Source organism: Solimonas sp. SE-A11, assembly GCF_030345715.1.
GTDB lineage: Bacteria > Pseudomonadota > Gammaproteobacteria > Nevskiales > Nevskiaceae > Solimonas_A.
Map to the genome: position 1 here is coordinate 166,446 of NZ_JAUASX010000007.1, position 44,632 is coordinate 211,077.

A 44,632-nucleotide genomic window follows, 5' to 3' on the forward strand; every position below is an offset into this window, starting at 1 on the left:
AGCGCCGCTCGCCGATGCAACTGCTCGTGGACCTGCCGGCGCTGCCGCCCGGCCGCTACCCGCTGCGCCTGACGGTGCCCGGCATGAGCGTGGGCAGCAGCGCGCTGCTGGTGGTACAGGCGCCCTTCAGCTATGTCGCCGCCGGCGCGGCGCGCCCGCCGCAAGCACTGCCGGAGTCGCCGCTCGCATACGGCGTGCTCGACGCCGAACGCCACGCCTGCAACTACGCCGCACCGGGCGAGCCCGGCATCCCGCTGGCGCAGCTGCGCCACGACGGCAGCCAATGGCGCCATCGCCTGGCACCGCCAGGCCTGGAAACACCGCTGATGCTGGTGCTGCCCAACGGCGGCCGTGAATTGCTGGCGCTGAGCCCCGACGTGCTGCGCCACCTGGACCCGGTGACGCTGGCGGCGACGCGCCGCACCGTCCCGGCGCTGCCCGGCACCGACGTCACGCAGGCCCTGGCCGCGGACGACGGCACGGCGCTCTACGTGGTAGGCGACAAAGCCTCCGGCGGGCGCGTGCTGCAGTACGAGCCGGCCACCGGCGCGCTCACCGAGCCGGGCGGCTACGCGTTGCCGGGCAGCCTGGCCCTGCTGGCCGGTGATGCCGCCGCGCCGCTGCAGTCCGCGAGCGATCTGTTCGGCGAGCGCTGGGCCCGGCTCGACGAGCAGCACATCGTCATCAGCGATGCCACCGGGGTGGAGCTGGACCGCGTTGCCGCCCGGCCGGATGCCGAGCTGGCCCTCACGCGCGACGGACGCCGTCTGCTGGTGGCCTCGGGCCGCTCCGGGTCCGCGCCGCTGCTGGAGGTCTACGACATCGCCCATGCCGGGGAAACCGGCTTCGTCATCGGCCCGCCGCAGGTGCTGCCGCTGCCGCCGGGCGAAGCCCGGGGCCGCGTGCTCAACCTGGAGGAGACCGAGTCGGTTTACTGCGGCCCGCGCGGCGTGGCGGCGGTGACGCTGCCGCGCTGAGCGTTTCCCTTGCGGTTGATGGCCGCTTGAGATTTGCCGCGGCGCTGGCGTATCGGGCGCAGGATTTCTTCCTGCCGAGCCCGCCATGACCCTTCGCGCTGTCCTGCTGCTGACTGTCCTGCTGGCAGGCTGCCGGGCCGCGCCGCTGCGCCCGCCGCCGCCGGACCAGGTGCCGGGCTGGATACAGGTCAGCGCCTATTCCTACGAGCAGGAAGCGCCGGGCCTGGGCTCTAGCCGTAAGTACGAAGGGCCGGCGGGCTTCATCGACGTCTATCGCTACGACCTGCGCCAACGCCAGGGTCTGGGTGATGCAGCCTTCAGCCCGCACTTCCTTTCGACCATCGAGGATGTGAAGTAGATCGCGGCGCAGGGGCGCTACAGCGGGCTGAAGATCGGGCCGGTGCGCGACGTGGTCATCGCCGGGGTGCCGTTCCGCACGATGTCCTGCCACTTCCGCGCGCATGGCCGCGAAATGCAATCGCTGACCTACCTGACAGCCACTGGCAACCGCCCGCTGAAGCACCGCATGTCGTTTTTCGAGCCGCTGGGGATGGATCCGGCCGAGATGACGCGGCGCTTCATCGAAACCGACCTGTCACGGCCGCCGGCCGAAGGCAACGAACCGCTGCCTCCTCCGGGGTCGAGTCTCTAGGCCCGTGTCCGGCCGCTATTCCTCGGTCTCGGAATCGTCGAAGCAGACGCGCAGCTTGTCGATGCGGCGGCCGTCCAGCGCCATCACTTCGAAGCGCCAGTCGCCCATGCGCGCGGTCTCGCCCAGCCGCGGGATGTGGCCGAGCACGGACAGCACCAGGCCGGCGGCGGTCTCGTAGTCGCGCTCCTCGGGCAGGCGCATGCTCAGCAGGGCGCCCATCTCGTCCACCGACAGCTTGCCGTCGACCAGCCAACTGCCATCGTCCTGCCGTGCTACGCCAGGGCGCGGCTCATCGCCGCGGTGGAATTCACCGGCGATGGCGGACAGCACATCGGTCACGGTGATCAGGCCCTGCAGGCTGCCGAACTCATCCACCACGATGGCGGCATGCAGCGGCGTATCGCGCAGCTCGCGCATGGCGTCCACGGCATCCAGGCTGTCGGGCACCACCAGCGCGTCGACCACGAATTTGGCCGGCTCGATCTGGCCGGCACCATCGAGCAGCGCGTCGATCAGGCGCTTGGCGGAGACCAAGCCGACGAAATGATCGACGTCGCCGCGCGCCGCCACCAGCTTGGTGTGGTTGCTGGCACGCAGCATGGCATGCTGGGCCTCCAGCGGCTCGTCCAGGTCCAGCCAGTCGAGCTGGTTGCGCGGGGTCATCAGCGCACGCACGCTGCGGTCGCCCAGGCGCATGACGCCGGCGATCATGGTCTGCTCCTCGGGGCGGACGACGCCGCTGGAAGCGGCCTCTTCCACCAGCGCGTGGATTTCCTCGTCGGTGATGCGGCCCTCGCCCTCGCGACGTTTCGGCAGCAGGCTCAGGAAAAGCGCGCTGGATTTCTCCAGCACCCAGACCAGCGGCGCGGCCAGGCGCGACAGCATCCGCATCGGCGGCGCCACCAGCACGGCGACGCGCTCGGGGTAGCGTAGCGCCACCTGCTTGGGCACCAGCTCGCCAATGATCAGGGACATATAGGTGATGGTGGCCACAACCAGGCCCAGGGCGATGTCGTTGGCGTATTCCGCCGATACGCCCTGCTCAACGAAGTAGACCCCCAGCGGCTCGGCCAGCACGGCGCCGGAATAGGCACCGGCGAAGACGCCGACCAGGGTGATGCCGATCTGAACGGTGCTGAGGAAGCGACCCGGGCGTTCCTGCAATTCCAGTGCGGTGCGCGCTCCGGAGATCCCCTGCTGCTGCATCGCCTGCAGGCGCGCCTTGCGCGAGGAGACCACCGCCAGCTCGGACATGGCCAGCATGCCATTGAGCAGCACCAGGCCCACCACCACCAGAATGTCAAAAAACACTTAAGAGTCGACTCGCCACCTTGGGAAGGCCATTCTAGTATGAACCTTGCTTCAACTCCGCGACGGCCCCTCCCCCGCTCCGGGTAGGGCGGCAACCCCCTCCTGGGGCACAATCCGGCCATGCCGCGGCCCTGGAGGAATGCCATGACGCAGGAAGCCTGCCCCTTTGAGTTCAACTTCGACCCCGCCACTTTCAAGGTCGGCGATACGGTCAGCTACCGCGTGCCGCGCTTCATGGGCATGCCCTTCGCCGCCACCATCCAGGCGGTGCACGAGGACCATATCGAGATCGTGGATGCCAGCGAGCCGGGCCGCGCCATGCGGGCGACGCGGGAGAGCCGGCCGGTGGTAAGCGACGCGGACGCCGGCGTCGCCTGACGGCGACGTGGGTCGTGGAAGCGGCCTTGGTCGCGATCGTCCCACGTCGCCTAAAAAAGATCGCGACTTGCGTCGCTCCCACGCAATGCTCAGGCGCTGAACGCCTCCGCGATCAGCTCGTAGCTGCGCATGCGCTCGGCGTGGCCGTGCATGTTGCTGACGACCATCACCTCGTCAGCCCCGGCATCGTGCGCCATCTCCTGGATGCGCGCCCGCACGGTCGCGGGATCGCCCACGATGCTGCGCTTGCGCAGGTCACGCACCACCACGCGCTCATCCTCGCTGTAGGGATAGGCCTGGGCTTCTTCCGGGCTCGGCAGCGGCAGGAACTCGCCGCGGTGGATGCGCAGCCAGGCCAGGTCCATGGTGCTGGCGAGGTGGTCGGCCTCTTCCAGGGTCGGCGCACAGACCGCCGCCACGCCAAGGATTGCGTGCGGCCGCGGGAATTGCGCGGAGGGCTCGAAGCTGTCGCGGTAGCGGTTGAAGGCCGGCGCCGCCGGGGCCGGGCTGAAATGGCTGGCGAAGGCATAGCCCATGCCGGCCATGCCGGAAAGCTGCGCGCTGGCGCCGCTGGAACCGAGGATCCACACCGGCGGCAGCGGCACCTGCTCCGGCATGGCCAGCACGTTGCGCGAGGGGTGGTCGGCACCAAACTCGGACTGTCCGCAGTAGGCCAGCAGCTCCGACAGCAGCGCCGGGAAGCGCACGCCGTCCACCGCGCGCAGCGCGCGGCTGGCGGCGTAGTCCGAGCCCGGCGCGCGGCCCAGGCCCAGGTCGATGCGGCCCGGGAACAGGGCTTCCAGCGTGCGGAAATTCTCCGCCACGCGCAGCGGAGGATGGTTGGGCAGCATGATACCGCCGGAGCCCACGCGGATTTTCTCCGTGGCGGCGGCGACATGACCGATGAGGATTTCCGGAGCGGAGCTGGCCACGCTGGGCATGCTGTGATGCTCGGCGAACCAGTAGCGCACATAGCCGAGCAGCTCGGCCAGGCGCGCCAGTTCCGCCGTGCGGCGCAGGGCCTCGGCGGCGCTGCCGCCGGCGGGCACGGGAGCCAGGTCCAGGACCGAAAGTGCGGGTTTCATGTCAGTGGGACCTCCGGCCGCGACGAGAATTCACTAGGGCAGCGCCAGGTTGTCCGCGCGCACGTCGAGCTGCGCCAGGCGCGCATCCAGCAATCCGGGGAAGCGCGCATACCAGGTGGCGTTGAGCGGCGACGGGTGCGGCAGCGGGTAGATGTGGAACTGGCGTGAGCGGCCGTCGTCGGTGGCCAGCGTCACCGCCACCGACTCCTCGAAACGGCCCTCGCTCTCCCAGAAGGCCTCCAGGCGCTCGCGCTCGACCTTGGTCTGGCCGATGCCGAACCACAGGAAGGCCTCGCGGCCCAGGGTGATGATGCGGTCGCCGCGCCAGTGGCCCACCAGCAGCTCGCGCATCAGCGGGTGGAAGCGCTGCTTCACCTTGGTGGACCAGGCCTTGTTGCCCAGCGGCTTGTAGGGGACGGTGTTGGCCCAGTAAAAGTCGCGGCCGACGACACGCGAGGCCTCGAAGTCCGGCAGCGGCTTGCCGCCGTGCAGGCGGCGATAGAGCGCGCGGCGAACATGCTGCCCGCCGGCACCGATGAAAGGCTCGCCGTGCTGCACCTCGTCGCGGCCGGGGTCGCGGCCGAAGAAGCCGATGCGGGCGTCGGCACGGCCCAGGCCGATCACCGGGTCCAGCGGGTCTTTGCCGTGCTGCTGGTAGACGTCGACGTCGATACCGGGCGTGACGGCCGCGAGTTCGCGGAAGCCCTGCAACTGCAGGCCGGTGAGCACCATGCTTGAAGATCCTGTGGCGGGTGGGGCCCGCCATGATCGCCTATTTGGGACGCTGGATGGTCGGCTCGAGGTTGGCCAGCACCTCGCGCGCGTCGAAGGCCTCCGGCCGGTTGGGGGGCTTCTTCCCGGCGAACATCAGCACGTCCATCTGCGCCAGCGAGGGCTCGTCGCCGCCGATCACGGTGCCCAGGCCGATGCCGACACCGGAATGGCCGCCGGAGCCGAAGCCGAAGCTGACGCCGCCACCGCTGCCGGAGCGCGGCTGAGGCGTCTCCACGTCGCGGCCCGCCACCAGGAAGTAGCCGTAGCCGTTCTGCACGGTGAGCTCCGCCGCGCGGTACATCAGGTAGTTCTCCACCGTGGCCCGCGGCGTCTTGCCGCTGCCGGTGAAGCGCACGCGGTAGCGATTGGCCTCCAGCTTCTGCTCGGCATAGCCCAGGCCGCCGTCGACCGGCTGGTAGGGCGTGACCGTGGCGCAGGCCGACAGGGCCAGGGTGGCGGCAAGTAGCAATAGAGGCTTTTTCATGGGCGTTCCCAGGCTTTTGCTGTCATCTAAGGCCGGCATACGGTCGAAAGGTTCCGGCGGAGACGCTACCCTGCGCCCATGAACACGCCCCCGTCCATACCCGGCCACGCTCCGATGGAAGATTGGGTCCTGCGTGCCCTGGCGCGCTGGCCCAACGTGCCGGCCCTGTTCGGCTGGCTCAGCCTGGACCGTCGCGGCCGCTGGCTGATCCGCGGCGAGCTGATCTCGCGCCCGCAGATCCTGGAAACCATCAGCCGCAACTACGGCGCCGACGAATACGGCCGCTGGTATTTCCAGAACGGCCCGCAGCGCGGCTACGTGCGCCTGGACACCGCGCCCTACGTGCTCTGGACCTGCGACGGCGGCGAAGGCCTGCAGGTGCACACCGGCCAGCGCGTGAAGCAGCCCAGCCGCGCTTTCCTGGACGAGGAGGGCTCGATCCTGCTGCTGACGGAGTACGGCCCGGCCGCGCTGCCGGACAACGAGCTGGACTGGGCCCTGCCGCGCCTGGGCTCCGCCGCCGGCCCGGTGGACGAGGACCAGCTCGCCGAGGCGCTGGCCCTGCCCTCCGGCCAGGCCACCGCGCTGGCGCTGCACCTGCCCGGAACCAACCTGCCGCTGGAGCGCCTGGACCGGACCAAGGCACCGAAGCTGCTGGGCTTCGTGCGCGAGCCGCAGCCACGGGCGGGTGAGAAGCATGCGTCGGCAGATTCGCCGGAGCCGTGAAATCTGCAAGAGCGGCTGTTAGCCACGATGGGGCCTAGCGGCTAATAGCCGCTCCTACAACAGCGTCACCATCTCTGCCTTCATCTCCCCAGCCTCGATCCGCAGCTTCGCCAGGGCTATCGGCAGGCTGAAGCGCCGCGGTCCGGCGCTGCCGGGATTGAGGTAGAGCACGCCGTGGCGCGTCTCGATCTTCGGCCGGTGCGAGTGACCGCTGATCACGGCGTCGATCCGCTCGGCCGCTGGGTTGATCGGCAGTTCCTTCAGGTCATGGATCAGGTACAGCCGGCGGCCGGCGATCTCCACCAGCCGGGTCTCGGGCTCGGCCGCCTCGGGGCCCTGCAAGTCATTGTTTCCACGAACCGCCTGCACCGGGGCCAGGGCCTGGAGCGGCGTGAGCACGCCCTCGCCGATGTCGCCGGCATGCAGGATCAGGCTGCAGCCGCGCAGGGCGTCCATCGCCCGGGGGCGCAGCAGGCCGTGGGTATCGGAAATCAGGCCGATGATCATGGCGCCAGCTTAGCCGTCCGGGCTCCGGGACGGAGCGAGGTACGGTTCAGGGTTTGTCCCCTGCCCTGCGATATGTGAGCATGGGTCCACGGGGAATCAGTTGATGAAACGCGAAACCTTCCAGCACCGTCTGCCTGACGGCACCCAGGCCTGTGTCCACCGCTGGCTGCCGGCGCGCGCCCGCGCCGTGGTGCAGATCGTCCACGGCATGGCCGAGCATGGCGCGCGCTACGAGCGCTACGCCCGGGCCCTGGTCGCCGCCGGCTACGCCGTCTACGCGCAGGACCTGCCCGGCCACGGCCGCAGTGTGCGCAATGCCGACGAGTTGGGGCACTTCGCCGACCAGGACGGCTGGAACCGCACCCTGTCGGCCATCAACGGCGTGCGTGCACTGGCGGAGCAGGAGCTGCAGCGCCTTCCGCATTTCATGTTCGGCCATAGCATGGGCTCGTTCCTGTTGCAGGACTATGTCGTGGAGCACGGCCGCGACCTGGGCGGCGCGGTGTTTTCCGCCACCAGCGGCGATCTCGGCCCGCTGCGGGCCATCGGCCTCACGCTGCTGCGCGTGGAGGCGAGCTGGTTCGGCGGCCGCCATCGCAGCGCGCTGGCCGAACAACTGACGTTCAAGGACTTCAACCGCCGCTTCAAGCCGGCCCGCACGCCGTTCGACTGGCTGTCGCGCGACGAGGAAGAGGTGGATCTCTACGTGCGCGACGCGCGCTGCGGCTTCCGCTGCAGCGCGGCGCTGTGGATTTCATTGATGCAGATGGGCGGGCGGCTCGGCGACCAGGGCCGCTTGGCGCGCGTTCCCAAGGACTTGCCGGTGCTGGTGATTGCCGGCAGCGACGACCCCGCCTGCCAGGGCGAGAAGGGTCCGCGCGCGCTGGAAGCGCACTACCGCAAGGCGGGCCTTGGTGATGTCGCCGTGCGCATCTGGGATGGCGGGCGGCATGAGCTGCTGAACGACACCTGCCGGGATGAAGTCACCGCCGAGCTGCTGGCCTGGTTCGACAGCAAGCTCGGCGGCTGACTTGTATCCCCTCTCCTGCAAGGGGAGAGGGAAGAGACACTACTGCCGGAACCCCTGCTTCAGCGCCTGCATCAGCGGGTCGCGCTGGCCGGCCGGCGCATTCGGCAGGTAGCCCTGGTTGATCGTCCACACGATCGTGCCGCCCAGGCCGTTCTGCTTCACGTAGACCGCCTTCTCGGCGATGGACTGCGGGTCTTCATACGAGATGAAGTTGCACTGCTGCGGACCCAGGCGCGTGGCGGAGCCCAGGTACGGCGCCTTGGCGGCCTCGTGCCAGCGCTTGGCGGAGGCGTTGTAGTACAGCGTCATGATGTTGGTGTAGCTCATGTCGTTGTCGTCGTTGCCGTTGATCGGCAGGCCCCCGGTATCCACGCCGTCGGTGGACTGGTAGGGCTGTGTCACGCCGCGCCAGCAGGAGCCGTAGAAGCCGATGCCGATACCGAGCTTGGCCGCCGGCACGCCGACGCGCAGCCAGTGGCGCACGGTGGAGTCGATGGACGTGGGGGTCATGCCGGTCTCGCCGTAGATCGCGGAGCTGTGCCAGGTGTTCCAGCCCCAGAAGCCGGAGGCCATGCCGTAGCTCATGATGTTGATCTGGTCGAACAGCGGCGCAATCTCGGCGTACCAGGGCTCGGCCTGCTCGGGGAAGTTGTTGTTGATCCAGCCGATGGGGATGGTCAGCAGCTTGCCCGGCGCGGCGGCGCGTAGGTCCTGCGCCAGACGCTTCACGTTGGGCTGGTCCTTGACCTCGATCGGTTCCCAGTCGATGTCGTAGCCGTCGAAGCCGTACTCGTTGGCCAGCGCCACCAGGTTGGCGACGAAGCGCGCGCGGTTGGCGTTGGACGCGGCCCCGACGAAGCCGTCGTACTCACCCGCACCACCCAGCATCACGATGGCCTTGGTGCCGGCGGCATGCGCGGCGGCGACCACCTGCTTGGCCCAACGCGGACCCTCCACGGCGTCGATGTCGAAGTCTGTCACCAGGTTGCCGTTGGCCAACGGCCGCACGCGGCCGATGACGATGTGCGTCATGGCGCTGAAGTCCACCACCTCCACCGGGTAGAGATCGCGGGCGTAGCCGACGTAGTAGCCGGTGACCCACTTGCCCGAGACGGGCGGCGAGTCGTTGTCCAGGATCGTGCGGGTATGCACGGCCGGGCTGCCGAGCGTGGCGTTGGCCGGCGAGGCCAGCGTCAGGATGGCGGTCTCGGCGGATTCCACCTGCGTGTCATCCACCGGCGTGATGGTCAGCGTCTTGCGCGTCTGGCCGGGCGAGAACGTCAGCGTGCCGCTGGGCGCCACCTGCCAGTCACCAGGGCGCGTGGCGGTGCCGGAGGTGGTGTAGCCAACCGTGACGGTCTGCGTGCTGGCGGCGGACAGCACCACATCCACCGTGCTGGACTGCGCCTCGGTGCCGCTGGCGGTGGCGGCGGAAAAGCTCAGTGTCGGCGTCGCGACGTCATTGTCGGCGATGGTCAGCGTGTGTTGCGCCGGCGTGCCGAGCTTGCCGTAGCCGGGCGTGCCCAAGGTCAGCACCAGGGTCTCGGTGCCTTCCACCTGGGTGTCGTCCACCGTGGTCACGCTGATGGTCTTGAGCGTCTCGCCGGGGGCGAACTGGATCGTGGCGGGCGTTGCACTGTAGTCGTTGGCGGAAGCACTGCCGCCGCGCGCATACGACAGCGACACCTCACGCGTGCTGCTGCGCGACAGCTTGAGATTGATGCTGCGGGCGCCGCCCTCGGTAACCGAGGAGTTGGCGGCTTCGAAGCTGACCACCGGCTTGGGCTTGAGCGCCTCCAGCAGGTTGTCGAACAGGCCCGCATGGGCACTGGGCGCCATGCCGAGGCACAACGCGGCAGCGCCTAATCGCAGCGCGGGAAGAAACGGTTTCATCACGGGCACCCTCTATCTAATAGTGATGCGCCATTGTCCGCGGGCCAAAAGTGCCGCTTTGTGCGGCATTTCACCGGAAACCGGGATTCACCGTCAGGGGACATCCGATACGGAAAAAGCCTACAGCGCTGATCGACCTGCTCCGCACCAACGGCTGCGCAGCGATGTGCTGCGGGTCACAATCCGGTGGGCTCGCGCGTCCTACAGCTCCGTGAGTTCGCCGGCATCGCCGCAATACGCCAGCGACAGGGCACCGACGCCGACGTTCACCGCCGTGGCCGGCGCCATGGTCGACAGCATCAGCGTCACGCCATAGCGCTCGGCGGTGCGCTGCAGGGCGGTGTAGCCGGGCATGTCGTAGACCAGCGAGGGATTGCCGCCGTAGGAGACATTGACCAGCGGCACCAGCAGCCCGGCCTCGATGCGGCCGATGGCATGGTGGAACAGCCGCTCCACCGCCGAGTCGAAATGGCGCACCTTGGCCACCGCATGCGTCTGGCCGCGCACGGCCTGGATGATCGGCTTGATGTCCAGGGTCTGGCCCAGCACGTAGGCCAGGAAGCCCACCGACTGGTCGCCGCGCCGCGCGGCGCGCGTGCGCAGGTAGTAGAGGTCCTGCGGCACGACGTAGGAATGGAGGTAGGGCGTGAGGTCATCCAGCTGCACACGGATGTCCTGGGGCGTATGCCCCTGTTGCACCAGGCGCGCCGCCTCCCAGGCCAGCACGCCGGGCCCGGTGAACAGGCTCTGCGAATCCACCACGCGGATGCCGAAGGGGCCTTCCACGCGGTGCTCGCGGCGGATCGGCGCGTAGCTCTGCAGGATCGCGAACGCGGCCTTGTGCGCGTTCTCGTAGGTCTGACTGCGCGACGCGGTCAGCGTGATCAGGAAGACGTAATCGTAGTCCAGCACCAGGCGGCGCAGGAACAGTTCCTCGATCTCGCGCACGCTGAAGGCGGAGGTTTCGGCGTCCAGCGCGCGTTCGTCCAGGTGCTCCTCATAGAACGCGCGGCTGCGCTCGGGCTCGCGGCCGTAGACCACGCTGCTGTCGCCCATGTGGATCGTGCTGGGCAACACCTGGATGCGGTTCTCCACGACGAACTCGTGGGACACGTCAGTGCTGACGTCGATGGCGATGCCGATGCGCATGCAGGGGGCTCTGGCTCGTCCGCGGCTCTCAAGAGTAGCCGAGCCCGGCAGCCCCGGGAAACCGGAGATTTGTTACAGCTGCAGCAGCGGCGCGGTGGTGAGCACGGGCCCGGTCGGCAGGCCGGTGGGCGAACCGCCCTTGGGCTCCAGGCTGACGGCGATCACCGGCTTCTGCGGCATCTTCATCTCGGGCAGCGGCAGGTCGGCATTGCTGCCTTCCGGCATCAGGCCCATGGGATGCGGCTGGCCGGTGTCGTCCAGCACCCAGAGCTGCAGGCTTTGCGTGTCCAGATCGTGCGGGTAGCTGCCGGCGGCGCTGACCTTGAGGCTGCGCCGCGCCGGCGTCACCACCACGATCCACTGCGCCGGCACGTTGGTGGGCTGCAGCATGGCGACGTAGGGCATGGGCTGGATCACCTGCACGGTGCGCACCTGCTCGATCACCTGCGGTGACTGCTGCAACTGCAGCCACAGCGCGTAGCCCAGGCCCACCGCCGCCAGCGAGGCGGCCGCCGACAGCGTGCGCCAGAAGCCCAGCCGGCCACGGTCCTCGGTGACGGAACGCGCAGCCGGCAACGCCACCACTCGGGCGGCCTGGATGCGCTGCTCGATCTCGGCCCAGACGATCTCGCGCGGCACCACCGGCTTGAAGCTGCGCTGCAGCGGCGCCAGGCGGCGCTCCCAATAGCGCAGTTCCTTGACCAGCGCCGCGTCCTTCTTCAGCAAGCGCTCGAAGCGGCGGCGCGCGGCACCGTGCAGCGTGCCGAGCACGTACTCGGCGGCGAGCATCTGGCGGAGCTTGGGGTTCTGGTATTTCATCGGCCTAGGCTTCCAGGCACTCGCGCAGGCGCTGCAGGCCGCGGCGTACCCAGCTCTTCACCGTGCCCAGCGGCGCATTCAGCGACGCGGCCAGCTCCTGGTGGGTGTAGCCCTCGTAATAGGCCAGCAGCACGCTGCGGCGCTGCTCCGGCGCCAGGCCGGTCATGCAATCGTTGAGGCGGCGGATGCCCTCACGCTCCACGGCGCGTAGCTGCGGGTCGTCGGCGGCTCCATCGGCGAAGGTCATCGGCGGGGCATCCTCTTCCTCCGGCATCTCCACCTCGGGCCGGCGGACGCGCAGCAGGTCCAGGGCGCGGTAGCGCGCCACGGTCATCAGCCAGGTCAGCGGCTGGCCCTTTTCAGGGGCGTAGGTATCCGCCTTCTGCCAGATTTTGATGTAGCAATCCTGCAAGGCTTCCTCCGCCCAATCCCGACGCTGCAATATACGCATCAGCAGGCCGAACAGATGCGGGGAACTGGCGTCGTAAAGGCGCCGGAACGCCAGGGCATCACCGCCAGCGGTGGCGCGCAGCAGTGACTCCAGGTTGTCGGCGGGTTCGGCTCGGGCCATGCGGGAAGGCGGAACGGATCTTGCGGTCTACCGGGATCATAGCCGAATCGCCGTGCCTCCCCGGGGGGGTCGGTATAATTGCTCCAGGGCCCTCCCCGCCCCGATCCACCGGAATCCACCGTGACCCCAGGCCAGTATCCCGCCACCCGCCTGCGCCGCACGCGCCAGGCCCCGTTCATCCGCTCCATGGTGCGCGAGACCGCGCTCACCCCGGCCAACCTGATCCAGCCCCTGTTCGTGGCCGAGGGTGCGCTGGCCGGCCCGGTGGGCTCGATGCCCGGCGTCACCCGCCTGACCCTGGAACAGCTGGTGGCCGAGTGCCGCGAGCTGCTCAAGCTGGGCGTGCCCGCCGTGGCGCTGTTCCCGGTGACCCCCCAGGAGAAGAAGAGCGACGATGGCGCCGAGGCCCTGAACGCCGACAGCCTGATGGTGCGCTCGATCAAGGCGGTGAAAGACGCGGTGCCGGAGATCGGCGTGATCGCCGACGTGGCGCTGGACCCCTACACCCGTCACGGCCATGACGGCGTGCTCAATGCCCAGGGCTACGTCGACAACGAGGCCACCTGCGAGATCCTACGGCGCCAGGCGCTGCTGTACTCGCGCTCCGGCGCCGATATCGTGGCGCCGTCCGACATGATGGACGGCCGCGTGAACCACATCCGCCAGGTGCTGGAGCGCGACCACCGCCACAACACCATGATCATGGCCTACGCCGCCAAGTACGCCAGCGCCTTCTACGGCCCCTTCCGCGAGGCCGTGGGCTCGCAGGCCAACCTGGGCAAGGGCGGCAAGGAGACCTACCAGATGGACCCGGCCAACACCGACGAGGCCATCCGCGAAGTGGCGCTGGACCTGCAGGAAGGCGCCGACATCGTGATGGTGAAGCCGGGCATGCCTTACCTGGACATCATCCGCCGCGTGAAGGACGAGTTCGCGGTGCCGGTGGCGGCCTACCAGGTCAGCGGCGAGTACGCGATGCTCAAGGCCGCCGCGCAGAACGGCTGGCTGGACGAGCGCAAGGCGATGCTGGAAGCCCTGCTGTGCTTCCGCCGTGCAGGCGCAGACATGATTCTCAGCTATTACTCGAAGCAGGCGGCGATCTGGCTCGCCGAATAGGCACTCTCTAGATCCCCAAGGAGCGGCAGATGGCGATCGAGCTACACCAGTTTCCCACCGGGCTGGGCATGCCCAACATCTCGCCGTTCTGCATGAAGCTGGAGACCTGGCTGCGGCTGGCCGGGTTGCCTTACGAGATCAAGTGGCAGCCCGACCCGCGCAAGGCGCCAGTGGGCAAGCTGCCGGTGGTGGTGGCCGATGGCGAGACCATCTGCGACTCCGAGCGCATCATCCAGCGCCTGTCGCAGAAGCACGGCATCGACCTCGACGCCAAGCTCAGCCCGCAGCAGCGCGGCCAGGCCCACGCCATGCGCCGCATGCTGGAAGAGAATACCTATTGGGGCCTGGTGTATTCGCGCTGGATCGATCCCAAGGGCTGGGACCAGTTCTGGCCGATCTTCTTCGGCAAGATCCCGGCGCCGGTGCGGGCGCTGGTCACGCGCATGATCCGCGGGCAGATCCGCCGCGATGCCTGGGGTCACGGCATGGGCCGCCACCCGCAGGCCGACATCTACGCCCGCGCCGAAGCCGACCTGCGGGCGCTGTCGGAGCTGCTCGGCGAGCAGCCGTTCTTCTTCGGTGCCGAGCCAACGAACTTCGACGCCACCGCCTATGGCTTCCTGGGCAACATCTGCGAGCCGGCGATGAAGACGCCGCTGAACGATGCGGCGCGGCGCTACCCGAACCTGCTGGCGTATTGCTCGCGCATGCGGGCGCGGTGCTTTCCCGGATAAAGCCGAACTACTGCGGCGGCACCGAGTAGGTGCAGACCCAGATCTCGGCCGTCTCGCAGCGCGCCCGCGCGCAGCCCACCTTGCGTACCTGCGTATCCACCAGCTGCGCGTACTGGCCGCAGCCGTCGCGAGGCTCCAGGCAGCGGCCGCTCTCGTGGCTGTAGTGACGACTGCCTTCGTTCCAGCGCGCTACCACCTGCCCGGGCGTGCGGCGCCAGCCCTCGTAAGGCGCATTGGAATAGGCGTGGAACAGGGTGTCGCGGTACTGCGCGCGCCAGGCCGGGTCGGCGTTCACGCGTGGCTTGCAGCCCTCTCCGGCCAGTTGCTCCGCCCAATGCTGCGCGGCGCGCACGTTGGGCTGGGCCCAGTTCAGCAGCGGCACACCGGCCTGCTGGCGTACGTAGTTGAGCGGCGGCAGCATCTCGGTCAGCTCGGGGGCCGGCGACGGTCGCGGCGTGGCGGCGACCGTCGCCGCGGGTGAGGCCTTCCTGTCTTTCGCCGGGGGCGCCGCGGCGGGCGGCATCCGCAGCGGCGGCGGCGTGGGTGCCGGTTCGTCCCAGGTGGCCGGCGCGGGCTGCGGCTCGGGCTCAATCTCGGTCACCGCAAGCGGCGGCGGTTCGGCGGGGACCTTGGGAGCCTGTGCCGACTCCGCCGCCGGCGGCGCCTCGCCCGGGTTGAAGTACAACGCGGCGGCGAACAGGGCCAGCAGCAGCATGGCGGCCATCGCCGCGCGCGGCAGCCAGGCCGGCAAGGTCCGCGGCGTCAGCAGCATGGATGCCGGCACCCGCGCCGCCTGCTGCGCCGCCAGCGGCTGCGTGCGGTCATCGTCGGGGTCTTCCAGTGCGGCGGTGGGGTCCTGGGTGACGTCCAGGTCCACCGGCGATGCCGCCAGGCCTACGGACGGGGCCGCCCGTGGCGCGACCAGGGTCTGGCCGGTCAGCGCGCGGCGCCAGTCGGCCACGGTCTGCGGACGCTCGGCGATCGGCACGCGCAGCGCCCAGTCCACGGCGCGCAGGAAGTTGGCGTCGAAGCCCTGGGTGACGAGGTTCTCCAGTGGCTGCAACGGGTCCTGCCCGAGGCGGTCCACCGCATCCGGCGGCTTGTGCCCCGTGAGCGCGCGATGGATCACGCCGCCCAGGGCGTAGATGTCGCTCCAGGGTCCCTGGTTGCCCTTCTGCGAGTACTGCTCCACTGGGGCATAGCCGGCGGTGAGCACGTTGAGCATCGAGCGGCTGTGGCTGCCCAGCTCGCCGCGCGCGGCGCCGAAGTCGATCAGCACCGGCGAGCCGTCGTCGCGCAGCAGGATGTTCTCCGGCTTGAGGTCGCGGTGCAGCACGCCGGTGGTATGCACGTTCTGCAGGCCATCGAGCAGCGGCAGCAGCAAGGCCTCCAGGCGTGCCTGCTCCGCGATCACGGTGCCGCGCAACTCCTCGGCCAGCGAGCGCCCGCGGACGTAGTCCATGACGATGTAGGCGGTGCCGTTGGCCTCGAACAGCCGGTGCACCTGCACCACGTTGGGATGGTTGAAGCGCGCCAGCAGGCGCGCCTCGTTGAGGAAGCAGCGGCGGCCCCAGTCGAAGGCGGCGGCGTCTTCCTCGGAGCGCACGACGACCTGGCCGTCGGCCATGCGCAGGGCGAACTCCACCGGCAGGTATTCCTTGATCGCCACCTCGTGGTCGAGGTTGGTATCCAGCGCCAGGTAGGTCACGCCGAAGCCGCCGGGCTTGCCCAGCACGCGGCGGATCTCGTACTCCATCAGGCGCGTGCCTTCGGGCAGCACGCCGCCCTTGCCGGCGCCGGGCATCCTGGGTTCGGGGGCGGTTCGCGAAAGGTCGGTCATGCGGCGGGTCGCCGGCGCGCGGTGCGGCCGTGCGAGTGGCGATTCAGGGTCCCCGGGAAGTCTGGTTCCGATCCTACCTCAGGGCCGTGTCCGCAGGCTGCCCGCGGAACCCGGCGGAAGCAGGCTGGTTTCCCCGCGCCGGAGCTTCGGGCAAACTGCCGCCCCCGGCCCGCCGGCCGCACCGCCAGCCTGTCTTCTCCATGGATCGCTACGCCGTCATCGGCTCTCCCGTCAGCCACAGCAAATCTCCCTTCATCCACGGCCGTTTCGCCGAGGCGACGGGACAGTCCCTGGGTTACGAAGCCATCGAGATTGCCCCCGCGGCGCTGGCCGAGCGCCTGGCACAGCTCCACGCCGAAGGCTACCGCGGCTTCAACGTCACGCTGCCGCACAAGCTGGCGGTGGCCAAGCTCTGCGGCCAGGTCAGCGAGCGGGCCCAGCTGGCCGGCGCCGTGAACACGCTGCTGCGCACCGAGGACGGCTGGCAGGGCGACAACAGCGATGGCGAGGGATTCATCACCGACCTGCGCCGCAACTGCGGCATCGAGCTGGCCGGCAAGCGCGTGCTGGTGATCGGCGCCGGCGGCGCCGCGCGCGGCATCCTGCAGCCGCTGCTGGCGGAGAAGCCCGCCGAGCTGGTGCTGTCCAGCCGCAACCCCTGGAAGCCGGAAGAGATCGCCGAGCAGTTCAAGCCGCAGGGCCACATCACTCCGCGCACGCACGCCGCGCTCAAGGGCGACCTCTACGACGTGATCGTCAACGCCGTCTCCACCGGCCACCAGGGTTTCATGCCGAAGATGCCGGGCCAGCTGCTCGCGCCGGGCGGCGCCTGCTATGACCTGAGCTATGGCCAGGCCCACGAGCCCTTCGCCGCCTGGGCCCGTGCCCAGGGCGCGGCGCGCATCGCCGACGGCCTCGGCATGCTGGTGGAGCAGGCCGCGGTGAGCTTCGCCCTGTGGCGCGGCGTGCGTCCGGAAACCGCCGCCGTGCTGAAGGAACTGCGCGGCTGATCGAGGCGGCGGCAGTCGCGCCACCCGCCCCCATCCGCTACGCTTCGGCGATCCGTCTGCCCACAGGATCGCCCATGCGTACTCCGTCCCGCCTGCTGCTCGCCGCCCTCGTCCTTGCCGCCGCCCCGGCCTTCGCCGAGGAGCCGATGGACGCGCCGCCGCGCGGCCCCGTGTTCGAAGCCACCGACGACTCGGCCAAGCTCAAGCAGCAACTGGCCGACGTGCAGGAACTGTCCAACGGCCTGCGCGACCAGATCGACTCCACGCAGGCCGCCGCCGATGCCGCCCGCGCGGAAGCCGAGGTGCTGCGCCAGCAGCGCGATGCCCTGCAGGCCCGTATCGCCAGCCTGCAGCGCCACGCCCAGGTCAGCGAGGACGTGCCGGCTACCGCCGCCAAGGATGCGGAGCTGGCCAGGCTGCGCGCCGAGCTGTCGGCCGCCCAGCAGGCCCGCGACAACTCCGCCGCCGACGCCCGCAACCTGGCCAAGGAGCTGGCGCTGACCCGTACCGACCGCGACAAGTACCAGCGCAGCAGCATCGAGGACCGCTCCAAGGTGGACCTGCTCAACGGTGACCTCAACGCCTGCCTGAGCGGCCGCTGATGGAACCCTTCGCGCAGCGCGCCGCATCGGCGCAAAGCCTCTGGCGCGACGGCGACGCCGCGCTGGCCTCCGGCCAGCCGGAACAGGCCTATCGCTACTACACGGCCGCGCACGACCAGGTCACGGACTGCCCGAAGCTGCACCTGGAGGCGCACCGCCGGCTGCGCCGCGTTACCCGCCAGCGCCATCCGCGCGGCGAGTACCTGACCGACACCCTGCTGCTGAAGCTGGCGCCGCTGGGCGTGTTCGAGCTGATCGCCCTGTATTTCCGCTCCCGCGTGGCGGGCAGCGCGGAGTGCCGGCGCAGCGCCTGAAGGCGCCTTGGGGATGCGCTGATCTGGTTGCCGCTCGCCCTGAGCCTGTCGAAGGGTGGTCGGCTACCCATTGAGTGACCTTGCGGGAAGTCCGCCCATGCTTCGATCCTTCGACAGGCCCAGGGCTTCAGCACGAACGGACTTCTTCGGAGCTTCCTTGGGTCGTACAACTACCCTTTGGGGGTGAGCTGATGTGCCCTGCGCAGAGGTAAAATATGCGCAGGGAAGAGGATCAGCATGAGTACCGAATACCATCCGGCGGCTATCGCCGCCACCGACGTCGCCCCCCGCGCCAAGCCCAGCAACTACCCGGAACCCTTCGCCTCGCGCGTCTCGGGCCGGCAGAAGCGTGCCCTGGGCGAGGCCTTCGGCCTGCGCAACTTCGGCGTGAACCTGACGCGCCTGCAGCCGGGCGCGATCTCGGCCCTGCGCCACAGCCACTCGCGCCAGGACGAGTTCATCTACATCCTCGAGGGCCACCCGGTGCTGGTCACCGACCAGGGGGAGACGCCGTTGGAGCCGGGCATGTGCGCGGGCTTCCGCGCCGGCAGCAACAACGCGCACCACCTGGTGAACCGCGGCGACGAGCTGGTGGTGTACCTGGAAGTGGGCGACCGCACGCGCGGCGATTCGGTGAACTACCCGGACGACGATCTCGCGGCGGTGATCGGCCCCGACGGCGGCTGGCAGTTCGCGCACAAGGACGGGCGGTCGTACTGAGCGGCCCGCTCGCTTCGCAGGAGCGGCCGTTGGCCGCGAACTCGCTCGCGGCCAACGGCCGCTCCTGCGAGTGATTCCGGTCAGGCCTGCGCCGCGGGCCGCTGCGACATCGCCGGCCGGTCCACCAGCATGCGCTCCAGGCGCGCGTCCTTGCGCTGCCACAGGCCGTTGACCCAGGCCTGGAAGCGCGCGCGGAATTCCGCGTCGCCGTCGTAGTCGCCGTGCAGCAACTCGGCCGGCACCGGCAGCAGGTCGACGTGCATCGCCAACTGGTCCTGCTCGCCGCAGAGCCAGCTCCAGACCAGGCCCTTGGTGGCGGGCTGGTAGGCGATGGTGACGTCCACGATGCCGGCGAACTGCTCGCCCATCGCGTTGAGCGTGAACGACAGCCCGGCGGCCTTGGGCTTGAGCAGGTGCTTGTAGGGAGAGCCGCTGGCCTGGCGCTTGGCCTCGGTGAAGCGGGTGCCTTCCAGGAAATTCACCACCGTCACCGGCTCGCTGCGGTAGACCTCGCAGGCACGGCGCGTGGCTTCCAGGTCCTGCCCGCGCAGCGCCGGGTTGGCGGCGATAGCCTCGCGCGAGTGGCGCTTCATGAAGGGGAAGTCCATGGCCCAGCACACCAGCCCGATGATCGGCACGAAGATCAGCTGCTGCTTCATGAAGAAGCGCGCGAACGGCGTGCGGCCGTGCAGCAGGTCGAACAGCACCAGGATATCGGCCCAGCTCTGGTGGTTGCTGATCAGCAGATAGCTCTTGCCCGGCTCCAGGCGGCCGCGCACATCGATGTCCCACCGCAGCGGGTGGATGAAGCGGTACAGCAGGTGGTTGCTGCCGACCCATTGTGTGGCGATCCACACGCAGTAGCGGCTGGCGGCACGCTGCAGGGCATGCACCGGCACCAGCTTGAGCAACAGGCCCGGCAGCATCGCCGTGAACCAGAACAGCAGCACCGCCAGCATCATCGAGAACTTGATGATGCCAACGAGGTACCCGGGTAGCAGGATCGAAAACATACGCCGACTCTCCCTCGGCCGCAGTTATATGCCGACCAGTCTTACCGCCGCCGCTGACCGCAGGCTGAACGCCAGCGCCCTTCCTACTTGTGGTACGCCGGACTCAGCTGGCGGACCGCCTCGATCATCGCCCCTGCATGCTCCGGTGGCGTCTGCGGCAGGATGCCGTGACCCAGGTTGAACACGTGCCCCGGGCCATGGCCGAAGTCCTGCAGGATCCGCGCCACTTCCGCCTCGATGCGTTCCGGCCGTGCGAACAGCGACAGCGGGTCCATGTTGCCCTGCAACGCCACCTTGTCGCCGACGCGCGCACGCGCCACCGACAGGTCCGTGGTCCAGTCCACACCCAACGCGTCACAGCCCGTGGCCGCCATGCGCTCCAGATGCTGGCCGCCGTTCTTGGTGAACAGGATCACCGGCAGCTGCGGCGCCACCCGCTTGAGGTGCGCCACGATGCGCTGCATCGGCTGCAGCGAGAAGCGCTCGTACAGGCCCGGGCTCAGCACGCCGCCCCAGGTGTCGAACACCATGACGGCGTTCACGCCGGCGGCGATCTGCGCTTCCAGGTAGAGGCTGACGCTGGCCGACAGCTTGGCCAGCAGGCTGTCCAGCATCTCCGGCGCGTCGAAGGCCATGCGCTTGATGTTGGCGTAGTCCGAACCGCCGGCGCCTTCCACCATGTAGGTGGCCAGGGTCCAGGGGCTGCCGGCGAAGCCGATCAGCGGCAGCTTGCTGCCCAGCGCGCCGCGGATGGTGCGCACCGCGTCCATCACGTAGCGCAGCTCGCCCTCCGGGTCCGGCACGCCGATGGCCTCGATCGCGTGCGCGTCGCGCACCGGGCGGTCGAACACCGGGCCCTCGCCCTCGACGAAGCGCAGGCCCAGGCCCATCGCATCGGGAATGGTCAGGATGTCGGAGAACAGGATCGCCGCGTCCAGCGGGTAGCGCGCCAGCGGCTGCAACGTGACCTCGCAGCACAGCTCCGGGTTGCGGCACAGCGCCATGAAGTCCTTGGCCTTCTTGCGCGACTCGCGGTACTCCGGCAGGTAGCGGCCGGCCTGGCGCATCATCCACACCGGGGTGCGGTCCACCGGCTGGCGCTTCAGGGCCCGCAGGAAACGATCGTTATCAAGCTGCACGGAGAGCCTCGGCAATTTCGGTCTGGATGGCCTGCGCCATGGCGCGCGGGTCGGCGGCGTCGCGGATCGGGCGCCCCACCACAAGGTAATCGGCGCCGGCGCGGATCGCGGCGGCGGGGGTCATGATGCGCTTCTGGTCGGCTTCTACGCGGTTTTCCACCGGGCGGATGCCGGGGGTCACGCAGATCAGCTCGCGCGGGGCCTCGCGGCGCAGGCGCTCCACCTCCAGGCCCGAGGACACCACGCCGTCGCAGCCGGCCTGCAGCGAGCGGCGCGCGCGGGACAGCACCAGTTCGGCCACGTCCACCGCAAAGCCCAGGTCGTTCAGGTCGCCCTGGTCCAGGCTGGTCAGCGCGGTCACGGCCAGCACCTTGGTATTGCCGGACTTGGCCTTGGCCGCCGCTTCCATGATCGACTGGTTGCCGTGGATGGTGCAGAAATCGGCGCCGCGCTCGCTCAGGTTCTTCACCGCGCGCGCCACGGTCTCGGGGATGTCGAAGAACTTCAGGTCCACGAAGACCTTCTTGTCCTGGGCCTTGAGCCAGTCCAGCAGCTCGAAGAAGCCCGGCGCCATCAGCAGCTCCATGCCGATCTTGTAGAAACGCACCGAGTCGCCGAGGCGCTGGACCAGCGCGCGGGCTTCGGGGGCGGCGGGAACGTCGAGCGCGGCGATCAGGCGCTCGTCGGCGGGGATGTTCTTGGACACGAGTGGATTCCGGACGCCGCGGGGCGCGGGCAGGCCGGTATTTTACAGCTTCAGGCTACCAGTAGGCCTTCAGCCAGCTGCCGAAACCCTTTGCGCTGAGCCACAGCCACTGGCCCACACCCACGGTCGGCATGCCATCGTCATGCATCGGCGACGGCGAAGCCTGCGGCGGCGGCTCGGGCTCGAACTCGTCCGGATCGGCCTGCCCCCGCAGCAGCGCGCCCGGCTTGCGCGGCAACTCGCGTGGACGGATCTGCAGCCAGCCGCGCATCGCCAGGGCCTGGGCCTGCCACAGCGCGCGGCCATCGGCGGTCCATTCGAAGCCGTGGCGCGAACCCGCGAGTTCTGCCGCGGTACGCTCCAGGATCGGCCCCGGCATCACCGAGGTGTCATGCCGGCGCAGCGCCTCAACCAGGCCCGGGGCCTGCTCGCGCGCCAGGGCGAAGATCGACAGCACCAGCCGCGCCGGCAGGGCGTGGCCGTCGGAGCTGACCAGCTGCAGCTCCAGCGACAGGGTCTGCGGCATCTCCGGGTCGGGCTGGTTTGGCGCATAGCTCATGGGGTCCAGCGCGCGCAGCTGCCAGTTAGCCGGCGGCGGCTGCCCCAGCATCTGCATCAGCACGGTACCCATCGGCGGCTGCGGCGGCGGGGCCGCCTGCGACAGCTGCAGCACCGGAACCTTGAGCGTCGGCATGTCCATGGCCAGTGCGAACGCCGGCAGCCCGCCAGGATTCAAGCGACTGGCGGTGGGCTGCAACGCGGCACTGGATAGGTCGATGCGCATGGCCTGGATCTGATGGTCATCCGGGTAGCGGCCATGTTTTCCGTAACTTTAGGCTGGGGTCCCCTGAATCCCCCGGCTTTGGTCTCTTGCGGACCGGGCCTGCTGTCATTTTATCCTGACACAACGTAGGAAAAATAGCACAAACGGGGGATATGCCTTGCCCGCAGCGGCTAGGGCGTCTCGGCCACCAGTGCCGTGATGCGCGCCGCGCTGGGCGAGCCCTGGGCCTTCAATTCCTGTGCAAACAAGGTGATACGCCACTCTTCCAGCATCCAGCGGGCGGCGTGGAAGGGGCCGGGCAGCTTGGCGACCAGGGGCTGAACCTGGCGGGTCAGCTCCTCGTCTCGGGCGGGCTTGTTCTGCAGGCGGTCCAGCCGGATGCCGAAGGCGCGCAGGTAGACCGCCATGCGCGCCCATTGGGGCTCCGGGATCGCGTCCAGGAAGCCCTCCGAAAACAGGCTGCTGAGCTGCTGGCGCAGGTCCGCCAGCGGCACCGGCCAGCGGTTGCCCAGGGCATCGAGCTTCTTGCGCAGCTCCGCGGCGGTGCCCAGCCAGGCTGCCAGTTCGTCCAGCCGCTTGTAGGCCTCGATGCTGAAGGCGCCGCGCTTCTCCAGCGCCTGCTGGAAGCCGGCCTTGTCGCGGATCGGCGCCGCCAGCAGCACCTGCTCGGCGGCGCGGCGCGCCAGGGCGTCGGCCACCGCCTCCGGTGCCAGCTTCAGGCTCATCAGCTGCAGGCCGAGCTTGCTCTTCACCGCCTTGAGCAGGTCGCGCGTGCGATCCGGCATGCGCGCCAGCAGCAGCGTGCGCGTGCCGGCGCGATGCGCCTCGGCTGCCGCCTCGGGCGATTCGAACAGCCGCAGGTTGGCCTTCTCGCCCTCGGCCTGCAGCGCCGGCCAGGCCTTGGCACCGGCCATCGGCACCGTCTCCGGCAGCTTCTCGAAATCCCAGTCGCCGAGGTTGTCGCGCTTCCACTGCCTGAGCGTGTCGTCGCGCGTGGCCGCCGTGTTCAGGGCCTGCCGCGCCTGCCCGGCGAAGCGGCCCTGCAGCGACGCCAGCGTGTTGCCGGTGCCCAGCAGCTTGCCCTGCGCGTCTTCCAGTTGCAGCCGCGGCACCAGGTGGGATTCCAGCTTGTCGGGCGCGAAGGACTCGAGCGTGATCGGCGCGCCGGTCATGGACTTCAGTGCCTCGGCCATGGCCTCGACGATGGGGCGCTCCGGCGGCGGATCGAAGCGCTCCGCCAGCGCGCGGGCGTATTCCGCCGCCGGCGTGCAGTAGCGCCGTAGCGCATTGGGCAGCGTACGGATCAGCCCCTCGATCTTGGCCGTGCGCAGGCCCGGCACCAGCCAGTCGAAGACGTGCTCGGGCAGCGTGTGCACCGCCGCCAGCGGCACGTGGAAGGTGACGCCGTCATGCTCCTCGCCCGGCTCGTGCGAATAGCTCAGGCCCAGGCGCTGGCCGGCGATGTCCATGTGATCCGGGAACTGCGATTCCACGTTGGCGTCCGCGCCGGGGCGCAGCACGTCCGCCTCCTGCATGCGCATCTGCGACTGCGCCTTGGGGTCGTGGCGCAGCCAGTCCTTCAACTGCCGCGTGGTGCAGATGTTCTCCGGCAAGCGCTCCAGGTAGAAGCGCTCCAGCTGCTCGTCGTTGGCCAGCAGGTCGGGCCGGCGCAGGCGCGCCTCTTTGTCCTGCACCTCTTCGATCAGCGCCAGGTTCTGCTCCAGGAACGAGGGCTTGCGTGACATCTCGCCGCGCAGCAGCGCCTCGCGCACGAAGATGGCGCGCGCCTCCACCGGGTTGGTGGCGCCGTAGTTGCGCTGGCGCGTCAGCAGTGGCAGGCCCAGCAGGCTGACATGCTCGGTGGCAGTGACCTCGCCGCGCTCGGAGTGCCACTCCGGGTGCAGCACGTTGCGCTTGATCAGGTGCGCGCCGACACGCTCCAGCCATTCCGGCTCCACCGACGCATTGGTGCGCGCGAACAGCTGGCTGGTCTGCGCCAGCTGCGCGCTCATCAGCCACTGTGGGCCCTTCTTGGCCAGCGCCGAGCCGGGGTGAATGCGGAAGCGGCGGTTGCGCGGCCCCTGGTACTCACCCTTCTCCGGCAGCTTGAGGCCGATATGGTCGATCAGGCCGGCCAGGAGCGCCTCGTGCAGCTGCGGATACAGCGCGTCCAGGTCCTTCGGCTTGAGCCGCGCCGGCTCGCCCTTGATGCCGAGCATGTCGCGCAGCTGGCGGTAGACCTGCTCCCATTCCTCCATGCGCAGGAAATTCACGAAGTGCTCGCGGCAAACGCGGCGCAGCTGTCGGTTGGAGGACTCGTCGCTCCAGGTCTTCCAGCGCTGCCAGAGATTGAGCAGCGTCAGGAAGTCCGACTTCGGGTGCTGCCAGCTCTTGTGCGCGCTGCGCGCCGCGTCCTGCGCATCGGGCGGCACCTCATGCGGGTCCTGCACCGACATCGCCGCCGCCAGCACGCAGATCGCGTCGGCCTGCGCCTTGCCGCGCCCAGCCAGCGCGATGCGCGCCACGCGTGGGTCCAGCGGCAGGCGCGACAGCTCCTCGCCCAGCGGCGTCAGCTTGCGCCAGTCGTCCAGCGCGCCGAGCGTCTGCAGCAGGCGGTAGGCGTCGCTGACGTTGCGCGAGTCCGGCGCGTCCACCCAGGGGAAGTCGTCCACCTCGCCCAGGCCCAGCGCGATCATGCTCAGGATCACGCCCGCCAGGTTGGCGCGCTTGATCTCCGGATCGGTGAAGGCCGGGCGCGCGGCGAAGTCGTCCTCCGCATAGAGGCGGATGCAGATGCCCGGCCCCAGTCGCCCGCAACGGCCGGCGCGCTGGTTGGCCGCCGCCTGCGACACCGGCTCGATCTGCAGCTGCTGCACGCCGGTGCGCGGCGAGAAGCGGTTGAGGCGCGCGGTGCCGGTATCCACCACGTAGCGGATGCCCGGCACGGTGACCGAGGTCTCCGCCACGTTGGTGGCCAGCACGATGCGCGGCTGGCTGCCGCGCGAGAACACCTTGTCCTGCGCCTGTGCCGCCAGGCGCGAGTACAGCGGCAGCACCTCGGCGCGCGGGAAGCGGCCACTGAGCACGCGGTCCGCATCGCGGATCTCGCGTTCGCCGGGCAGGAACACCAGCACGTCGCCCTTGGGCGTGGGCCGCCACAGTTCCTCGATGGCGCTGGCGATGCCTCCTTCGAGATCGCCGTCGTCGGGTAATGCGCGGTAGCGCTGCTCCACCGGATAGGTGCGCCCGGAGACCAGCTTGATCGGCGCCCCGCTGAAGTGCCGCGACAGGCGCTCCGGGTCCAGCGTCGCCGAGGTGACCACGACCTTCAGGTCCGGACGCTGCGGCAGGATGCGCTTGAGCCAACCCAGCAGGAAGTCGATGTTGAGGCTGCGCTCGTGGGCCTCGTCGATGATGATGGTGTCGTAGCTGGTCAGCAGGTGATCGCGCCCCAGCTCGGCCAGCAGGATGCCGTCGGTCATCAGCTTGACCAGCGAGCGCTCCGACACGCGGCGGTCGAAGCGCGTCTCGTAGCCCACCGTGTCGCCGAGATTGCCGTGCAGTTCCGCCGCGATGCGGTTGGCCACGCTGCGCGCCGCCAGCCGGCGCGGCTGCGTATGCCCGATCAGCCCGCGCGTGCCGCGGCCCAGCTCCAGGCAGAGCTTGGGCAGCTGCGTGGTCTTGCCCGAGCCGGTCTCGCCGCAGACCACTACCACCTGGTGATCGCGGATCGCCTCCAGCAGCTCGGCCTTGGCCTGCACCACCGGCAACTCGTCCGGATAGTTCAGGTCCGCCGGCACCAGCAGCTTGCGCTGCTCCACCCGCTCCTTGGCCTTCTCCACATCCTGCTGCAGCCGGGCCACGTCCATCTTGCCGCCGCGCTGCGCCCGCTCCACCAGCCTGGCGAAGCGCACGTAGTCCCGCGCCAGCAGCGAATCACGCTGTTCGGCGAGGGCGGTGGCGACGAGATCGTAGGGGCGGGCCATGGGGGGCGCATTATCTACGAAGGATCAAGACCTTTCCTCTCGGTCACGCTTTTCAAGCTCTTGGTGAGCGCAAGCGAATGCTTTTGACGTTGGGCCCCCTTGCAGAAGCACCTGCGCGGGGGTCGAACGCAGGGTCGAGCCGGGCATGGATGCCCGGCCGAGGACACGCAGGCCATGGATGGCCTGTGTGTCCGACCCGTCGCGGGCGCCCCCCGCGCAGGTCGCCCCGCATCAGCGGGGCTGCGGATGCCGGGGTGTGCTTTCTTTGGCTTACCTTTCTTTGCACAAGCACCAACAGTAGGCGCCTCTAGGCGAAGAAAGGTAAGTCGCCCTTAGGCGAAATAAACCATCAGAGATCAATAACACCGGAGCGGTCTAGGACCGCCACCACAGAAGACCATCGAAGAGTTTCATAGGGAGCCCCCTCTCCCCAACCCTCTCCCGCAAGGGGAGAGGGAGCGACCGCAGTGCGTGCCTCGATACGCCGCTACGCGGCACTCGGCATGAACGGTCAGGCTGGGATTGCCGGGCTGGAAACGCCGTTGTCCAAGGCCTCCAGCTTCAACCCCACCCCCGTCACCCTCCGACTCCTGGCCTCATCCAGCAACCAAGCCAGCGTATCCGCCGCCCGCTGCACCGACAGCCCATTGCCATGGATGTTGGAAATGCAGTTGCGCTCCGAGTCCGCCCGCCCCACCCGCGGCTCCCAGGTGAGATAGACCCCCAGCGAATCCGCCACCGACAAACCCGGCCTTTCACCCACCAGCACCGCGACGAGTTTCGCCCCCAGCACCTCCCCCACCTCATCCCCCAACGCCACCCGCGCCTGCTCCGCCAACACCACCGGCCCAGCGCGCCAACCCGGCAGGCGATGCAGGGTCTCGTGCACCAGCGGCGCGGCATGGCGATTCACCGCCTCGGCGGAGAGGCCGTCCGCGATCACGAAGGCCAGGTCCCAGTCGCCGCGCGGCAGCAACGAGAGGTCAGACTCGCGCAGGCGCCGCCCCAGGTCCGGCCGGCGCAGGTACTGCGCGCGATCCTCCACCCGGCTGCGCACACGCAGGCTCTCCAGTGGCGCCAACGCATTCGCCACGGCATCAAAGTCCGCACGCCCGTGCACCGCGTCGCGCGCGCGGCTGTGCGCGGCCTGGAACTCCAGCACCGCGCGCGTCGGCAGGCCATCGCCCACGCGGCCCAGGCCGATGCGGGCCGGCGTGGTGGCGCGCAGGCGGGCGTAGGGATCGGGGATCACGCCGCTCATGCCAGCATCCGGCGCATCAGCTGCTCGCCAGGCGGTGCCAGGCGCCCCTGGCCGTCGAGCAGTTCCATGCGCTGCAGCCAGGCCTCGAATTCCGGCGCGGGGCGCAGCTTCAGCAGATGCCGCAGGCCCAGCACGTCATGCCAGGACAGGCTCTGGTAGCCCAGCATCACGTCGTCCGCGCCCGGCACGGCGATGACGAAGTTCACGCCGGCAGTGGCCAGCAGCGTCATCAGCGTGTCCATGTCGTCCTGGTCGGCCTCGGCATGGTTGGTGTAGCAGACGTCCACGCCCATCGGCAGGCCCAGCAGCTTGCCGCAGCAATGGTCCTCCAGGCCGGCGCGGATGATCTGCTTGCTGTCGTAGAGGTATTCCGGCCCGATGAAGCCGACCACGGTATTCACCAGCAGCGGCGAGAACTCGCGCGCCACGGCGTAGGCGCGCACCTCCATGGTCTGCTGGTCCACGCCGTGATGCGCGTTGGCCGACAGCGCGCTGCCCTGCCCGGTCTCGAAGTACATGACGTCGCCGCCCACGGTGCCGCGCTTGAGCGACTGAGCCGCCTCCATGCCCTCGCGCAGCAGCGCCAGGTCCACGCCGAAGCCGCGGTTGGCGGCCTCGCTGCCGGCGATGGACTGGAACACCAGATCCAGCGGCGCACCACGCTCGATGGCACGCAGGCTGTTGGTGACATGCGCCAGCACGCAGGATTGCATGGGGATGTCGTAGCGCTGCCGCAGCTCGTCCAGCATCTGCAGCAGGCGGATGGTGTCGGGCACCGAGTCGCTGGCAGGATTGATGCCGATCACGGCGTCGCCCATGCCGAACAGCAGGCCATCGAGGATCGAGGCGGCGATGCCCAGCGGATCGTCGGTGGGATGATTGGGCTGCAGGCGGCAGGCCAGGCGCCCAGGCAGTCCTATGGTGCTGCGGAACGCGGTGCCCACGCGGCACTTGGCCGCCACCGCGATCAGGTCCTGGTTGCGCATCAGCTTGCTGACCGCCGCCACCATCTCCGGCGTAAGGCCCGGCGCCAGCGCGGCCAGGGCCTCGGTGGTCGCGGCATAGGACAGCAGCCAGTCGCGGAACTCACCCACGCTCAGGTCCGCCACTGGCGCGAAGGCCGCGGCGGCGTGCGTATCCAGGATCAGGCGCGTGACCTCGTCGGCCTCGTAGGGCACCAGCGGCTGTTCCAGGAACACCCGCAGCGGCAGGTCCGCCAGGACGTGCCGCGCGGCCACGCGCTGCTCGTCGCTCTGCGCCGCCAGGCCCGCCAGTTCGTCGCCGGAGCGGCGCGGCGAGGCGCAGGACATGAGCGCCCGCAGGTCATCGAAGACCCAGGTCCTGCCGTTGAGCGTGATGCGGTAGGCCGTCATGCGGGGTTTACCAAGCATGGGCCTTGCCAAGGCGTGCGATCATGGGTGCCGACGCCGGAGACCGACCGTGGCCGAGAACCCCGCCCGCATTGCCCTTTTGATCGACGCCGACAATGCGCCGGCCGCCAAGATCGACGTGATCCTGGCCGAGCTGGCCAAGTACGGCGTGGCCAACATCCGCCGCGCCTACGGCAACTGGACCAAGCCCGGCCTCAAGAAGTGGGCCGACCAGTTGCACGAATACGCCATCCGCCCGGTGCAGCAGTTCGACCTCACCAAGGGCAAGAACGCCACGGACGTGTCGATCGTGATCGACGCCATGGACCTGCTCTACACCAGCCAGCTGCAGGCCTTCGCCATCGTGTCTTCCGACTGCGATTTCACGCCGCTGGTGATGCGCATCCGTGAGCGCGGGCTGGAGGTCTACGGATTCGGCGAGAAGAAGACGCCGGAGCCTTTCGTGGCGGCCTGCTCGAAGTTCCTCTATCTGGAGAACCTGGGCGAGGACAGCAATGTCGCGGATGCCGATGCACCCAAGGCGGTGCCGGCGAAGAAGAACACCACCCAGCTGCGGCAGGACAACAAGCTGGTGGCGCTGCTGCGCAATGCCGTGGAGGCAGCGGCCGGTGATGACGGCTGGGCCCACCAGGGCAGGGCCGGCAGCGTGCTCAAGAACCAGGGCTCGTTCGACCCCCGCAATTATGGGTACCGTTACCTCGGCGACCTGATCGAGGCCAGCGGCCTGTTCGACTTGGAACGCCGAGGCAACAATGACGTCTGGCTGCGCGACAAGCGCGCTGCCAAGGCCACAAAGCCCGCTGCCCCTAGCGCAGCGACATCACGTACTTCTGCGTCTCCGGCAGTCCAAAAGCAGAAGCCGTCGACGGAGCCGCCATCGTCGGACGCCTGACCGGCTTCGGCTGGGCCATGCCGGCCGTCAGCGGTTCGACGAAGCCGAAGGCCTCCAGTTCCGCCATCAGGTCCAGGGCGCCGGCGCCGGCCGGATGCAGGCGGGCCAGCTTGGCGATCGGCTTTTCGCCGTCGGTCGCAATCAGCAGGATGCGGAGCGCCTGTGACAATCCGGCGGCCCTGCTACGGATCTCCTCCCGTCCTTTCTCCGTCTTCACGTAGATCGTTTCGGGGTTCATGACTGTCTTCCTGTACGGGGGCCCGGCTTGGGCCCTGTGACGTACGTCGCAAAAAGCGTGCACAAACTGGACGATCGTCCGATTCCCGCCGGGAAATCGCCTCAAGTCTTTGTAGGTAAAAGGATTACAGACGCCGGGAACCCGGCGGAGCCTACTTGATCAACTCTTCCAGCTCCGCCAGTCGGGCTTCCAGGGCCTGGACCCGGGCTTCCAGCGCCGCCAGGACACCGGCATCCGGCCGGGCCACCGGGACTTCCGGCTCCGCCCACTCGGTGCCGCCGGCATCGCCGCACAAAGTGTGTGCATAGCGCGCCTCCTTCTGGCCCGCCGCGCGCGGCAGCAGGACCACCAGCGGCTGGGCACGGTCGGCCAGGTCGTTCAGCGCCGCCGCCAGGGCTTCGCCCTCGGTCGGCCCGCCCAGGCCGGAGGCATTGGCGCGCAGCTCCGCCAGCGTCTGCGGGCCGCGCAGCATCAGCGTGGCCAGGATCGCGGCGGTCTGGGGCTTGAGCAGCAGTTGCGGGCTGAACTGGTGGCGGTACTTCTGGGCGCGGGCGCTGAAGCTGTCGCGCGCCACCAGCTTGAGCTCCTCCAGGCGGTTCAGCGCATTGCCGACATCGCCCTCGCTGAGGCTCATCACCGGGCTGCGCGAGCTCTTCTGGTTGCCGGCCAGCATGATCGCGTTGACGGTCATGGGGTAGTACTGCGGCGTGGTGACGGACTTCTCCACCAGGGAGGCCAGCACGCGGGCTTCGGCGGGCGACAGCAGCAGTTCGGACATGGGAAATCTCAATCTATAGGCGGGCGATGTTATACGCGTGCAAGCGGCGTCTGGTATACGCCCACGAAGAAAAAACTCCGGGGAGAGGTATGGGGACCAGACGCGAATTCCTGAAGCAGGCCGGCACCGCCGGCCTGGGCCTGGGGGCCACCAGCCTGGCCGGCTGCGGCGACAGCGATCCGATGGGCAACGGCAGCGGTGGCGAGCTGACGCCGGGCACCGTGCCGCCGGCGGACTTCGACTTCCCCACCGGCAGCCTGCTGCCCTTCGCGCACGGCGTGGCCAGCGGCGATCCGCTGTCCGACCGCGTGATCCTGTGGACGCGCATTACCGAGGTGACGCCACGCAGCGGCGGCGTGCCCGTGACCTGGCGCATCGCCAGCGACCCGCAGATGCGCAATGTGCTGCGCAGCGGCACGCAGGCCGCCATCGCCGCACGCGACTGGACCGTGAAGGTGGACGTGACCGGGCTTGAGCCCGCCACCACCTACTACTACCGCTTCGAGGCACTGGGCGCGCATTCCATCACCGGCCGCACGCGCACCGCGCCGGCGGACATGGTCAGCGAGGTCCGCGTGGCCGTGCTGGCCTGCTCCAGCTACTGGTCCAGCTACTGGAGCGGCCTGGGCCACCTGGCCGCGCGCAACGACCTGGACCTGGTGATCCACTGCGGCGACTACATCTACGACTTCGTCGACGAGGACGAGACCGTGCGCGCCCGCCGCGGCCGTGCCGATACCGCCGACGTGGATTACCGCGACTGGCTCAACCTCGCCGAGATCCGCCGCCGCTATGCGCTGTGGCGCAGCGAGCCGCACCTGCTGCGCGCGCATCAGCAGCACCCCTGGTTCATCGTCTGGGACAACCACGATATCGACGACGGCTTCGGCAACGAGCTGCCTACCGACATCGACGGCAGCACCTCCACCGCCACGCTGGCCGACACCACACGCGCCTTCTGGGAGTGGACGCCCTCGCGCCCGGTGCTGGCCGACGGCAGCGGCCGCTTCCTGCTGGTGGAAGACGGCAGCTATCCCGAGCCGCCGGAGGCAAAGCTCGTCTATCGCGCATTGCCCTACGGTCCGTTGCTGGACATCTACGGTGTGGACACGCAGATCGGCCTGCCCGGCTATGGCCTGGAGATGGACGCCTCGCACCTGCCGGAGGGCGAGCCGAGCCTGTTCGGGCGACGCCAGTTCGAGTGGTTCACCGGCGAGATGCTGGCCTCCGCGCAGCGCGGCGTGACCTGGCGCCTGATCAACAACCAGACCTGGATCGCCCCTGCCGACACGCCTGACGTGGTGGAGGGCGTGCCGCTGCCCAAGCTCGGCATCTCGCGCTGGACCGACTACACCGCCGAGCGCGCCGCGCTGTTCGGCTACCTGCGCGGTGCCAATCCGGCAGAGACGCGCGTGCGCAACAACGTCTTCGTCTCCGGCGACGTGCACGGCAACTGGGCCTCGGACCTGGTGGAGACCAGCACGCTGCTGCCACCCGGCCTGGGCCTGGCCGCGCCGAACCTGCGCAGCGGCTCCACGCCGGAGAACCTGCTGGCCGGCTGGGGCCGCGCCCTCACCGGCAACCTGCCGGGCATCAACCTGCGTGCGGATTCGGTAGGCGTGGAATTCGCCCCCAGCTCCATGGGCCGCGGCGGCGCCGACGAGCTGATCGCCAACGCCCTGGGCTCCGGCAGCAACCCCGCCGTCAACGTCACCGCCGCGCGCCTGCTGGAACTGGCGCTGCTGGTGGGCAACAACAACTGCCGCTTCATCGAGTGGGTGGACCACGGCTACGGACTCGTCAGCCTCAAGCCCGAGCGTGCGATCTTCGAATGGTGGTGGCAGGACAAGCTCACGCCGGATTCGCCGGACGTGCTGGGCTACCAGATGGTGACCTTCACCGAGGAGAACGCGCTAGCCCTGCCGCCGCGCTTCCCGGACCAGATCGACAACGTCATGGCGCACGGCATGGCGGTGGAAGCGACGGTGGGCGAGCGCACGGCGGAGCCGGCGCCGGAGGGGATGTTGCTGGAGGCGTGAGGCTTGCTCTTACCCTCTCCCCTTGCGGGAGAGGGTGGCCCGAGAGGGCCGGGAGAGGGGGCTCTCTATGGCGAGCCTCCCCCTCTCTCCCAACCTCTCTCCCGCGAGGGGAGAGAGGAGAAAAGGAACGCTACGTCGACCGCGCCGCCAGCCAGTCCGCCACCTGCGGCCAGATATTCACCGGCGCCTTGCTGCCGCCGAGGATCCCCATGTGCCCGCCCGGCACTTCGATCAGCGTCTTGTCCGGGCTGCGCGCGTGCTCGAGGATCGGGTGCGTGCAGCCGGTGGTGACGATCACGTCCTCGGTGCCCGCCACCAGCAGCAGGTTGGCGTCGATGTCGCGCAGCTCGGCCTCGCAGCGCTTGATCGGCAGGCGGCCCTTGGCCAGCACGTTGTCGGCCCAGAGGTACTGCACGATGTCCTGCATCACGCCGCCCGGGTAGGCCACCATGCCGTCGAGGAAGGCGCCGTTGGTGGCGTGGTCGCTGACGAACTCGCGATCATGCAGGTTGCGCAGCAGCTCGAAGTAGCCCTGCAGGCTCGCCACCGGGTTGGTCAGCTTGAAGGCCAGGCTGTTGGCCCAGCCCGGCGAGCGCCACCAGCGCGGCGAGGTGTTGTGCGGACGGAAGCCCGTGCGGTCGCGCAACCAGCGCAGCTGCTTGGACAGGCGCTGGTACTGCACGCCCAGCATGCCGTTGTTGTGGTAATCGCAGGGCGCGCCGATCAGCGCCAGGTTGACGATGTCCGGATCGCGGCTCAGCGCAGTGTAGGCATAGGAGAACAGGCCACCGAAGCTCCAGCCATGCAGCGACAGGCGCTGGCTGCCGCTGTGCTCGCGCACCTGCGCCAGCATCTTCGGCATCAGCTCCGCCACGTAGGTGGCGATGCGGAACTCGTCGTGCCGCGAATCCGGGCGGCCCCAGTCCACCAGGTAAAGCTCGAAGCCGCGCGCGCGCAGGTAGCGCACCAGGCTGCGCTGCTCGAACAGGTCGTAGATCAGCATGTTGACCGCCAGCGGCGACACCAGCACCAGTGGCACGGCATGCGCCTCGCGCTGCACCGGCACGCGCTGGTCCAGCAGCTCGATCTCGTCCTGCTCCAGCGGCGGGTAATAGCGCAGCTGGGCGATGCCCTCGCGGTGGATCACCTCGAAAGGCGTGCGCTCGGCCTGCACCAGCTCGTCGCTGCGCAACAGGCGGTCGCGCAGGTTGGCGGTGCTGTGGCTGGCGCTGCGGGCGAGGCGGCGGCTACGGTGGATCAGACGCTGGTGCAGGGGCATCGGTACAGGCAGGCAAGGGGCGAAAGCGCGGCAGTCTAAGGGCGTGCCGCTGAAACGCAATTGGCCGTAGCGCTGACGGCGGCGTCAGAAAATGCCTCTCCGGCGTCCAGGTCAGGGCACTTCGGTAGGCGTGTAGTACTTGCCCTGTTCCAGCGTCTGCGGCTCGTCGGCGCCGGTGGCGAAGCGCACCGGCAGGCTGCGGCGGGTAGAGCCCGTCAGCGGCTTGAATACCTCGAAGTGCAGGTGCGGCCTACCGGAGAAGCCCGTGTTGCCCGAGTAGCCCAGCAGCTGACCTGCGGCCACTGCCTCGCCGGGGCTCACCACCACGCTGAACTGGCGCAGGTGCAGGTACCAGCCCACGGTGCCGTCGGCATGCACCACCGCCACGTAGTTGGCGTCGTCGGCATAGCGGCGGTCCGGCCCGCCGGTACCGGAATCGGCCTTGATGGCACAAACCACCCCGGCGCGGGCGGCGCGCACGACCGTGCCCTCCGCGGCGGCGAAGTCGTAGGCGTTGAAGGAAGCGTCCTGGTGGCTGTAGCTGCCGCCGGCACCCTGGATCAGCTCATAGGTGGTGCCCGGAGCCAACGGCAGCAGGTAGACCTGGTCGCGGTCGTGCACGCCCTTGGCGTCGCCGCATTGCCAGCGCGACTCGTAGCGATACTCGGACTCTCCCGTCCCGGTGCCGGGACGCAGCTCGAACAGGGCCTGGCCCCGTGCATCGCGCACGCTGCGGGTGAGCGGCAGGGGCTGATCGGATTCCATGCGGCTCAGCTGGGCACGCACCGTGACCGTCACCGGGTAGGCCTTGGGGCTGTCGAGCAGGAAACGCACCCGATCACCGGCCTGCTCCGTGTAGACCCGCGCCTCCCGCACCTCTGCGGGCGCCGCCTTCTGCACGCTCGGTGTCTCGGGGGCCTCGCGCCCGCAGGCAGCGATGACGAGCAGCAGGACCAGCAGGCAGGACAGGCGGAAGGGCATGGCGCGGACGGTTCCGTGGACACGCCATTGTAGGCAAGGCTCGCGGACCCGCGCTCAGCGCCGCACGGCTCAGGTGCCCGGAGCCACCCGCAGGATGCGACCCTCGTTCTCGTCGGTGACCAGGTAGAGGTAGCCGTCCGGCCCCTGGCGCACGTCGCGCACGCGCGCCTTGATATCGTAGCGCTCCTCCTGCTTCACCTTCTCGCCATCCAGCTGCAGCCGCACCAGCTGGCCGAACTTCAGCGAGCCGACGAAGAGATTGCCTTGCCAGGCCTTGAAGCGGTCCGCCGTGTAGAAGGCCATGCCGCTGGGCGCGATCGACGGCACCCAGTAGTGCAGCGGCTGCTCCATGCCGATCCGCTGCTGCTCGCCCTTGCCGATCTTGAGGCCGGAATAATCCGTGCCGTAGGTGATCACCGGCCAGCCGTAGTTGCGGCCCGGCTGCACCACGTTGATCTCGTCGCCGCCGCGCGGTCCGTGCTCGTGCGTCCACAGGCGGCCGGTCTGCGGATGCATGGCCGCGCCCTGCGGGTTGCGGTGGCCATAGGACCAGATCTCCGGCCTGGCGTCCTTGCGGCCCGCATAGGGATTGCCCGCCGGCACGCCGCCCTCGCGATCAATGCGGATCACCTTGCCCAGGTGTCCGTCCAGGGATTGCGCCTGCTCCATGCCGCTGTAGCGTTCGCCCAGCGTCACGAACAGCGCACCATCCGGGGCGAATACCAGGCGCGAGCCGAAGTGGTTCTTGCTGTCCACCGCGGGCTGCTGGCGGAAGATCACGCGCCACTGCTCCAGGCCCTTGTCGCCCAGGCGCGCGTGCGCCACCGCCGTGCCGTTCTTGCCGCCTTCACGCGGCTCGCTGTAGCTCAGATAGAGGCGCCGCGTCTGCGCGAACTGCGGGTCCAACACCACATCCAGCAGGCCGCCCTGCCCGCCGGCCGCCACCGGCGGCAGGCCCTCCAGCGGTGGCGAGATCGCGCCCTTGGCATCCACCAGGCGCAGCTGGCCGGGCTTTTCCGTCACCAGCATGCGTCCATCAGGCAGGAAGGCCAGCGACCAGGGATGCTCCAGCCCGCGTGCCACCTCGGTCACCTGCAGCGCACCGGGCGGTGCCACCGGTGTGCCATCGCTACGGGTACAGGCCGTGAGCAGCAGCCCCGCCAGCAGGATCGAGCCTCGCATGTCCTTCTCCTTGGGTTCTCAGGCCTTAGGACCGGCCCACCGCGATTTGGTGCCCCATTCCAATGGTGATGCCATCCATGGCGAGACCTCTGCTCCCCTATTGATCCCCTGGGCGGCCATCCATGGCCGCCCGTGATCCACCGCAGGCGATGACATTTAGTCATCGCCACAGCGCGATGGATCACCCACCAAGGCCCAGATCGAGCAGGCCATCCGCAACCACTTCGAAGCCTGGAATTCCAAGGATAAGGCCCGCTGGATGGCGAACTTCGCCGACGGCATCCGCCTGGAGGACCCGGTCAGCGGCCTGCCCAAGATCGGCAAGGACGGACTGGAGAAGAGCTGGACCAACTCCTTCAAGGACGGCCACGACTGGAAGATCGAGATCGTGCTGATGCAGACCTGCGCCGACCAGGCCGCGCTGCACGTGAAGAACCATGGCAAGGTCGAGGGCAACCCGGTGGAGCTCGACTCCATCGAGATCTACACCATCGACGACGCCGGCAAGGTGGCGTACATCCGCACCTACTTCAATCCGCCGGACGGACAGCAGCTGGATCCTTACTTCTTGCAGCAGAAGACAAGCTGAGGTTGCTGCTCCCCTCTCCCCTTGCGGGAGAGGGGCTGGGGGAGAGGGGGCTCCAGGGCGGTAACGCACCGCACCGTAGTCTGAAGGTTCCCCCTCTTCCGCAAATGGAGGGGACATGTCTGATGGTGCGCCCGCATGGTAAAACCCCGCCATGCGCCCCCTGATCCTCCTCCTGCTCTCGCTCGTCACCCTCACCGCCGCCGCCCAGGACGACTGGCCCAACCTGCGCCAGCTCGAAAAGACTGGCGCCAGCGTCACCGCCGCCGCACTGGACCTGCAGACCGGCCGCGTGCTCGCGGCCCATAACCCGCAGCAGCGCCTCAACGCCGCCTCGCTGACCAAGATCGTGCTGGCCGCGGCCGCGCTGGAAGCCTGGGAGCCGGAGCGCACGCTGGGCACCGATCTCTACGCCACCGGCAACCTCAACCAGGGCGTGCTCGAAGGCTCGCTGATCCTGCAAAGCCAGGCCGACCCCACGCTGGAGCACCGCGATCTCTGGCTGCTGGCCGCGCAACTGCGCCAGGCCGGCGTGCGTGAGGTGCGCGGTGATCTCAACATCAGCACCCAGCCCCTGGGCCGGCCCGCCTGCGAGACCGCGGACCGCTGCAAGTTCATCACGCGCAGCGACTCGTCCTATGCCGCGCCGCTGTCGGGCATCGGCGTGGACTACGGCAGCTGGTGCGTGGATTTCTCCCCCACCCTGGAGCCTCGCCATTGCTCCGGCGTCTCCCTGCCCATCACCGTGGAAGGCCGCGTCGAGGCACGCGGCGCCCGCAACAGCGCGCCGCTGTCCGTCGCCCGCGCGCAGGGCAAGGACGGTGACCGCATCCTGGTCTCCGGCACGCTGGACCCCGGCAGCCTGCAGCGCGTGTATCGCTCCATGTCGGACCCCGCCGGTGGCACCGGCCAGTTGCTGTGGCAGATGCTCGCAGAGCTCGGCATCCGCGTGAACGGCAGCCTCTACCTGCGCGAGGAAGCATTGCCCGCCAATGCCTGGCGCGTGGCCGGCGTGCAGGGCCTGCCGCTGCGCGAACAGCTCGAGCGCATGATGCGCTACTCCAACAACTACATCGCCGACGTCATGACGCTGAAGCTGGCGCAGGAAGCGCGCCCCGGCCCGGCACCGACGCTGGCGCAGGCCGCCACGCAACTGTCGGCGCGCGTGGTGCGCGCGCGCCAGGCGCTCGGCGACGGTGCCGTCATCGCCCCGCCGCTATACAGCGGCAGTGGCCTGACGCCGGAGAACGCTCTCTCCGCACGCGACCTGGTCGCCGTGCTGCGCGAGCAATACCTGGGCACGCGAACCTTCCCCTCGTTCTACGCCGGCCTGGTCGTGCCCGCGGATTCCGGCGGTACGCGCATGCGCGAGGGCAGCCAGGCCTGGCTGACGCGCACCGCCTTCAAGACCGGCACCATGAGCGAGCCGCATGCGGTCTTCGGCATCGGCGGCTATCTGCGCAAGCAGGACGGCGGCTGGGTGGCCCTGGCCGTGCTGGTCAACGGCGCACCGGGCCAGGCGCTCAACTCGCGTGAATCGCTGAAGTACATCCGGGCAGACGTCGAGTCCCTGCTGGCCCGCTACTGATCGCCCTCAAGCTCGCTGCCCGCCTTGGCCCATACCAAGGCATGACTCTTTGCCATTGACTTTAATGGTTAGGAATCCTAACTTATATCCCGTCAATCACTGGAGAAGGCAGATGAACGACGGCATGCCGCTTGCCCCCGAATGGCAGGTGGACCAATGGTTCAACACCGCGACCCCGCTGAGCCTGTCGGCGCTGCGCGGCAAGGTGGTGGTGGTCGAGGCCTTCCAGATGCTCTGCCCCGGCTGCGTCTCGCACGGCTTGCCGCAGGCGCAGCGCGTGCACCAGACCTTCCCGCAGGACAAGGTGGCGGTGGTGGGCCTGCACACGGTGTTCGAGCATCACGCGGCGATGACGCCGGTATCGCTGAAGGCCTTCCTGCACGAGTACCGCATCGGCTTTCCGGTGGGCGTGGATCGCGCAGGCCAGGGCACGCCGATCCCGCTGACCATGCAGGCCTACCGCATGCGCGGCACGCCCACGCTGATCCTGATCGACGCGCAGGGCCGCCTGCGACAGCAGCACTTCGGCCAGGTGGATGACTTGGTGCTGGGCGCGGAGATCGCCACGCTGGTGGCCGAGGCCGAAGCGGACGCCGTATTCGCCCAGCCGGCCGGCGAGCCTGCGGCGGCAGGCTGCGAGAGCGGTCGCTGCGAGATCGGCGCCGCGTGATCGCGCATCGAGGCAGCAAAACAAAAGGGCGGCCGTGAGGCCGCCCTTTCTTCGTTCGCCGGGGCGGGCACGAGCCCGCCCCGGCGCCTGCTGCAACACGGTCTGCCTGATGCGTGACCGTGTCACCTGTTCCGGCTCATTGCGCGCATGGCCGGAACGCTTCCCTCTTCCTGCCGCCCCAGGCAACTTGAGATCGCCTGGGCTTGAAGAATGGAGGCTGGAAATGACGGCACCGTATGGCGTCATGAATTAAGTCATTCCCAGCCGGCGAAGTGGTTTGATCGCTTCGATTTGACAGGGGCGATTGCAAAATCCAATCGTCTTTTCAATTCTCTGCTGACTTCCTCCTCGCCTGAATTGGACGGCGGGTTTCCGCCAGAGTTCCCGGCAATTTCACGCAGGATTTCAAGCGGATCTGCCGCCGCCGGAGTTGCAGTCCCTGCAGGGCGACGGCAACTTTTCCAGGGCCTGCCTACTCGCCGTTCAACTCCGTCAGGATTTTTTCCCGCGCCGCGGTCCACATCGCCAGGCCCTTGTCCGGCGTGCCGGTGATCAGCAGCACCGCCGTGTAGCCCTTGCCAAAGTCGATCCACGGCGTGCTGCCGAGCAGGCCCGGGTCACTGATCTCCGGCCCATCACTGCCAGGATGATTCTCCGGCGAGGAAATCCACCAGCCCTGGCTGTAGCCCAGCAGCCGTGCGCCCGGCAATGCCGGCGTGAAGTACACGGGCAGGCCCGTGACCTGGCTCTGCCGCAAGGCCTGGCCCTGCGCGCGCGTCAGCAGCGGCGCGCCGCCGTCGAGGATCACCTGGCTGAACTTGATGTAGTCCACGGCGTTGGAGACCGCGCCGCCGGCCACGCGCGGATTGCTCGCCTCGCCGTAGCTGAAGGAGTCCATGCCCAGCGGTGCGGTGACGCGCTCGCGGAACAGCGTATTCCAGGGCTTGCCGGTGACGCGCTCCGCCACCAGCCCCGCCACCTGGTAGCCCGCGGCGCTGTAGCCGAACTGCGTGCCCGGCAGGAAATCCAGCGGCGCCGCCGCGATCTCCGCCGCGCACTCCTGCAGCGTCATCATGTTCACCTGGTCCAGGCAGGGCGAGGTCGTCGGCAGGCCCGAGGTATGGTTGAGCAGCATGCGCAGCGTGATGCCGGACTTGGCCACCGGCCAGCTGATGGCCTCGCCGAGGTACTGGCTCACCGGCGCGTCCAGGCTCACCAGGCCTTCGCGCTCCAGCGTCAGCAGCGCCACCGCCGCCGGCGCCTTGGTGGCGGAGGCGATGGGGATCGTAGCGTCCAGGGTCATGTCACCGCCGGCGCGGCTGAACTCGCGACGGCCATCGACGTTGAGCACGAAGCTGTAACCGTTGACCTGTGTATTGCCGGCGCCAACAGCGCTGTCCAGCGTCTGCGCCAACTCGCTCCAGTCGTAGACAGGGCGGTACTCGTCCGATCTTTCCAGGTTGCAGGCGGACAGCATCACCACGCCCGCCAGGACAGAAAGGCGGGCGCAGTTTCGGACAAATGTCATGGGGTGGAGCCTCCTTGGCGCCATGTTCCGGTTGCCCGGAGTCTTCCATGCCTGCTTGTATCAGGCATTACGGAAAGATGTGGATTGGTCTCAATGATCGCATGACGGAGCGATAGTTCCACGCGCGGCTGTCAACGTCAGGGATATCCCTAAAGAGCGCAGCGCATCACGTTACGCCTGCGGCGGCACTGAACTAGGCTTTCTTGTGTGACCGAGTCCTCCCATGGGCTTGTGACACGCATGCTCAGATGCGCCACCTGATTTCCATTCAACGGAGTGAATGCCGTGAACACGATCCGCCCTGCCGCCTTCCTGCTGCTCTGCGCCGCCGCCCTGCCCGCCTTCGCGGGCCCGGCCAAGCCCGGCCTGTGGGAAACCAGGACCACCAGCGACGGCGAGACCGAAACCGACCAGCACTGCATCAAGGCCAGCGACAACTCCTTCGAGCAGTGGCGCGGCCAGATCAACAAGGGCTGCACGGTGACCACGCTGAAGAACACCCCAACCGCGCAGGCCTATGACTACAACTGCGTCAGCGCCACGCAGAACGGCAAGGGCCACCTGGAGATGACCTTCACCAGCCCCACACAGTACCGCGCCAAGATGCAGTTCGACGGCAAGCTGATCGCCGGCGGCAAGAGCATCCCGCTCAACATGAAGATGGAGCAGGAAGGAAAGTGGGTGTCGGCGGATTGCAGCGCGGCAGCGTCGGACGACGAGTAGCCCGACTGCGCGCGGCGGCCGCGCGCCGCCGTGTTTCTCCTTGCGGGAGCATCATCGTTGCAAGTGCTGATCGCAGGCTCAGAGAATGGCGCGCTTCGCATCGAAGCGCTGCTTGCTCCACTTCTCATGGGCGCCCGGGTTGATGACTATGGGATAGTAGGCATCCGCATCCCGGTCCAGGTACGTCAGCACCAGGCCCCTCAGGCGGACCGCCTCCCTTAGCGGAGCGTCCAGCTTGGCGAAGGCCTTTCCGCGGCTGGCCTGCTCCGCCAGCGCCAGCAGGCTGCCCGTCTCTTCCTGGGTCAAAGGTTCCGCGCCGGCGTTCTGCAGCAGCTCCTGGATCACGTCCAGGATGCTGGCGGCATCGTCGGCCCAGTCGATGAAGCCGGCATGGCCGGTGTCCTCCAGCATCTGCTGGAAGATGCCCTGCGCCTTTGCGGCCGGCGTGGGCTTCTTGCCTTCCAGCACCCACAGCGCTTCCGTGCCCGCATCTTCACAGGCCTGCTCGAAGCGCTCGGGGAAGTCGAAGTATTCGCCGGCCTTCTGCCCCAGGTGTTCACCTGCGATGTCCGACATCGCCTCCACCAGCAAGGCGCGCGGATCGGGGGCCGAACGGCCGATGCCAAAGAGCTTTGCCAGCATGTTGGCCTCCCGGGAAGAACGACGGGCCGGACCACCGGCCCGGAGCCCCTAGCCTAGAACTCCAGCCCGCTAGCGTCCAACGGCCCCGGATGCCCCCGTTACGGACAGGGCTTGACTTGGGCTTTATTAAGGATATTATCTATCCTTAAGGATAGAGATTGTCCTTAATAACAGCCGGGCCTGCCTGGCTTCCTTGAAGTCACGACCCGGCACCACGGTGCCCAACTGGAGAGAACCCCATGAAGATTGTCATCCTCGGCGGCACCGGCCTGATCGGCGCCGAACTCACCCGCCAGCTCCGCGCCGCCGGCCACGAGGCCATCGCCGCCTCGCCCCGCACCGGCGTCAACGCCGTTACCGGTGAAGGCCTGGCCGCCGCCCTGCAGGGCGCCCAGGTGGTGGTGGACGTCAGCGACTCCCCGTCCTTCGAAGACGCCCCCGTGCTGGCCTTCTTCGAGAACTCCACCCGCAACCTGCTGGCCGCGGCGAAGGACGCCGGGGTGAAGCACTACATCGCCCTGTCCGTGGTCGGCACGGACCGCATGCTGGCCGCCGGCTACTTCCGGGCCAAGATGGCGCAGGAGCAGCTGATCCAGGCCTCCGGCATCCCCTACACGATCCTGCGCGCCACGCAGTTCTACGAATTCCTCGGCGCCATCGCCTACGGCGGCACCGTGGGTGACACCGTGCACCTCAGCTCCGCCGCCCTGCAGCCCGTCGCCGCCGTGGACGTGTCCACCGCCCTGGCCAAGCTCGTGGAGGCAGCCCCGCACAACGGCCTGCTGGAAGTGGCCGGCCCGGAGAAGGCGCCGCTGGAGCAGTTCGTGAGCCGCTTCATGCGCAGCACCGGCGACACCCGCCACGTGGTCAGCGGCCCGGAGGCCGGCTACTTCGGCACCCCGCTGACCGACGAGTCCCTGACCCCGGGCACCGGCCCGATCCTGGGAGCGACGCGGTTCGAGGCTTGGCTGGGCAAGGCCGCTTGAGGGAGCAGAAGTCCGATAAAGTTGCCGTTCGCCCTGAGCCTGTCGAAGGGTGGGCGGCAACTGGCCAACCCAGGCATGAAAAGTCCGCCCGCGCTCCGACAGGCTCAGCACGAACGGACTTTTTGCAGGGCCTGCTGGTGATAGCCCTACATAGAACGAGATGAAAGGAAACCATGGTCCTCAAAAGCCAGGTCGAATGGGCCCTGCACTGCTGCGCCATCCTGGCGGGCCTGCCCGTGGGCAAGTACCTGCCCACCAAGGACCTCGCCGAGCTGCACGGCCTGCCCAAGGAATACCTGTCCAAGGCCCTGCAGAGCCTGTCGCAGGCCGGCATCGTCACCAGCACGCTGGGCCCCAGCGGCGGCTACCGCCTGGCCAAGGCCCCGGCGGACACCACGTTCCTGGATATCGTCGAGGCCATCGAGGGCAACCAGTCCACCTTCGTCTGCACCGAGATCCGCAAGAACAACCCCTGCCGCAAGGCCGGCACGCGAGACGGCAAGAGCTGCGCGGTGGCGCGCGTGATGTGGAAGGCGGACCAGGCCTGGCGCGCCTCGCTGCGCGAGACCTCGCTGGCCGATCTGGTCTGTACGCTGGAAGAGGATGTGCCGGCAGCGCTGTGGAAGGAGACGTTTGCCTGGGTGACTGCGCGCACCTGAATCACGTCACAGCGGGCTTGCACCTCAACGCCCGCAGGCTCAGGTGCGTGCAACACCCTTACGCATCAGCGCATCCAGATACGAGCCCGGCTTGATCGGCAGCGGCCCGTCCTGCCCCTGGATCAAGGGCTCGCTCCCCTGCACCTTCACGCTGCAGCCCGCAGGTAGCCCCAGATACGGCAATGCCCTGGACGCACGCTCCGCTATCGCCTGATACAGCGACATCAGCTCCAGCGAATCCATGTCCTGGTGATCATGGTCTTCATCCAGGCAGCCGATGAACCAGCCGGAGTCATCTTCTTCCGGCGTCGCACGGCTCATCAGAAAACCCTGTGACGCCTGCACCCGCGTGCAGACGATGCAGCCCTGCCGCAAGGAAGGAATATCCATGGATTCCGCGGGCAGCACGCTGGCAACCGTGTCCTTGTGCTGCCGCAGCTGCCCCAAGGTTGCAGTGACGCCCGGCACCCATTTGATGGGCATGGAACCGAACTCCGGCTCCAGAAATCCCAGAGCCTCGCCCTGCTGCTTCAACTGCAGGAACGACCAGCCGATCTGCACCGTCTCGCCCGCCGCGAGCCGGCGTCCGTTGATCACCCAGGACTCCAGCACCTGCGCCAGCCACTCGGCGTCCGCGGCCAGCAATCGCCCGGGATCAAACTCGATCGCAAATTCGGGATGTGCGTGCTCCCGGCAACGCTGGGTCAGGAGGGTTTTCGTTGGCATGGAGAGTCGATGGGTCAGGACAGCGACATCATCTCAGCAAACGTAGATACTGTTATTCCGATCAAGCCCCGTGGAGTGCTGGATCGAAGGTTTTGCCGGATTGCAGTACACCGTAGGCGACATGGGCAAGCTTTCGCATCATGGCGCCGATGATCAGCTTGGG

The 44,632-nt window shown here is 68.7% G+C and carries 45 protein-coding genes and 2 pseudogenes (1 of these 47 running past the window's edge); 21 read left to right on the forward strand and 26 right to left on the reverse strand.

Annotation, left to right across the window (positions count from 1 at the left end; all coding sequences use genetic code 11):
• The 3 genes from QT386_RS10295 to QT386_RS10305 all read left to right on the forward strand — a co-directional run.
• Positions 1-977, forward strand: the 3' portion of a protein-coding gene (locus QT386_RS10295) for a hypothetical protein (RefSeq protein ID WP_289273669.1). Its footprint begins 1,216 nt before the window's first position; the window shows 977 of its 2,193 coding nt (coding positions 1,217-2,193); its start codon lies off the left edge, out of view; the stop codon is at positions 975-977.
• An 85-nt stretch (positions 978-1,062) separates the two neighbouring features.
• The gene (locus QT386_RS10300) at positions 1,063-1,335 is read left to right on the forward strand and encodes a hypothetical protein (protein ID WP_289273670.1); all 273 of its coding nucleotides are present in this window, start codon (positions 1,063-1,065) and stop codon (positions 1,333-1,335) included.
• Positions 1,336-1,377: 42 nt separating this feature from the next.
• A complete protein-coding gene (locus QT386_RS10305) occupies positions 1,378-1,629 on the forward strand; it encodes a hypothetical protein (protein ID WP_289273671.1) in 252 nt (83 codons plus the stop codon).
• A gap of 15 nt (positions 1,630-1,644) precedes the next feature.
• Here the strand turns inward: QT386_RS10305 and QT386_RS10310 are convergent, their stop codons facing one another.
• Positions 1,645-2,940 (reverse strand): hemolysin family protein, encoded by a 1,296-nt coding sequence (locus QT386_RS10310; protein WP_289273672.1) that lies wholly within the window; start codon positions 2,938-2,940, stop codon positions 1,645-1,647.
• Positions 2,941-3,084: 144 nt separating this feature from the next.
• Here QT386_RS10310 and QT386_RS10315 point away from each other — a divergent pair, with 144 nt between their 5' ends.
• Entirely contained in the window at positions 3,085-3,318 is a 234-nt protein-coding gene (locus QT386_RS10315) for a hypothetical protein (RefSeq protein ID WP_289273673.1), read from the forward strand.
• An 89-nt stretch (positions 3,319-3,407) separates the two neighbouring features.
• Here QT386_RS10315 and QT386_RS10320 read toward each other — a convergent pair whose 3' ends face one another.
• Genes QT386_RS10320 through QT386_RS10330 form a run of 3 tightly spaced genes read right to left on the reverse strand, consistent with a single transcriptional unit; the run spans position 3,408 to position 5,661 of the window.
• Positions 3,408-4,403 (reverse strand): LLM class flavin-dependent oxidoreductase, encoded by a 996-nt coding sequence (locus QT386_RS10320; RefSeq protein ID WP_289273674.1) that lies wholly within the window; start codon positions 4,401-4,403, stop codon positions 3,408-3,410.
• Between the two features lie 33 nt (positions 4,404-4,436).
• Positions 4,437-5,135, reverse strand: coding sequence for a uracil-DNA glycosylase family protein (locus QT386_RS10325; protein ID WP_289273675.1), 699 nt, complete (start codon positions 5,133-5,135; stop codon positions 4,437-4,439).
• 40 nt (positions 5,136-5,175) lie between these two features.
• The gene (locus QT386_RS10330; RefSeq protein ID WP_289273676.1) at positions 5,176-5,661 is read right to left on the reverse strand and encodes a hypothetical protein; all 486 of its coding nucleotides are present in this window, start codon (positions 5,659-5,661) and stop codon (positions 5,176-5,178) included.
• A gap of 78 nt (positions 5,662-5,739) precedes the next feature.
• Between QT386_RS10330 and QT386_RS10335 the strand changes: the two genes are divergently transcribed.
• The gene (locus QT386_RS10335) at positions 5,740-6,387 is read left to right on the forward strand and encodes a DUF2946 family protein (RefSeq protein WP_289273677.1); all 648 of its coding nucleotides are present in this window, start codon (positions 5,740-5,742) and stop codon (positions 6,385-6,387) included.
• Positions 6,388-6,441: 54 nt separating this feature from the next.
• Here the strand turns inward: QT386_RS10335 and QT386_RS10340 are convergent, their stop codons facing one another.
• Positions 6,442-6,894, reverse strand: a complete 453-nt coding sequence (locus QT386_RS10340; protein ID WP_289273678.1) for a metallophosphoesterase family protein — start codon at positions 6,892-6,894, stop codon at positions 6,442-6,444.
• 103 nt (positions 6,895-6,997) lie between these two features.
• Between QT386_RS10340 and QT386_RS10345 the strand changes: the two genes are divergently transcribed.
• Complete coding sequence (locus QT386_RS10345) at positions 6,998-7,924, forward strand: alpha/beta fold hydrolase (protein WP_289273679.1); 927 nt, start codon at positions 6,998-7,000, stop codon at positions 7,922-7,924.
• Between the two features lie 39 nt (positions 7,925-7,963).
• Here the strand turns inward: QT386_RS10345 and QT386_RS10350 are convergent, their stop codons facing one another.
• The 4 genes from QT386_RS10350 to QT386_RS10365 form a co-directional block, all read right to left on the reverse strand.
• Positions 7,964-9,817, reverse strand: coding sequence for a glycosyl hydrolase family 18 protein (locus QT386_RS10350; RefSeq protein WP_289273680.1), 1,854 nt, complete (start codon positions 9,815-9,817; stop codon positions 7,964-7,966).
• Between the two features lie 201 nt (positions 9,818-10,018).
• On the reverse strand, positions 10,019-10,966 hold the full coding sequence (locus QT386_RS10355; RefSeq protein ID WP_289273681.1) for a DegV family protein: 948 nt from the start codon (positions 10,964-10,966) through the stop codon (positions 10,019-10,021).
• A 72-nt stretch (positions 10,967-11,038) separates the two neighbouring features.
• Positions 11,039-11,785, reverse strand: coding sequence for an anti-sigma factor (locus tag QT386_RS10360; RefSeq protein ID WP_289273682.1), 747 nt, complete (start codon positions 11,783-11,785; stop codon positions 11,039-11,041).
• 4 nt (positions 11,786-11,789) lie between these two features.
• Positions 11,790-12,356, reverse strand: a complete 567-nt coding sequence (locus QT386_RS10365; RefSeq protein WP_289273683.1) for a sigma-70 family RNA polymerase sigma factor — start codon at positions 12,354-12,356, stop codon at positions 11,790-11,792.
• Between the two features lie 120 nt (positions 12,357-12,476).
• On the opposite strand from QT386_RS10365, the gene hemB reads away from it, so the two are divergent.
• Positions 12,477-13,472 carry a porphobilinogen synthase gene (hemB, locus tag QT386_RS10370; protein WP_289273684.1) on the forward strand — a complete coding sequence of 332 codons (996 nt, stop codon included), beginning with the start codon at positions 12,477-12,479 and terminating at the stop codon, positions 13,470-13,472.
• Positions 13,473-13,501: 29 nt separating this feature from the next.
• Positions 13,502-14,206: a glutathione S-transferase family protein gene (locus tag QT386_RS10375; protein ID WP_289273685.1), complete on the forward strand. Its 705-nt coding sequence runs from the start codon at positions 13,502-13,504 to the stop codon at positions 14,204-14,206.
• Between the two features lie 7 nt (positions 14,207-14,213).
• Here the strand turns inward: QT386_RS10375 and QT386_RS10380 are convergent, their stop codons facing one another.
• On the reverse strand, positions 14,214-16,046 hold the full coding sequence (locus tag QT386_RS10380) for a protein kinase (RefSeq protein WP_289273686.1): 1,833 nt from the start codon (positions 16,044-16,046) through the stop codon (positions 14,214-14,216).
• A 200-nt stretch (positions 16,047-16,246) separates the two neighbouring features.
• Between QT386_RS10380 and aroE the strand changes: the two genes are divergently transcribed.
• The 4 genes from aroE (at position 16,247) to QT386_RS10400 (ending at position 18,692) form a co-directional block, all read left to right on the forward strand.
• Positions 16,247-17,056, forward strand: coding sequence for a shikimate dehydrogenase (gene aroE / locus QT386_RS10385; protein ID WP_289273687.1), 810 nt, complete (start codon positions 16,247-16,249; stop codon positions 17,054-17,056).
• Positions 17,057-17,130: 74 nt separating this feature from the next.
• Complete coding sequence (locus tag QT386_RS10390) at positions 17,131-17,658, forward strand: hypothetical protein (protein ID WP_289273688.1); 528 nt, start codon at positions 17,131-17,133, stop codon at positions 17,656-17,658.
• Positions 17,658-17,972, forward strand: a complete 315-nt coding sequence (locus tag QT386_RS10395; protein WP_289273689.1) for a hypothetical protein — start codon at positions 17,658-17,660, stop codon at positions 17,970-17,972. Before QT386_RS10390 ends, QT386_RS10395 begins: the two co-directional genes overlap by 1 nt.
• A 237-nt stretch (positions 17,973-18,209) precedes the next feature.
• Positions 18,210-18,692 carry a cupin domain-containing protein gene (locus QT386_RS10400; RefSeq protein ID WP_289273690.1) on the forward strand — a complete coding sequence of 161 codons (483 nt, stop codon included), beginning with the start codon at positions 18,210-18,212 and terminating at the stop codon, positions 18,690-18,692.
• Positions 18,693-18,772: 80 nt separating this feature from the next.
• Here the strand turns inward: QT386_RS10400 and QT386_RS10405 are convergent, their stop codons facing one another.
• From QT386_RS10405 to QT386_RS10435, 7 genes are all read right to left on the reverse strand, one after another.
• Positions 18,773-19,705, reverse strand: coding sequence for an acyltransferase (locus QT386_RS10405; RefSeq protein WP_289273691.1), 933 nt, complete (start codon positions 19,703-19,705; stop codon positions 18,773-18,775).
• 83 nt (positions 19,706-19,788) lie between these two features.
• Positions 19,789-20,844: a uroporphyrinogen decarboxylase gene (gene hemE, locus QT386_RS10410; protein ID WP_289273692.1), complete on the reverse strand. Its 1,056-nt coding sequence runs from the start codon at positions 20,842-20,844 to the stop codon at positions 19,789-19,791.
• The gene (gene pyrF, locus QT386_RS10415) at positions 20,834-21,583 is read right to left on the reverse strand and encodes an orotidine-5'-phosphate decarboxylase (protein WP_367401421.1); all 750 of its coding nucleotides are present in this window, start codon (positions 21,581-21,583) and stop codon (positions 20,834-20,836) included. Before pyrF ends, hemE begins: the two co-directional genes overlap by 11 nt.
• Before the next feature lie 22 nt (positions 21,584-21,605).
• Positions 21,606-22,334, reverse strand: a complete 729-nt coding sequence (locus tag QT386_RS10420; RefSeq protein WP_289273694.1) for a hypothetical protein — start codon at positions 22,332-22,334, stop codon at positions 21,606-21,608.
• 170 nt (positions 22,335-22,504) lie between these two features.
• Positions 22,505-26,320: an ATP-dependent RNA helicase HrpA gene (gene hrpA / locus QT386_RS10425; RefSeq protein WP_289273695.1), complete on the reverse strand. Its 3,816-nt coding sequence runs from the start codon at positions 26,318-26,320 to the stop codon at positions 22,505-22,507.
• Between the two features lie 511 nt (positions 26,321-26,831).
• A complete protein-coding gene (gene eutC / locus QT386_RS10430) occupies positions 26,832-27,581 on the reverse strand; it encodes an ethanolamine ammonia-lyase subunit EutC (protein ID WP_289273696.1) in 750 nt (249 codons plus the stop codon).
• The gene (locus QT386_RS10435; RefSeq protein ID WP_367401422.1) at positions 27,578-28,954 is read right to left on the reverse strand and encodes an ethanolamine ammonia-lyase subunit EutB; all 1,377 of its coding nucleotides are present in this window, start codon (positions 28,952-28,954) and stop codon (positions 27,578-27,580) included. Before QT386_RS10435 ends, eutC begins: the two co-directional genes overlap by 4 nt.
• 16 nt (positions 28,955-28,970) lie before the next feature.
• Between QT386_RS10435 and QT386_RS10440 the strand changes: the two genes are divergently transcribed.
• Entirely contained in the window at positions 28,971-29,864 is an 894-nt protein-coding gene (locus QT386_RS10440; protein ID WP_367401418.1) for an NYN domain-containing protein, read from the forward strand.
• On the opposite strand, the gene QT386_RS10445 is transcribed toward QT386_RS10440, so the two are convergent.
• Together QT386_RS10445 and QT386_RS10450 are read right to left on the reverse strand one after the other, a co-directional pair.
• A complete protein-coding gene (locus QT386_RS10445; protein ID WP_289273699.1) occupies positions 29,779-30,102 on the reverse strand; it encodes a hypothetical protein in 324 nt (107 codons plus the stop codon). The genes QT386_RS10440 and QT386_RS10445 overlap by 86 nt on opposite strands.
• A 151-nt stretch (positions 30,103-30,253) precedes the next feature.
• Positions 30,254-30,880, reverse strand: a complete 627-nt coding sequence (locus QT386_RS10450; RefSeq protein ID WP_289273700.1) for a YceH family protein — start codon at positions 30,878-30,880, stop codon at positions 30,254-30,256.
• Positions 30,881-30,969: 89 nt separating this feature from the next.
• Here QT386_RS10450 and QT386_RS10455 point away from each other — a divergent pair, with 89 nt between their 5' ends.
• A complete protein-coding gene (locus tag QT386_RS10455; protein WP_289273701.1) occupies positions 30,970-32,919 on the forward strand; it encodes an alkaline phosphatase in 1,950 nt (649 codons plus the stop codon).
• Between the two features lie 130 nt (positions 32,920-33,049).
• Here QT386_RS10455 and QT386_RS10460 read toward each other — a convergent pair whose 3' ends face one another.
• The 3 genes from QT386_RS10460 to QT386_RS10470 all read right to left on the reverse strand — a co-directional run bounded on the left by QT386_RS10460 (position 33,050) and on the right by QT386_RS10470 (position 36,361).
• Positions 33,050-34,198, reverse strand: a complete 1,149-nt coding sequence (locus QT386_RS10460) for an alpha/beta fold hydrolase (protein ID WP_289273702.1) — start codon at positions 34,196-34,198, stop codon at positions 33,050-33,052.
• Positions 34,199-34,309: 111 nt separating this feature from the next.
• The gene (locus QT386_RS10465) at positions 34,310-35,179 is read right to left on the reverse strand and encodes a M23 family metallopeptidase (RefSeq protein WP_289273703.1); all 870 of its coding nucleotides are present in this window, start codon (positions 35,177-35,179) and stop codon (positions 34,310-34,312) included.
• 69 nt (positions 35,180-35,248) lie between these two features.
• The gene (locus QT386_RS10470; RefSeq protein ID WP_289273704.1) at positions 35,249-36,361 is read right to left on the reverse strand and encodes a PQQ-dependent sugar dehydrogenase; all 1,113 of its coding nucleotides are present in this window, start codon (positions 36,359-36,361) and stop codon (positions 35,249-35,251) included.
• 211 nt (positions 36,362-36,572) lie between these two features.
• On the opposite strand from QT386_RS10470, the pseudogene QT386_RS10475 reads away from it, so the two are divergent.
• From QT386_RS10475 to QT386_RS10485, 4 genes and pseudogenes are all read left to right on the forward strand, one after another.
• A pseudogene (locus tag QT386_RS10475) lies at positions 36,573-36,866 on the forward strand (nuclear transport factor 2 family protein); the annotation flags it as partial.
• Entirely contained in the window at positions 36,764-37,114 is a 351-nt protein-coding gene (locus tag QT386_RS23400; RefSeq protein ID WP_367401423.1) for a hypothetical protein, read from the forward strand. The pseudogene QT386_RS10475 and the gene QT386_RS23400, both read left to right, overlap by 103 nt.
• The gene (gene dacB, locus QT386_RS10480) at positions 37,102-38,535 is read left to right on the forward strand and encodes a D-alanyl-D-alanine carboxypeptidase/D-alanyl-D-alanine-endopeptidase (protein ID WP_289273705.1); all 1,434 of its coding nucleotides are present in this window, start codon (positions 37,102-37,104) and stop codon (positions 38,533-38,535) included. The genes QT386_RS23400 and dacB overlap by 13 nt, the downstream gene beginning before the upstream one ends.
• Positions 38,536-38,647: 112 nt before the next feature.
• Positions 38,648-39,205: a redoxin domain-containing protein gene (locus QT386_RS10485; RefSeq protein ID WP_289273706.1), complete on the forward strand. Its 558-nt coding sequence runs from the start codon at positions 38,648-38,650 to the stop codon at positions 39,203-39,205.
• A gap of 472 nt (positions 39,206-39,677) precedes the next feature.
• Here the strand turns inward: QT386_RS10485 and QT386_RS10490 are convergent, their stop codons facing one another.
• Positions 39,678-40,733, reverse strand: a complete 1,056-nt coding sequence (locus QT386_RS10490) for a serine hydrolase (RefSeq protein WP_289273707.1) — start codon at positions 40,731-40,733, stop codon at positions 39,678-39,680.
• Between the two features lie 285 nt (positions 40,734-41,018).
• Between QT386_RS10490 and QT386_RS10495 the strand changes: the two genes are divergently transcribed.
• Positions 41,019-41,456 carry a DUF3617 family protein gene (locus tag QT386_RS10495; protein WP_289273708.1) on the forward strand — a complete coding sequence of 146 codons (438 nt, stop codon included), beginning with the start codon at positions 41,019-41,021 and terminating at the stop codon, positions 41,454-41,456.
• Between the two features lie 78 nt (positions 41,457-41,534).
• On the opposite strand, the gene QT386_RS10500 is transcribed toward QT386_RS10495, so the two are convergent.
• Entirely contained in the window at positions 41,535-42,098 is a 564-nt protein-coding gene (locus tag QT386_RS10500) for a hypothetical protein (protein ID WP_289273709.1), read from the reverse strand.
• A 239-nt stretch (positions 42,099-42,337) separates the two neighbouring features.
• Here QT386_RS10500 and QT386_RS10505 point away from each other — a divergent pair, with 239 nt between their 5' ends.
• Both QT386_RS10505 and QT386_RS10510 read left to right on the forward strand, forming a co-directional pair.
• Positions 42,338-43,084 (forward strand): SDR family oxidoreductase, encoded by a 747-nt coding sequence (locus tag QT386_RS10505; RefSeq protein ID WP_289273710.1) that lies wholly within the window; start codon positions 42,338-42,340, stop codon positions 43,082-43,084.
• 173 nt (positions 43,085-43,257) lie between these two features.
• Positions 43,258-43,743 carry an Rrf2 family transcriptional regulator gene (locus QT386_RS10510; protein WP_289273711.1) on the forward strand — a complete coding sequence of 162 codons (486 nt, stop codon included), beginning with the start codon at positions 43,258-43,260 and terminating at the stop codon, positions 43,741-43,743.
• A 39-nt stretch (positions 43,744-43,782) separates the two neighbouring features.
• Here QT386_RS10510 and QT386_RS10515 read toward each other — a convergent pair whose 3' ends face one another.
• Both QT386_RS10515 and QT386_RS23405 read right to left on the reverse strand, forming a co-directional pair.
• Positions 43,783-44,469 carry a hypothetical protein gene (locus tag QT386_RS10515; RefSeq protein ID WP_289273712.1) on the reverse strand — a complete coding sequence of 229 codons (687 nt, stop codon included), beginning with the start codon at positions 44,467-44,469 and terminating at the stop codon, positions 43,783-43,785.
• Positions 44,470-44,530: 61 nt separating this feature from the next.
• Positions 44,531-44,632: pseudogene (locus tag QT386_RS23405) on the reverse strand (IS110 family transposase); the annotation flags it as partial.

Excerpts from the sequence above, each read along its gene's own strand:
- QT386_RS10510 (WP_289273711.1), top strand. The coding sequence starts at position 43,258 with ATGGTCCTCAAAAGCCAGGTCGAATGGGCCCTGCACTGCTGCGCCATC.
- QT386_RS10345 (WP_289273679.1), top strand. The coding sequence starts at position 6,998 with ATGAAACGCGAAACCTTCCAGCACCGTCTGCCTGACGGCACCCAGGCC.
- QT386_RS10335 (WP_289273677.1), top strand. The coding sequence starts at position 5,740 with ATGAACACGCCCCCGTCCATACCCGGCCACGCTCCGATGGAAGATTGG.
- QT386_RS10435 (WP_367401422.1), bottom strand. The coding sequence starts at position 28,954 with ATGACGGCCTACCGCATCACGCTCAACGGCAGGACCTGGGTCTTCGAT.
- QT386_RS10330 (WP_289273676.1), bottom strand. The coding sequence starts at position 5,661 with ATGAAAAAGCCTCTATTGCTACTTGCCGCCACCCTGGCCCTGTCGGCC.
- QT386_RS10400 (WP_289273690.1), top strand. The coding sequence starts at position 18,210 with ATGAGTACCGAATACCATCCGGCGGCTATCGCCGCCACCGACGTCGCC.
- QT386_RS10500 (WP_289273709.1), bottom strand. The coding sequence starts at position 42,098 with ATGCTGGCAAAGCTCTTTGGCATCGGCCGTTCGGCCCCCGATCCGCGC.
- QT386_RS10340 (WP_289273678.1), bottom strand. The coding sequence starts at position 6,894 with ATGATCATCGGCCTGATTTCCGATACCCACGGCCTGCTGCGCCCCCGG.
- QT386_RS10300 (WP_289273670.1), top strand. The coding sequence starts at position 1,063 with ATGACCCTTCGCGCTGTCCTGCTGCTGACTGTCCTGCTGGCAGGCTGC.
- hrpA (WP_289273695.1), bottom strand. The coding sequence starts at position 26,320 with ATGGCCCGCCCCTACGATCTCGTCGCCACCGCCCTCGCCGAACAGCGT.
- QT386_RS10515 (WP_289273712.1), bottom strand. The coding sequence starts at position 44,469 with ATGCCAACGAAAACCCTCCTGACCCAGCGTTGCCGGGAGCACGCACAT.
- QT386_RS10470 (WP_289273704.1), bottom strand. The coding sequence starts at position 36,361 with ATGCGAGGCTCGATCCTGCTGGCGGGGCTGCTGCTCACGGCCTGTACC.
- QT386_RS10490 (WP_289273707.1), bottom strand. The coding sequence starts at position 40,733 with ATGACATTTGTCCGAAACTGCGCCCGCCTTTCTGTCCTGGCGGGCGTG.
- QT386_RS10465 (WP_289273703.1), bottom strand. The coding sequence starts at position 35,179 with ATGCCCTTCCGCCTGTCCTGCCTGCTGGTCCTGCTGCTCGTCATCGCT.
- QT386_RS10455 (WP_289273701.1), top strand. The coding sequence starts at position 30,970 with ATGGGGACCAGACGCGAATTCCTGAAGCAGGCCGGCACCGCCGGCCTG.
- QT386_RS10405 (WP_289273691.1), bottom strand. The coding sequence starts at position 19,705 with ATGTTTTCGATCCTGCTACCCGGGTACCTCGTTGGCATCATCAAGTTC.
- QT386_RS10355 (WP_289273681.1), bottom strand. The coding sequence starts at position 10,966 with ATGCGCATCGGCATCGCCATCGACGTCAGCACTGACGTGTCCCACGAG.
- aroE (WP_289273687.1), top strand. The coding sequence starts at position 16,247 with ATGGATCGCTACGCCGTCATCGGCTCTCCCGTCAGCCACAGCAAATCT.
- QT386_RS10315 (WP_289273673.1), top strand. The coding sequence starts at position 3,085 with ATGACGCAGGAAGCCTGCCCCTTTGAGTTCAACTTCGACCCCGCCACT.
- QT386_RS10440 (WP_367401418.1), top strand. The coding sequence starts at position 28,971 with ATGGGCCTTGCCAAGGCGTGCGATCATGGGTGCCGACGCCGGAGACCG.
- QT386_RS10380 (WP_289273686.1), bottom strand. The coding sequence starts at position 16,046 with ATGACCGACCTTTCGCGAACCGCCCCCGAACCCAGGATGCCCGGCGCC.
- QT386_RS10445 (WP_289273699.1), bottom strand. The coding sequence starts at position 30,102 with ATGAACCCCGAAACGATCTACGTGAAGACGGAGAAAGGACGGGAGGAG.
- QT386_RS10395 (WP_289273689.1), top strand. The coding sequence starts at position 17,658 with ATGGAACCCTTCGCGCAGCGCGCCGCATCGGCGCAAAGCCTCTGGCGC.
- QT386_RS10350 (WP_289273680.1), bottom strand. The coding sequence starts at position 9,817 with ATGAAACCGTTTCTTCCCGCGCTGCGATTAGGCGCTGCCGCGTTGTGC.
- QT386_RS10390 (WP_289273688.1), top strand. The coding sequence starts at position 17,131 with ATGCGTACTCCGTCCCGCCTGCTGCTCGCCGCCCTCGTCCTTGCCGCC.
- QT386_RS10485 (WP_289273706.1), top strand. The coding sequence starts at position 38,648 with ATGAACGACGGCATGCCGCTTGCCCCCGAATGGCAGGTGGACCAATGG.
- QT386_RS10360 (WP_289273682.1), bottom strand. The coding sequence starts at position 11,785 with ATGAAATACCAGAACCCCAAGCTCCGCCAGATGCTCGCCGCCGAGTAC.
- QT386_RS10420 (WP_289273694.1), bottom strand. The coding sequence starts at position 22,334 with ATGCGCATCGACCTATCCAGTGCCGCGTTGCAGCCCACCGCCAGTCGC.
- QT386_RS10320 (WP_289273674.1), bottom strand. The coding sequence starts at position 4,403 with ATGAAACCCGCACTTTCGGTCCTGGACCTGGCTCCCGTGCCCGCCGGC.
- eutC (WP_289273696.1), bottom strand. The coding sequence starts at position 27,581 with ATGAGCGGCGTGATCCCCGATCCCTACGCCCGCCTGCGCGCCACCACG.
- QT386_RS10375 (WP_289273685.1), top strand. The coding sequence starts at position 13,502 with ATGGCGATCGAGCTACACCAGTTTCCCACCGGGCTGGGCATGCCCAAC.
- QT386_RS10325 (WP_289273675.1), bottom strand. The coding sequence starts at position 5,135 with ATGGTGCTCACCGGCCTGCAGTTGCAGGGCTTCCGCGAACTCGCGGCC.
- QT386_RS10505 (WP_289273710.1), top strand. The coding sequence starts at position 42,338 with ATGAAGATTGTCATCCTCGGCGGCACCGGCCTGATCGGCGCCGAACTC.
- QT386_RS10450 (WP_289273700.1), bottom strand. The coding sequence starts at position 30,880 with ATGTCCGAACTGCTGCTGTCGCCCGCCGAAGCCCGCGTGCTGGCCTCC.
- QT386_RS10460 (WP_289273702.1), bottom strand. The coding sequence starts at position 34,198 with ATGCCCCTGCACCAGCGTCTGATCCACCGTAGCCGCCGCCTCGCCCGC.
- dacB (WP_289273705.1), top strand. The coding sequence starts at position 37,102 with ATGCGCCCCCTGATCCTCCTCCTGCTCTCGCTCGTCACCCTCACCGCC.
- QT386_RS10365 (WP_289273683.1), bottom strand. The coding sequence starts at position 12,356 with ATGGCCCGAGCCGAACCCGCCGACAACCTGGAGTCACTGCTGCGCGCC.